General features: G+C 55.8%; 44 protein-coding genes and 2 pseudogenes (1 of these 46 running past the window's edge). 40 read left to right on the top strand and 6 right to left on the bottom strand.

From position 1 onward, the window contains the following. The 9 genes and pseudogenes from ACFSW5_RS04950 to ACFSW5_RS04910 form a co-directional block, all read left to right on the top strand. Positions 1-419: pseudogene (locus ACFSW5_RS04950) on the top strand (biotin-dependent carboxyltransferase family protein); the annotation flags it as partial. 142 nt (positions 420-561) lie between these two features. Continuing rightward, complete coding sequence (locus ACFSW5_RS04945) at positions 562-1,341, top strand: 5-oxoprolinase subunit PxpA (RefSeq protein WP_379270297.1); 780 nt, start codon at positions 562-564, stop codon at positions 1,339-1,341. 573 nt (positions 1,342-1,914) lie between these two features. Then, a complete protein-coding gene (locus ACFSW5_RS04940; protein WP_379270296.1) occupies positions 1,915-2,904 on the top strand; it encodes a LacI family DNA-binding transcriptional regulator in 990 nt (329 codons plus the stop codon). Next, a complete protein-coding gene (gene rbsK, locus ACFSW5_RS04935; protein WP_379270295.1) occupies positions 2,897-3,775 on the top strand; it encodes a ribokinase in 879 nt (292 codons plus the stop codon). The genes ACFSW5_RS04940 and rbsK overlap by 8 nt, the downstream gene beginning before the upstream one ends. 1 nt (position 3,776) lies before the next feature. Further along, on the top strand, positions 3,777-4,172 hold the full coding sequence (gene rbsD / locus ACFSW5_RS04930; protein WP_379270294.1) for a D-ribose pyranase: 396 nt from the start codon (positions 3,777-3,779) through the stop codon (positions 4,170-4,172). Between the two features lie 165 nt (positions 4,173-4,337). After that, on the top strand, positions 4,338-5,837 hold the full coding sequence (locus ACFSW5_RS04925; protein ID WP_379270293.1) for a sugar ABC transporter ATP-binding protein: 1,500 nt from the start codon (positions 4,338-4,340) through the stop codon (positions 5,835-5,837). Further along, a complete protein-coding gene (gene rbsC, locus ACFSW5_RS04920; RefSeq protein WP_379270292.1) occupies positions 5,821-6,789 on the top strand; it encodes a ribose ABC transporter permease RbsC in 969 nt (322 codons plus the stop codon). The genes ACFSW5_RS04925 and rbsC overlap by 17 nt, the downstream gene beginning before the upstream one ends. A gap of 14 nt (positions 6,790-6,803) precedes the next feature. After that, on the top strand, positions 6,804-7,724 hold the full coding sequence (gene rbsB / locus ACFSW5_RS04915) for a ribose ABC transporter substrate-binding protein RbsB (RefSeq protein ID WP_379270291.1): 921 nt from the start codon (positions 6,804-6,806) through the stop codon (positions 7,722-7,724). Between the two features lie 198 nt (positions 7,725-7,922). Further along, the gene (locus ACFSW5_RS04910) at positions 7,923-8,327 is read left to right on the top strand and encodes a gamma-glutamylcyclotransferase family protein (protein WP_379270290.1); all 405 of its coding nucleotides are present in this window, start codon (positions 7,923-7,925) and stop codon (positions 8,325-8,327) included. 35 nt (positions 8,328-8,362) lie between these two features. Here the strand turns inward: ACFSW5_RS04910 and ACFSW5_RS04905 are convergent, their stop codons facing one another. Further along, positions 8,363-8,677, bottom strand: coding sequence for a hypothetical protein (locus tag ACFSW5_RS04905; protein ID WP_379270289.1), 315 nt, complete (start codon positions 8,675-8,677; stop codon positions 8,363-8,365). Between the two features lie 100 nt (positions 8,678-8,777). Between ACFSW5_RS04905 and ACFSW5_RS04900 the strand changes: the two genes are divergently transcribed. From ACFSW5_RS04900 to zapA, 4 genes are all read left to right on the top strand, one after another. Continuing rightward, on the top strand, positions 8,778-10,199 hold the full coding sequence (locus tag ACFSW5_RS04900; protein WP_379270288.1) for a copper resistance D family protein: 1,422 nt from the start codon (positions 8,778-8,780) through the stop codon (positions 10,197-10,199). Between the two features lie 478 nt (positions 10,200-10,677). Next, a complete protein-coding gene (gene pheS, locus ACFSW5_RS04895; protein ID WP_379270287.1) occupies positions 10,678-11,709 on the top strand; it encodes a phenylalanine--tRNA ligase subunit alpha in 1,032 nt (343 codons plus the stop codon). A gap of 22 nt (positions 11,710-11,731) precedes the next feature. Beyond that, positions 11,732-14,176: a phenylalanine--tRNA ligase subunit beta gene (pheT, locus tag ACFSW5_RS04890; protein ID WP_379270286.1), complete on the top strand. Its 2,445-nt coding sequence runs from the start codon at positions 11,732-11,734 to the stop codon at positions 14,174-14,176. Between the two features lie 101 nt (positions 14,177-14,277). After that, a complete protein-coding gene (gene zapA / locus ACFSW5_RS04885) occupies positions 14,278-17,496 on the top strand; it encodes a cell division protein ZapA (protein ID WP_379270285.1) in 3,219 nt (1,072 codons plus the stop codon). A gap of 87 nt (positions 17,497-17,583) precedes the next feature. Here the strand turns inward: zapA and ACFSW5_RS04880 are convergent, their stop codons facing one another. Beyond that, positions 17,584-18,021: a cytochrome C oxidase subunit II gene (locus tag ACFSW5_RS04880; RefSeq protein ID WP_379270284.1), complete on the bottom strand. Its 438-nt coding sequence runs from the start codon at positions 18,019-18,021 to the stop codon at positions 17,584-17,586. Positions 18,022-18,202: 181 nt separating this feature from the next. Then, positions 18,203-18,574, bottom strand: coding sequence for a phage holin family protein (locus tag ACFSW5_RS04875; protein WP_379270283.1), 372 nt, complete (start codon positions 18,572-18,574; stop codon positions 18,203-18,205). A 196-nt stretch (positions 18,575-18,770) separates the two neighbouring features. Here ACFSW5_RS04875 and ACFSW5_RS04870 point away from each other — a divergent pair, with 196 nt between their 5' ends. The 5 genes from ACFSW5_RS04870 to cysK all read left to right on the top strand — a co-directional run bounded on the left by ACFSW5_RS04870 (position 18,771) and on the right by cysK (position 24,578). Next, entirely contained in the window at positions 18,771-21,131 is a 2,361-nt protein-coding gene (locus ACFSW5_RS04870; protein WP_379270282.1) for an endonuclease MutS2, read from the top strand. A 37-nt stretch (positions 21,132-21,168) separates the two neighbouring features. Next, a complete protein-coding gene (locus ACFSW5_RS04865) occupies positions 21,169-21,591 on the top strand; it encodes a DUF350 domain-containing protein (protein ID WP_379270281.1) in 423 nt (140 codons plus the stop codon). Positions 21,592-21,768: 177 nt separating this feature from the next. Then, positions 21,769-22,263 carry a hypothetical protein gene (locus tag ACFSW5_RS04860; RefSeq protein ID WP_379270280.1) on the top strand — a complete coding sequence of 165 codons (495 nt, stop codon included), beginning with the start codon at positions 21,769-21,771 and terminating at the stop codon, positions 22,261-22,263. A 122-nt stretch (positions 22,264-22,385) separates the two neighbouring features. Next, complete coding sequence (locus ACFSW5_RS04855) at positions 22,386-23,627, top strand: MFS transporter (RefSeq protein ID WP_379270279.1); 1,242 nt, start codon at positions 22,386-22,388, stop codon at positions 23,625-23,627. 15 nt (positions 23,628-23,642) lie between these two features. Next, positions 23,643-24,578: a cysteine synthase A gene (cysK, locus tag ACFSW5_RS04850; RefSeq protein WP_379270278.1), complete on the top strand. Its 936-nt coding sequence runs from the start codon at positions 23,643-23,645 to the stop codon at positions 24,576-24,578. On the opposite strand, the gene ACFSW5_RS04845 is transcribed toward cysK, so the two are convergent. Both ACFSW5_RS04845 and ACFSW5_RS04840 read right to left on the bottom strand, forming a co-directional pair. Further along, positions 24,575-25,645 (bottom strand): CotH kinase family protein, encoded by a 1,071-nt coding sequence (locus tag ACFSW5_RS04845; RefSeq protein ID WP_379270277.1) that lies wholly within the window; start codon positions 25,643-25,645, stop codon positions 24,575-24,577. The two genes, cysK and ACFSW5_RS04845, sit on opposite strands and share 4 nt — an antisense overlap. 133 nt (positions 25,646-25,778) lie before the next feature. Next, entirely contained in the window at positions 25,779-26,246 is a 468-nt protein-coding gene (locus ACFSW5_RS04840) for a hypothetical protein (RefSeq protein WP_379270276.1), read from the bottom strand. A 273-nt stretch (positions 26,247-26,519) separates the two neighbouring features. On the opposite strand from ACFSW5_RS04840, the gene ACFSW5_RS04835 reads away from it, so the two are divergent. The 17 genes and pseudogenes from ACFSW5_RS04835 (at position 26,520) to ACFSW5_RS04755 (ending at position 42,553) form a co-directional block, all read left to right on the top strand. Beyond that, positions 26,520-27,311, top strand: coding sequence for a hypothetical protein (locus ACFSW5_RS04835; protein WP_379270275.1), 792 nt, complete (start codon positions 26,520-26,522; stop codon positions 27,309-27,311). 102 nt (positions 27,312-27,413) lie between these two features. Continuing rightward, positions 27,414-28,082, top strand: a complete 669-nt coding sequence (locus ACFSW5_RS04830; protein ID WP_379270274.1) for a DUF2642 domain-containing protein — start codon at positions 27,414-27,416, stop codon at positions 28,080-28,082. Between the two features lie 126 nt (positions 28,083-28,208). Beyond that, on the top strand, positions 28,209-29,234 hold the full coding sequence (locus ACFSW5_RS04825; RefSeq protein ID WP_379270273.1) for an endospore germination permease: 1,026 nt from the start codon (positions 28,209-28,211) through the stop codon (positions 29,232-29,234). A gap of 157 nt (positions 29,235-29,391) precedes the next feature. Then, positions 29,392-30,682 (top strand): annotated as a pseudogene (locus ACFSW5_RS04820) (spore germination protein). Beyond that, positions 30,679-31,827, top strand: a complete 1,149-nt coding sequence (locus tag ACFSW5_RS04815; RefSeq protein ID WP_379270272.1) for a Ger(x)C family spore germination protein — start codon at positions 30,679-30,681, stop codon at positions 31,825-31,827. The pseudogene ACFSW5_RS04820 and the gene ACFSW5_RS04815 overlap by 4 nt, the downstream one beginning before the upstream one ends. A gap of 70 nt (positions 31,828-31,897) precedes the next feature. Beyond that, a complete protein-coding gene (locus ACFSW5_RS04810) occupies positions 31,898-32,116 on the top strand; it encodes a hypothetical protein (RefSeq protein ID WP_379270271.1) in 219 nt (72 codons plus the stop codon). 30 nt (positions 32,117-32,146) lie between these two features. Continuing rightward, positions 32,147-32,551 (top strand): spore coat protein, encoded by a 405-nt coding sequence (locus ACFSW5_RS04805; protein WP_379270270.1) that lies wholly within the window; start codon positions 32,147-32,149, stop codon positions 32,549-32,551. 164 nt (positions 32,552-32,715) lie between these two features. Next, positions 32,716-33,207, top strand: coding sequence for an Lrp/AsnC family transcriptional regulator (locus ACFSW5_RS04800; RefSeq protein ID WP_379270269.1), 492 nt, complete (start codon positions 32,716-32,718; stop codon positions 33,205-33,207). A 13-nt stretch (positions 33,208-33,220) separates the two neighbouring features. After that, positions 33,221-34,441 (top strand): aminotransferase class I/II-fold pyridoxal phosphate-dependent enzyme, encoded by a 1,221-nt coding sequence (locus ACFSW5_RS04795; protein WP_379270268.1) that lies wholly within the window; start codon positions 33,221-33,223, stop codon positions 34,439-34,441. A gap of 320 nt (positions 34,442-34,761) precedes the next feature. Beyond that, a complete protein-coding gene (locus ACFSW5_RS04790) occupies positions 34,762-35,337 on the top strand; it encodes a cob(I)yrinic acid a,c-diamide adenosyltransferase (protein WP_379270267.1) in 576 nt (191 codons plus the stop codon). Beyond that, entirely contained in the window at positions 35,334-36,287 is a 954-nt protein-coding gene (locus ACFSW5_RS04785) for an RluA family pseudouridine synthase (RefSeq protein ID WP_379270266.1), read from the top strand. The genes ACFSW5_RS04790 and ACFSW5_RS04785 overlap by 4 nt, the downstream gene beginning before the upstream one ends. A 402-nt stretch (positions 36,288-36,689) precedes the next feature. Next, positions 36,690-37,055, top strand: coding sequence for an arsenate reductase family protein (locus ACFSW5_RS04780; protein WP_379270265.1), 366 nt, complete (start codon positions 36,690-36,692; stop codon positions 37,053-37,055). Between the two features lie 72 nt (positions 37,056-37,127). Beyond that, on the top strand, positions 37,128-38,258 hold the full coding sequence (locus ACFSW5_RS04775) for an aminotransferase class I/II-fold pyridoxal phosphate-dependent enzyme (protein WP_379270301.1): 1,131 nt from the start codon (positions 37,128-37,130) through the stop codon (positions 38,256-38,258). Positions 38,259-38,337: 79 nt separating this feature from the next. Beyond that, on the top strand, positions 38,338-39,198 hold the full coding sequence (locus tag ACFSW5_RS04770; RefSeq protein WP_379270264.1) for a 5'-3' exonuclease: 861 nt from the start codon (positions 38,338-38,340) through the stop codon (positions 39,196-39,198). A gap of 175 nt (positions 39,199-39,373) precedes the next feature. Beyond that, entirely contained in the window at positions 39,374-39,808 is a 435-nt protein-coding gene (locus tag ACFSW5_RS04765) for a MarR family winged helix-turn-helix transcriptional regulator (protein WP_379270263.1), read from the top strand. A 161-nt stretch (positions 39,809-39,969) separates the two neighbouring features. Next, a complete protein-coding gene (locus ACFSW5_RS04760; RefSeq protein ID WP_379270262.1) occupies positions 39,970-41,001 on the top strand; it encodes an NADH:flavin oxidoreductase/NADH oxidase in 1,032 nt (343 codons plus the stop codon). A gap of 157 nt (positions 41,002-41,158) precedes the next feature. Beyond that, positions 41,159-42,553: a phosphodiester glycosidase family protein gene (locus tag ACFSW5_RS04755; RefSeq protein WP_379270261.1), complete on the top strand. Its 1,395-nt coding sequence runs from the start codon at positions 41,159-41,161 to the stop codon at positions 42,551-42,553. A gap of 63 nt (positions 42,554-42,616) precedes the next feature. On the opposite strand, the gene ACFSW5_RS04750 is transcribed toward ACFSW5_RS04755, so the two are convergent. Then, positions 42,617-42,895, bottom strand: a complete 279-nt coding sequence (locus ACFSW5_RS04750) for a hypothetical protein (RefSeq protein ID WP_379270260.1) — start codon at positions 42,893-42,895, stop codon at positions 42,617-42,619. A 264-nt stretch (positions 42,896-43,159) separates the two neighbouring features. Between ACFSW5_RS04750 and ACFSW5_RS04745 the strand changes: the two genes are divergently transcribed. The 5 genes from ACFSW5_RS04745 to ACFSW5_RS04725 all read left to right on the top strand — a co-directional run. After that, positions 43,160-44,149, top strand: coding sequence for an HRDC domain-containing protein (locus tag ACFSW5_RS04745; protein WP_379270259.1), 990 nt, complete (start codon positions 43,160-43,162; stop codon positions 44,147-44,149). A 297-nt stretch (positions 44,150-44,446) separates the two neighbouring features. Then, positions 44,447-44,908, top strand: coding sequence for a chemotaxis protein CheX (locus tag ACFSW5_RS04740; RefSeq protein WP_379270258.1), 462 nt, complete (start codon positions 44,447-44,449; stop codon positions 44,906-44,908). Positions 44,909-45,006: 98 nt separating this feature from the next. Next, a complete protein-coding gene (locus ACFSW5_RS04735) occupies positions 45,007-45,780 on the top strand; it encodes an SDR family NAD(P)-dependent oxidoreductase (protein ID WP_379270257.1) in 774 nt (257 codons plus the stop codon). A 26-nt stretch (positions 45,781-45,806) separates the two neighbouring features. Next, the gene (locus tag ACFSW5_RS04730; protein WP_379270256.1) at positions 45,807-47,369 is read left to right on the top strand and encodes a DEAD/DEAH box helicase; all 1,563 of its coding nucleotides are present in this window, start codon (positions 45,807-45,809) and stop codon (positions 47,367-47,369) included. Positions 47,370-47,517: 148 nt separating this feature from the next. Next, positions 47,518-47,565 carry the 5' portion of an S-layer homology domain-containing protein gene (locus ACFSW5_RS04725; RefSeq protein ID WP_379270255.1) on the top strand. Its footprint extends 1,194 nt past the window's final position, so only the first 48 of its 1,242 coding nucleotides appear in the window; the start codon lies at positions 47,518-47,520; the stop codon falls past the right edge of the window.

Genomic DNA, 47,565 nt, shown 5'->3' with positions numbered 1-47,565 from the left:
GGGACGGCATCGAGCTGCGCGCGATGCCGGAGGAGACGCGGCTAAGCGAAGCGGCCGCGCTGTTTCGGGAGCGGTACGAAGTCGCTCCCGCCTCCGATCGGATGGGGGTCCGCCTTGCGGGACCCCCGATTGCAAGCGGCCCCGGCGCGGAGCTGCTGTCGCACGGGGTTGCCCCCGGCGCCGTCCAGCTGCCGGCCGGCGGCTCCCCGATCGTGCTGGCCGCCGATTGCCAGACGACCGGCGGCTATCCCGTCATCGCGCATGTCGCTTCCGTCGACATGCCGCTGCTCGCCCAGGCGAAGCCGGGCGAAGCGATCCGCTTCAAGCCGGTCACGCTTGAAGAAGCGCAGCGGCTGGACCGCGAACGGCAGAATGGCCTTCGCGCGTTGGAGGCGGCGATCCGCTGCCGCCGTCCTTAGCGGCCGCCTGCCGATTGGACGGAATAACGGCCAGGCCGCGTTACTGCGCTTAAGGAGTCCAAGCCGGCGCACGAGCATAGTTTTGCCGGCTTTGGAGACAACACTCGGATGAGGAAGTGAGACGATGGAGGGGGAGATGGAGTTGACAGCCAACCGAAAAGAAACCGTAGACTTAAATTGCGATTACGGAGAAGGCTTCGGGGCATACCGCTTCGGCGGCGAGGAAGAGCTTCTGTCGCTGGTCACCAGCGTAAATATCGCCTGCGGCTTTCACGCCGGCGACCCGCATACGATGAGAGAAAGCGTAGAGAGGGCGTTGGCGGCGGGAGTTGCGACCGGCGCTCACCCGGGGCTGCCGGACCGGCTTGGCTTCGGCAGAAGAGAGATGGCGGTATCCCCCGGCGAAGTATACGATTTCGTGCTCTACCAGGTCGGCGCGCTGCAGGCGTTTGCGAACGCCGCCGGGAGCAAGCTGCGGCATGTCAAGCCGCACGGCGCTTTATATCATATGGCGAACCGCGACGGGGAGATCGCCGAAGCGATCGTCAAAGCCGCGGCTGCGATCGACAAAGAGCTTATCCTTTACGCCCAATCCGGAAGCTTGCTGCTGGAAACGGCCGAGCGTCTCGGCATGAACGCCGCTTCGGAAGTGTTCGCAGACCGCACTTACGAGCCGGGCGGCGGCTTAACGCCGCGCTCCCGCCGGGGCGCTTCGCTTGCGGAGCCGGAAGCCGCCGCAAGACAAGCCGTTTCGATGGTTGTGCATGGCCGCGCTTTTACGCCGGAAGGCGGAAGCGTACCGGTCCGTGCCGATACGATCTGTTTGCACGGCGACGGTCCTCATGCCGCCGCTATGGCGGCCGCGGTACGCAGCGCGCTTGCCGCAAACGGCGTTCGGATCGCTCCGCTGCATAAGAAGTAAGCGCGGGCACGGGGTACGACAAAGCCGGTTTCTCGGCCATGATGGTTAAATGAGCGACGGTTCCGGGCGGTTGGGATACGGACGATAAGGAGAAGATGACACGCACGACGTCAATGCCCTTTCAGGCTGCTTGTCGTCTCTGTCCCGCCAGTTCAGTTAAGTTTGCCTGAAAATCAGCTCCTCTGCACGGTAACGCTAGCATCCCGATTATTCCTTGCCACGCGGCATCGGACCAGGCGTAGGGTTAAGGAAGGATGCCGGAACTGAGCAAAGGGGATACAAACAAAAAGGCGGGGGAAGCGCCCCTATCATATACAATCGGCCGCGGTACCCGTCATGAACGGCAGCAGAAGCATAGTGTTAGCCCACGGGCACTATGTCCGCGTTGCGGCGATGGTTGAGCTTGAAGTGTACGAAGGCAACGAGGATGGAACGTCTGGGCCGCAACGCCCGTTTGTGCATGTTTGTTAGGGCGGCTTGGTAAAACATGGACATAAAATCGCGGTTGCCAAAAGCGAAACGATGTGTTAACTTAAGTGTGTAACCGGTTCCATATTGAGGAGAGAAGACGAAATGGCAACCATTAGAGATGTGGCCAAGCATGCCGGCGTTTCGGTAGCGACGGTTTCGCGAATGATCAATGATGCGGGTTATGTGCACGAAGATACCCGCAAGAAAATTGAAACCGCTATCAGAGAACTGCGCTACACGCCGAATGAGGTCGCCAGATCGCTGTATAAACGAAAATCCAAGCTAACCGGCCTGCTGCTCCCGGATATTACGAACCCTTTCTTTCCCGAGCTGGCCCGCGGGGTGGAGGATGAGATGCAGGCGAACCGTTTTCGGATTATTTTCGGCAACAGCGATGAGAACAGCAAAAAAGAAAAAGAATATATCCAAACGTTTGTGCAAAACAACGTCGTCGGCGTCATTGCTTCGACCAACCATCCCGATTCCGACACGTACCGGAAGCTGGAAATTCCGGTCGTGTTTCTCGACCGGACGGCGGATAACCGCCCGTCGGTTTATTCGGACGGACGGGAGGGAGGGAGAATGGCCGCGCAGGAGATCGTGGCGCGGGGCAGCCGCCGGATCACGGTCATGCAAGGACCCGGGCATATCCGTCCGGCACAGGACCGTTACCAAGGCGCAGTCGAAGCGTTAAGCGGCAGCGGAATTTCGTTTAACGTTATTCAGACATCGTCGTTTTCCTTCACGGAGGCGGGAACCTGGGCGAGGGAGCTGTTCGAGAAGCATCCCGATACCGACGGGGTTATCGCCAGCAACGATATCGTTGCGACGGCCGTCCTGCATGAAGCGCTCCGGCTCGGCAAGAAGGTTCCGGAAGACGTGCAGATTATCGGATTCGACGACGTTCCCCTAAGCAGCCTGCTGACGCCGTCGCTGACGACGATCCGGCAGCCCGCGTACGATATGGGCAAAGCGGCGGCCCGGTTATTGATTCAATTGATCGAGAATAAAGATATGACACAGAAAACGATCCAAATGCCCGTTACGTTCATCGAGCGGGATACGACCAGAAAGGTGGAGCACTATGGTTAAAATCGTTGTGATCGGAAGCGCGTCGATCGACCTTGTCGTGACGGCGTCCAAACGTCCGGGAGCCGGCGAAACGGTTCTCGGAGAAAGCTTCAAAGCCGTTCCCGGCGGCAAAGGCGCCAATCAGGCGGTTGCCGCGTCGCGCCTCGGAGCCGAGGTTACGATGGTCGGACGCGTAGGGGACGACCTTTACGGCGAGCAGATTTTGAACAATTTTAAAAGCAACGGTGTTTCTATCGATTATGTGGAACCGGTTACACATATGGAAAGCGGAACGGCGCACATCGTATTGGCCGAGGGCGACAACAGCATCGTTTTCGTTCAGGCGGCCAATAACGAAGTAACGCCCGGCTATATCGATCGGTCCATCAAGGCTTTTGAGGGAGCGGATATGGCAATCATTCAGCAGGAAATCCCGGAGCAATCCGTGGTTCATGCGAGCAGAGTGTGCAAGAAGCTTGGCATTCCTTTGCTGCTCAATCCCGCACCGGCCCGCCCGCTCGCCGAGGAGGTTATCGAGAACGCCGCTTATATAACGCCGAACGAACACGAGGCGAAAGTATTATTTCCGGACATCGGCGTTTCGGAGGCTCTTCGCAAGTATCCGAACAAGCTGTTTGTCACCGAGGGAAGCAGAGGCGTCCGGTACTTTGACGGCGAACAAGAGGTGCTCGTTCCTTCCTACAAGGTAGATGTTGTCGATACGACAGGAGCGGGGGATACGTTTAACGCCGCGTTTGCCGTGGCGCTTGCCGAAGGAAAACCGATTGCCGACAGCGTCCGTTTCGCCAATCGCGCCGCTTCCTTGTCCGTGACGAAATTCGGGGCGCAGGGCGGCATGCCGAAGCGCCGGGAAGTGGAGGCGCAGATGTAAGATGAAGAAACAAGGCATTCTGAACAGCCATATTTCGAAGGTGCTGGCCGATCTGGGACATACCGATACGATCGTGATCGCGGATGTCGGGCTCCCGATACCGGAAGGCGTCCGGAAAATCGATCTGGCGCTAACGCTCGGCTCGCCGAGCTTTGAAGAGACGGTGAATGCGATCGCATCCGACATGGAGATCGAGAAAGTGGTCGTTGCGGAAGAAATGGCGGCGGACAATCCGAAAGCGCTTCATTATATCGAGCGTAAATTCGGCGGCAGCGGCGTCGAGCGATGTCCTCACGAAGAGTTCAAGCGGCTCGCCCGCAAGGCGAAAGCCGTCATCCGGACAGGCGAAGCGAAACCGTACGCTAACGTTATTTTACAAGCAGGCGTCTATTTTTGATTGTCACAAAATTTAAGCGAACGCTTTCGAAGCAGGCTTTTTGTTCCATAGCCATTAAGTGGCCATTATTCACAAAAACCTAAGCGTATGCTTTCGAAGCAGGCTTTTTGCTCCTCGCCCTGTGTTAGGGCGACTATTCACAAAAACCTTTAGGAGGATGCCGCGATGCAAATTCAAATGAAGGGAATCCGCAAAGCCTTCGGCAGCAACCAGGTATTGTCCGGCGTCGACTTTGAATTGCGGGATGGCGAGGTTCACGCCCTCATGGGGGAGAACGGCGCCGGCAAGTCCACGTTAATGAATATTCTTACCGGCCTGCATGCAAGGGACGAGGGAACCATTCTCATTGACGGCAGGGAGACGTATTTTTCGAATCCGAAAGAAGCGGAGCTCCAAGGCATCGCTTTTATCCATCAAGAGCTCAATATATGGCCGGATATGACGGTGCTGGAAAACTTGTTTATCGGCCGGGAGATGTCGTCCCCTTGGGGGCTTCTGAGAATGAAGGAAATGAAGGCGCTTGCGAAGGAACAGTTCCAAAAGCTGGCCGTCGACATACCGCTTCATATCGAAGCCGGCAAATGCTCGGTCGGCCAGCAGCAGATGATCGAAATCGCCAAAGCGCTGCTGACGGATACGAAGGTGATTATTATGGACGAGCCGACGTCGGCATTGACGGAAAGGGAAATCCAAAAGCTGTTTGACGTCATCGCGTCTTTGAAAAAAGAAGGCGTGTCCATCGTTTATATTTCGCACCGGATGGAAGAAATATTCGCCATTTGCGACCGGATTACCGTCATGCGGGACGGCCGGACCGTGGATACGAAGGACATCCCGAACACCAGCTTTGACGAAGTCGTGCGGAAAATGGTCGGCAGAGAGCTGACCGAGCGCTTTCCGGCGAGAAAGCCGAACCCCGGCGAGATCGTGCTTGAGGTGAAGCATGCCTCGCGGAAGGGATGGTTCGAGGATGTAAGCTTCCAGGTCCGCGCAGGCGAGATCGTCGGCTTCTCCGGGCTTATGGGCTCCGGGCGCACGGAGATGATGAGAGCCTTGTTCGGTCTGGACCGGCTGGACAGCGGCGAGATTCGCGTCTTCGGCCAAAAAGTCTCGATCCGCAAGCCGGTTGACGCGGTAAAACTTGGAATCGGTTTCATCACGGAAGACCGCAAGGACGAAGGGCTGATTCTCGATTTTTCCGTCCGCGACAACATGGTGCTTCCCAGCCTGAGCAGCTTTACTTCGAAAGGCTTGATCTCCTCCGAGCGGGAAAAGACCTTTGTGGACGCGCTCATCAAGCGGCTGCAGATCAAAACCCACTCCGCGGAAACGGCGGCGGGAAATTTGTCCGGCGGCAATCAGCAGAAGGTCGTCATCGCCAAGTGGGTAGGCATTCATCCGAAGCTTCTCATTTTGGACGAGCCGACCCGGGGCGTGGACGTCGGCGCCAAACGCGAAATTTACCAGCTGATGAACGAGCTGACGGGCCATGGCGTCGCCATTATCATGGTCTCCTCCGAGCTGCCGGAAGTGCTTGGCATGAGCGATCGCATCGTTGTCGTACACGAAGGCCGGATTACGGGACAATTAAGCAAGGAAGAAGCGACACAGGAAAAAATAATGACGCTTGCGACAGGGGGAAACGAACATGACGACAAGAAATGAAGCGATCGGAGCGCAAAGCTTTCGGTTATCGCAAATTACGCAAAAATTGGGACCGCTGCTCGGCCTCATTATTCTGATCATAATCGTATCGGCGCTTAATCCGAGCTTTTTGGAACCGCTTAATATTTTGAATTTGCTCCGGCAAGTATCGATTAACGCCTTGATTGCGTTTGGCATGACCTTTGTCATTTTGACCGGCGGCATCGACTTGTCCGTCGGCTCCATATTGGCGCTGTCCAGCGCTTTCGTGGCCAATATGATGGTTTCCGGATTTGACCCGGTTATCGCGATCCTGATCGGCTGTTTGCTTGGCGGGATCATGGGCATGGTTAACGGTCTAATGATTACAAAAGGGAAAATGGCGCCGTTTATCGCGACATTGGCAACGATGACGGTCTTCAGAGGATTGACGCTCGTTTACACCGACGGCAATCCGATCACCGGACTGGGGGACAGCCTGGCGTTCCAGCTGTTCGGCCGGGGTTATCTGTTCGGCATTCCGGTGCCTGCCGTGACGATGATCGTTACCTTTGCCGTTCTTTGGGTCATTTTGCACAAAACATCGTTCGGACGAAAAACGTACGCGATCGGCGGCAACGAAAAAGCAACGATCGTGTCCGGCATCAAAGTGCCGCGCGTCAAAATTATGATTTACTCTCTGGCTGGCATGCTGTCGGCATTGGCCGGCGCCATTCTGACATCCCGCCTGAACTCGGCGCAGCCGACCGCGGGCACTTCGTACGAGCTTGACGCCATCGCGGCGGTCGTTCTCGGCGGTACAAGCCTATCCGGCGGCCGCGGCCGCATCGTGGGCACGCTGATCGGCGCGCTCATTATCGGCACGCTGAACAACGGACTCAACTTGCTCGGCGTATCTTCCTTCTATCAGATGGTTGTCAAAGGCGTCGTCATCTTTATCGCCGTACTCATTGACCGGAAGAAATCCGCATAAGGGAGAGAAAAACGATGAAAAAGCTTTCGTTCTTATTGGCAGCAGCGCTCTTGCTTCTTATAACCGCGGGATGTTCCCTGGAACCGCCCGGCTGGGCGAAGCCGAATGCGGGCGGGGATTTGAAGAACATTAAAATCGGGCTTTCCGTCTCCACTTTGAACAACCCGTTTTTCGTTTCGTTGAAAGACGGCGTCGTTGCGGAAGCGAACAAGCACGGCATGGAAACGATCGTCGTCGACGCGCAGAACGATTCCGCCAAGCAAAGCAACGACGTGGACGATCTGATTCAAAAGGGCGTCAACGTCCTGCTTATCAATCCGGCCGATTCGGCCGCGATCTCGACGGTCGTCGAGTCGGCGAACAGCCTGGGCATTCCGGTCATCACGCTCGACCGCTCCTCGGATAAAGGGGATGTCGAAGCGCTTGTCGCTTCGGACAACGTGAAAGGAGGCCAAATGGCCGCGGAATATATCGTACAGCTTCTTGGCAAAGGCGCGAAGGTGGTTGAGCTTGAAGGCGTTGCGGGCGCATCGGCTACCCGCGAACGCGGCAAAGGCTTCCATGAAATCGCGGACAAGGATTTGAACGTCGTGGCCAAGCAAGCCGCGGATTTCGACCGGACGAAGGGGCTCAACGTGATGGAAAACCTGCTGCAGGCGAACCCCGACGTGCAAGCCGTTTTTGCCCATAACGACGAAATGGCGCTTGGCGCCATCGAAGCGATTCGCAGCTCCGGCAAAGACATCCCGGTCATCGGCTTCGACGGCAACGAAGACGCGCTGAAATCGATCGCGGCCGGCAAGCTGACCGCAACCGTGGCGCAGCAGCCCGAGCTGATCGGCCAAATGGCGGTGCAAGCCGCTTACGAGGTGCTGCAGGGCAAGACCGTGGACAAATCGATCCCGGCGCCGCTGAAGCTGGTGACGAAGGAATAAATCTATTCGGTTCAACGACAGAGCCTTGCGTTCAAGGCTCTGTCGTTGTTTTAACCGGTGCAAAGAAGAGCGTTAGCAGGAATGGGAAAAAGACTTGCCTAATATGTTGTAACAATGGACGTGCCGCCTTATGTGACGGTGGCGCGCGAATCGATGGGAAACGACTTCCGGATATCCGACCGAAGAGGAGGGCTAACGATGACCGGCAACGGGATTAAAGTATTTGTCTACGGCACGTTGCTGCCTGGACAGCCGAACCGCCATATTATTAAGGATCATATAAAGGAAGCCGAGATCGGCGCCATTGCCGGAAGACTGGTCGATTGCGGGCATTATCCGGCCGTGGTCCGCGACGGCTCCAAGACGCTCGTGAAGGGGCAGTGGGTAACGGTCGACCGGCTCGGTCTTGCGGCGATGGATGAGCTCGAGGAGTATTACGGCATGGAGGAGAATAACGATTACTGCCGCGTATGGGTGAGGGACGCCGTCCGGACGCATATCGGCGGATGGGTGTACATATGGGAGGACGACCGCGGTTGTCCGACGATCGGATCCGGTTATTGGCCGGAATATAACAAGGACAAAAAAGAAAAGCAGTCCTGACCGAGCTTGCGGCAGCCCGGCCGGATGCTTTCCGTTTAAGAGGAAGAAGCCGTCGCGGCTTCGCCGCTCTCCTTTTCATAAGCGATTAAGGTGATCGGCTTGCCGTGTTTGGCGGACAGCTTCTGTTCAAGGGCTTGGATGGAATCGATCAAGTCGGGATCTTCTCCAAGCTCGGCGAATTTGTACGGGTGTTCGGGCATGGAACGTAAAGCCCCTCCTTTCTGATTGTAGTTATGCGCCGGAGCGTTCCGGCCTATACGCCCGCTCGCGCGGCGTCTTCCCGTTAAGGGGGACGCCGATTTGCCGTTGCGCAAGGGCGTTTCGTTCGGCGTGCTCTCTCGTTTGTCCAATTCGCGGCAAGCGGCCGCCTGCCGTTTTGGTTTGTTCTTTTTTTCCATCTCTAGTACACTGGTAGCTGGAATGGACATTCGACGGGAAGTGAGCTTATTTATGCTTTTTATCGACGGAGCAACGGCGCGCCGCCGTGCTGCGGCAGCATGGACGATCGTCGTTGCCGTTATGTTGTATTGGCTGAGCGCCGGATTGCCGGCCGCGGCGTTTGCCGCCGCGGCGGATTCGGGAGGGCAGGCAAGCTTGATGGCCGCTGCGGGCGGCGGGCCGGACGCCGCGGACTACGATCCGCATAAGCAGGCGGGCCATGCGCACGGCGGAACGGATCAAGCCGGGGGGCTTACGGCCTGGCAGCTGTTTTTTTACGCGGTCCGCGCAGCGTATTATGCCGCGATGCTGTTTGCCGCGGGCATTATGCTCTGGTTTTCCGGCGTCAAGCCGGGCAACGCCGTTCAGCGCGGTTTAATGGACAAGTGGGGGCTTCTCGGGGCAAGGGTACTGCTGCTGGCCGTTCTGCTGCATATCTTTGTGCAGGCCGATCGGCTGATGGCCGGTCAGCAGGGAGGCGCCGAGGAATGGCTCCGCCTGTTTACGGAAACGAACGTCGGCAAGTCGTGGCTTGCTTTGCTCGCGTTGTCGCTGCTTGGTTTCGCCGCGCTTAAGCTTTCCGATCCGGTCAAAGCCGTATGGGCGCTGCTGCTGGCCGCGGCCGAAAGCTGGAACGGCCATCCGCTTGCCTCTCCGTATGCGTCGGCCTCGGTGCTGCTCGACTTCGTGCATTTGGTTGCCGCAGCCGTATGGGCGGGAGGCCTGCTCCTGCTTGTTTTGTTCTGGCGGGCGGAGAGGAAGGAAGCCGGCCGTTTCGCCGAAAGCTTCTCGCAAGCGGCGGCGATCGCATTGGCGGCGCTGATCGTAACCGGCCTCGGGACGGCCGCGACGCTGCTGCCGGGCTGGTCGTCCCTGTTCTTTACACACTGGGGCCGTCTCCTGACCGCCAAGTCGGCGCTGGTCGTGCTCGTATTGGTCACGGGGGCGCTGCTTCGGCGGCGCGTGCGCCGGCGCATGCTGCCGGAACGGCGGCTTCTTGCGATCGATTTCGCGCTGATGGCGGCCATCGTCGCAATCGCCGGCTTGTTTACGTACATGACGCCCGTTCCGGCAGGGGAACCGCTCGCTTATCACAAGATGGGCGAAACCCGGCATCTGACCTTGAACATAACGCCTAACGCGGTCGGAAACAACGCCATTACGGTCAAAATATGGCTGCCCGAGCAATCGGGAGAACCCGAGCGGGTCGAGCTGCTGCTTCGTTCCGCCGGCGGGCCGGATAAGATCCCGGTCGAGGTGCCGCTTGCCCTTTACGAGGATACGTCTTACGAAGCGTTTGAGGGCTTCGTCCGCTATTCGTATCGGGCGGAACGCTTTTATCTCGCCCATCCCGGCGACTATATCGCGGAGCTGGCCGTTACGGACGGTTATGGGGAACGGACGGTCGAGCAAATTCCGTTCCGGAATTATTGATTGGAAGCGAAGGCGCTTGGCCTTGCAGTTCCCGTGCGGAGCCGCAAGGCGCCTTTTCCCGTCCAGACGCCGCATTAGCGGCTTGCAACGGCGCGGCCAAGCGCATATAATAGACAATAATGTTTATATGCAAGCAGGATCAAAAGCAATAAAGCGAAGATGGAGACAAGTACGCAGAGCTTTCGCACAGGGAGAGACCGCCGTCGATTGAGAGCGGACTCGCGGATTACAGGCTGCCGAAATTCACTCCGGAGCAGACGCCTGAAAGCGTGCGCTGAGCAGCGCCAGTAGGGATAGTCCGGTTCCCGCCGTTAACGGGATATAAGGGATTGCGGCGCATCGCTGTTTCATGCGCTGCGGCGTGCCGAAACGCCGCGCAATCCGAATAAGGGTGGTACCACGGTCTTTTCGTCCCTTGCGGGAGAAAAGGCCTTTTTTGCGTTTTGCAAACCATGAACTTTAGCGGAGGCGATTGACGATGAAGGAACGTTTGGAAGCTTTGCGCGCAAGCGCGCTGCAGGAGCTGGAAAACGTGCAAACCCCGCAGCAGCTTGCGGATTTGCGGGTTAAATATTTGGGCAAAAAAGGCGCGCTCACGGAAATTTTGCGCGGCATGGGGGCTTTGAGCGCGGAGGAGCGCCCGGTTATCGGGCAAATCGCGAACGATGTCCGCGCCGCGATCGAAAGCGTCATCGACGCGAAGCAGGAAGCGTATCAACAGGAGGAAACGAACAAGCGGCTGCGCGAGGAGACGGTTGACGTGACGCTGCCCGGCACGCGGCAAGCCGCGGGCGCCGTTCATCCGCTGAACAAGATCGCCCAGGAGCTGGAGGACATTTTTGTCGGGATGGGCTATTCGGTGGCCGAAGGCCCGGAAGTGGAAACCGATTATTACAATTTCGAGGCGCTTAACCTGCCGAAAAACCACCCGGCCCGCGACATGCAGGACTCGTTTTACCTGACGGAGGACCTGCTGATGCGGACCCATACGTCGCCGGTTCAAGTCCGTACGATGAATCATATGAACGGCAAGCCGGTCAAAGTCATTTGCCCGGGCAAAGTATACCGCCGCGACGACGACGACGCGACCCACTCGTTCCAGTTCATGCAGGTCGAAGGGCTCGTTATCGGAGAAAACATCCGCATGAGCGACTTGAAGGGCACGCTGCTCCAATTCGCGAAGCAGATGTTCGGCGAGCAGACGGAAATCCGGCTCCGTCCAAGCTTCTTCCCGTTCACGGAGCCAAGCGCCGAAGTGGACGTGACGTGCGTGAAATGCAGCGGCCATGGCTGCCGCATGTGCAAGCATACGGGATGGCTGGAAATTCTTGGATGCGGCATGGTTCATCCGCGCGTGCTGGAGATGGGCGGATACGATCCGAATAAAGTGAGCGGCTTTGCGTTCGGCATGGGAATCGACCGGATCGCGCTGCTGAAATACGGCATCGACGACATCCGTCATCTGTACACGAACGATATCCGGTTCTTAAGCCAATTCGCGAGAATGTAACGGGAAGGGAGCGCAATACGAGATGAAAGTATCCTATCAATGGTTAAACGAATATATCGATCTGTCGGGTTATTCGGCGGCGGATCTGGCCGAGAAAATTACGCGCGGCGGCATCGAGGTCGACGGCGTGGAGCCGCTCGATAAAGGAGTAACCGGCGTCGTGGTCGGTTATGTCAAATCCCGCGAGAAGCATCCGGATGCCGACAAGCTGAACGTCTGCAAGGTGGACGTCGGCACGGGCGAGGAGCTGCAAATCGTCTGCGGCGCAAGAAACGTCGACGCCGGGCAGAAGGTTCCGGTCGCGACGGTCGGCGCCAAGCTGCCGGGCGACCTGAAGATCAAGCGCGCCAAGCTGCGCGGCGTCGAATCGCAAGGGATGATCTGTTCGGCGAAGGAGCTTGGCATCAACGACAAGCTGCTGCCGAAGGAGCAGCAGGAAGGCATCCTCGTGCTGCCGGATTCGCTGCCGCTCGGAACGCCGATCGGCGAAGTGCTTGGCCTCGCCGACGAGGTGCTGGAGCTGGACCTGACGCCTAATCGTTCGGACTGCCTCAGCATGCTGGGGGTCGCTTACGAGGTAGGCGCCTTGACCGGCCGCCCGGTTCGGCTTCCGAACGCGGAAGTCAACCATTCCGCGGACCGCACGGCGGATCATGTGGCGGTCAAGGTTCGCGTGCCCGATCTGGTCCCGCAATATCATGCCCGCTACATCAAAAACGTCAAAATCGGTCCTTCGCCGCTTTGGCTGCAAAACCGTCTGATCGCCGTCGGCATTCGCCCGATCAACAACGTGGTCGACGTCACGAATTTCGTCATGCACGAATACGGCCAGCCGCTGCACGCATTTGACGCCGACCGTATCGAGGGCGGCCGCATCGAGGTTCGCCTTGCGGAAGCGGGCGAAACGCTGGAGACGCTTGACGGCCAGGAGCGCAAGCTGGAGCCGCATATGCTCGTCATTACGGACGCGAGCAAGCCGATCGCCTTGGCGGGCGTCATGGGCGGCGCCAACTCCGAAGTAACGGACGGCACGGTCAACGTCGTGCTCGAGTCGGCCAAATTCGACGGGGGCACCGTACGGAAGACGTCCCGCCAGCTTGGCCTTCGTTCGGAAGCGAGCATCCGCTTCGAGAAGGAAGTCGATCCGGGACGCGTCATTCCGGCGCTTGACCGCGCTGCGGCTTTAATCGCGGAGCTGGCGGACGGACTCGTGACGGAAGGGATCGCCAGCGACGCCCAGGACGCGCCGGCGGCCAAACGGCTGAACGTGACGCTGGACAAAATTAACCGCTACCTCGGGACCGACCTGTCGGAGCTTGAGGTTCATACGATTTTCGAGCGGTTGGGCTTCGGCTGCGCCGGCGCTCCCGACGGTGAATTTACGGTAGAGGTTCCGAGCCGCCGCGGCGACATCGCCCTTGACGTCGATTTGATCGAAGAAGTGGCCCGTTTGTACGGCTACGACAATATTCCGACGACGGCGATCCACGGCGACACGGTGCCGGGCGCTCTGACGAAGCCGCAGGCGATACGCCGCGAGCTGCGCAAGCGCTTGACTGGCGCGGGTCTTCACGAGGTCGTCAGCTATTCGTTTACGTCGCCGGATAAGGCGGCGCTGTTCCCGGCGCTTGCCGAACAGGGCGCGAAGCCGGTGAAGCTGGCCATGCCGATGAGCGAGGACCGCAGCGTGCTGCGGACGACGCTCATTGCGCAGATGATCGACATCGCGGCCTACAACCGGAACCGGAAGAACGAGTCGGCGCTTCTGTTCGAGATCGGCAGCGTGTTCCATACGGAAGAGGAGCAGCTGACGCGCCAGCCGCGCGAGAAGCATCGCCTCGCCGGACTTCTTACGGGCAGCCGGGCGGAAGCGCAGTGGAACCGGAAGGCTTCGCCTGTCGATTTCTTCGACGCGAAGGGCGTGTTGGAAACGGTATTCGAAACCGTAGGGCTGGAAGGCAAAGTTTCTTATTCGGCGCAGCAGCCGGACGGCTTCCATCCGGGCCGCACCGCGGCCGTGACGCTGGAATCGGCGCAGGGCAGCCTCATCATCGGTTATGTCGGCCAGCTGCATCCGGAGCTGCAGCGCGGCGCCGATCTCGGCGACACTTATGTTTTTGAAATCGAGCTTGATCCGGTGTATGCGGAGGCGGATTTCGACATCGCGCATAAAGAGCTGCCGCGCTTCCCGGCGATGCAGCGCGATATCGCGGTGGTGCTCGGGGCGGACGTCCCGGCGGCAAGCCTTATTCTTAAAGCCCGGGAAACGGCCGGCGAGCTGCTTGAGTCGGTGAAGGTGTTCGACGTCTTTACGGGCGAGAAGCTTGGCGCAGGCAAAAAGAGCGTGGCGATTTCGCTTGTATACCGCCATAACGAGCGCACGCTGACGGACGAGGAAGTAACGGAGCTTCACGGCAAAGTCGTCGCTTCATTAGAACAATCTTTTGCAGCGGAATTGCGTAAATAGGCAGGAAACCTCCAAAGTCGCATCGAATAGTTCCCTAGTGAGCGTCGATGCGGCTTTTTGCACCTTAGAAAAGCGACTAGACAAGAGGAGGATAGCCCCCAATGGATGCTGATCAAGTTGTTGTAACTGTTGACATATACGGCGGACAATACAAGCTAAAGGGCCACAATAACCCGGATTATATGAAGCGGGTAGCCGGCACGGTGGACGATAGCATGCAGAAGCTGGCCAAAAGCTATCCGAGGCTCGACATGCCGAAGCTGGCCGTCCTCGCCGCCGTCCAGTTGGCCGAAGAGACGTTCCGGCTCCGCCGCGAGAACGACTCGCTGCACGAGGAAGAGGCTCGCCGGATCGCTTTGGCGCAGGAGCTGGAGAAGGAAAAGGAAAACGCCATCCTGCTGCAAAATGCGCTGGATCAGCTGCGGGAGCAGTCGCGTCTTGAGCTGGAGCGGCTCGCGGAAGAAGCCGACGCGGCTATGCGGGAAGCGCTGGCTGCGGCTGACGCGAAGCTTGCGGGGGAATTGGCCGCTGCGGCGGAGAAGCTGGCGGCCGAACGGGCTGCGGCGGCGGAGGCGATGTCCGCCGAGCAGGCGGCGTTTGCGGAGCTGCTAGCCCAGGCCGAACAGGATTACGCATCCAAGCTGGAGGAACAGCGCCGGGCTTGGGAGGAGAAATGGGAAAGCCGCGAGCGCTCCTGGATGGAGCTGGCGGAAGCGGCCGAACAGGAACGGCAACGGCTGGCGGAAGAGCGGGAGCAGGCATGGCAGACGGAGAAGCAGCTTGTCGAGCAGCGGATGCTTGCGGAGTTCGACAGCCGGCGAAACGAATGGCTGGAGGAGAAGCGCAAGCTGGAAGTCAAGCTGGCTCAGCTCGAATCGGCTTGGGAACAGGAGAAGCAGGCGCTGGAAGGGCGAATCGCGCTTGCGGACGAGCAGCTGCTGGCCGCGATGGAGCAAGAAGAGGCGCTCCGTTCCGCGGCGGCCCGGCTGGAGCAGGAAAGCTTCGAGCGGAACAGGCTGCTGGAGGACGTGCGGGCCGAGCTCGACGAGGCGCTGCGGATCGGTTCCGAGGCCAGGCAGGAGCTTGCGCGGCTTAAGCAGGAATATGCGGCCGAACGGGAGAAGCTTGAAGCCGGGATGAAGGCGGCTGCCGAAGAAGCCGAGGAAAAGCTGCTGGAGCTGGAGCTGGAGAAGGACGAGCTCAAGCGCAGCCTTGACGATTGGCGCCGGCGGTCGGAAGAGATGAGCGAGGCGCACGAAGAGGAGCTTGCCGCGCTGCGTTCGGAGCAGGAGAAGCTTCTGGCGGATCTCGTAGCCGACCATAGCTCCCATGCCGCGATGCTGGCGGACGAATACAACAACAAGCTGCTTGCCGCGCAGGGCGAGCATGCCGATCGGCTGGAGCGGCAAAAACGCGAGCATGCGGAGCAGCTTGAGCAGCTGAAGAGCGAGCAAACGGACCTGCTTGAGCGGCTGAAACGCGAGCATGCGGAACAACTCGAGCTGATGAAGCGGGAGAACGGCGAACTGCTGGAACAGTTGAAGAGCGGCCAAGCGGAGCAGCTTGAGGCGCTGCGGCTGGAGCATATGGAGGAGCTTGAGCGGCTGCAGCTGGAGCATATGGAACAGCTTGAACAGGCCAAGCAGCTTGCCGATCAGCGGGACGCAGAGCTGAAGCGGCTTGCGGAAACCCATGCCGCCGAACTGGAACGGCTTCGGGATGCCCATGCGGCCGAACTGGAGCGGGTCGCGGCAGCGCATGAGGAAGAACGGGCGCAGCTTACGGCCGTTCACGAAGCGGAAGCCGCGGCGCTTGCGCAAGAACGGGAACAGCTGCTGGACATGCACCGCAAGGAGCTTGAGCAGCGCGAGCTGCTGTTCGAGCGTCAGCGTGCCGAGCAAGCGTCGGAGCAGAAAGCCGCTTACGAGGAGCAATTGCTCGGTCTGATGCAAGAGCATGAAACCGAGCAGCGCAAATGGCTGGAAAGAAGCAAGCTGCAGCAGCAAAAATTCGAAGAGCAGCTTGCGAAGCAGCAGGCGGACCGCCAAGCTGCGGTTGCCGCGCTTGCCGCGGGGCACGAGGCGGCGATGTCCGAGCTGAAGGAGCAATTTGCGTCGCGCGAAGCGGAACTGAAAGCGGCATGGGACAACGAACGGGAGAAGCAAATCAAGCAGATGGAAGAGCTGCTGCGCGAAGCCGGGCAAAAGCACGAGGAGGAGCTGCTCGGTCTCATGCAGGAGCATGAGGAAGCGATCGAACGGCTTCGATTACATAGCGAAGCGGAGCTTGCGCGCCGCGACGAGAAGCTGGCGCTTCAAGAAGAGCAATTCGCGGCCAAGCTGGATCTGCTTATGCGGCAGCATCAGGAGCATACCGCGGAATTGGCTCAAGCCCATGCGGAACGCGAGGCAGAGCTTGAGCGGGAGTTCCGGCGCGAGAAAGACATGCTGGAGCAGCGGCATCAGGAGCAGCTCGAGGCGCTTGTGCGGGAACACGCGGAACGGCAAGCTTCGCTCGCCGAGAAGTTTGCAGCCGACAAGGCCAAGCTTGAAGCGAGCTACAACGAGCGCGAAAGCAAGCTGACGGCTGAGCATAACGAGCGCTGCAGCAGGCTGGAACGGCAATGCGGCGATCTGGAGCGGCGCGCCGAGGAATTGCGTCAGTCGCATAAGGATGAGCTTGACCGGATGAAGCAAGAATACGAAGAGCTGCAGCAGATGCTGTTCGAGGAGCAGGAGGAGCATCAGAACAAGCTGAAGCGGGAGCACGCGGCCGTTCAAGCGAAGCTGGAAGAGGAAGTGGCGCGGCTGCGCAGCGACATTGCGGCATCGGAAGCGCTTGGCCAGGAGTATGCCCGTCAGCTGGAGGCGTTCAAAGAGCGGGAAAGCGTGCTGACCGAGCAGCTGGAATATACCGCCGCACGCGAGCGGATCGCATCGCAGCAGATCGAAGCGGCCGCGGCGAGAGAGCGCGATTTAAGCGAACGGCTGCAGATCGCTTTGCAGCAAGCGGAGCGGCTTGAAGCGGAGCGCGGGCAGCTGGAAGAGCACTATGTTCGCCAGCGGGAGGAAGCGGAGAAGCGGCTGAGCGAACAGCTGGAGCTGGCTCTTCGCGAAGCGGCGGCGGCCGCCCAGCATACGGAACGGCTTGATGCGCAAGGCGAACGGCTTCTAAGCGAAAAACGGGAAGCGGAGAAAGAGCTGGAGAGGCTGCGCGAGGAACACGGACGCCTCGTTGGGATTCACCGGAAGCTTGAGCAGGAATATGCCAAGCTGCAAACGGAGTTTAACGAGTGGATCGAGCTAATCGAGCAAAGCTAATGAATCTTATCCATAAGGTATAAACAACAGCAGCCGTTCATACGGCTGCTGTTGTTGTTGGTATAAAATTGCGGACTGCCATTGCTGCTATTCCACAATAATCTTGGACACCATTTTCGAATGGCCGGTGCCGCACGGAACGTTGCAATACAATTCGTATTCGCCTGCTTCCGCGAGGTTGACCGTCGTCGAAGCGCCATTCTCTACGGTATAGTCCGTATTTCGGATGGCAAGGCCGTGAATGCCTTCCGTCGATTCGAGCGACAACGTAATATCCGTTCCTTTCGGAATGCGGTATTCCGCCTGATCGAATTCCCAGTTCTTCGCTTTGACGGCCACTGCCGTCGTCGTTGCGCCTCCGCCTTCTTCCGCGCCGGCGCCGGCACCCGCGCCGTTGTCCGTCGTGCCGTTTGCGGCACCGCCGTTGTTCGCGTCGTTTCCGGCTCCCTGGTTGTTATTGCCGCCGCAAGCCGCAAGGGCAAAAACAAGAAGGAAAACGGCTCCGAACCATATCCATTTTTTCATTCCATTGCCTCCTTCCTTATCGTTTCGGGCTTTTAAAGCCGCTTGCTTCCTTATTTTAACCAATGATTCGGGTTTATAACGAAGCGAATTGTCACAAATTGCCGAAACTTGGGTGAAACGGCAGCGGCGCTCATTCCTTGTCTCCCGACAAGGGCGGCACGCGCTGCCGCTACTTGATTGATTAGCTGCGGTTGCCGTTGCCGTTGTTGCGGCCCGCTTCGAACGGCGAGCTGACCGGAATGAACAGGTCGATAATCCCGATGACCAGCGCAGCGAGAATCGCGCCAAGCCAGGAGACGGTTACGCCCCCTACGATAAATTGGGCGATCCAGATTACGACGGCGCTGACGATAAACCCGACGATACCCCGGCCGAAAGGCGTAACCCTTTTGCCGAATATCGCTTCGACGATCCAGCCAATCACGGCGATAACAATCGCGAGCATCAAAGCGCTCCAGAATCCGCCGACATCGAATTGGGGGACGATGAAGCCGACAATCATCAGCACAATTGCGGATACGATAAAGCGTACAACATGGCCCAGAAACTTCATATTGTAACCTCCCTGTTTAATTAGAAACGGATTGATGGTACTCCTGCAGCATTCGCTCCTGACGGCGGCAACTGCTGCCGATTCGATGTTATTGTCTCCACCTTATTAGAAAATCATGTGTCCCAAACTACCGCCCATGGCGTGCAACGAATGCGCCGTTCGGCTATAATAGTAGGGCGAGAGGAGTGTTCGAGCCTTGGATGGCAAAATTTTAGCAACGCTTGAATTTCGAAAAATTGTATATAAATTGGAAAATGCCGCCGCGACGTCGTTAGGAAAGGCGGAAGCGGAAAAGCTTGCGCCCAGCTCCGACCTGGAAACGGTGAAGCTGATGCTTCAGACGACGGACGAAGCCTATACGGCGGACCGGTTGAAGGGCAGCGCTCCGTTCGGAGGGGTTGCCGACATCGGACCGGCTTTGCAGCGGGCCCGCATCGGCGGCACGCTTAATCCGGCGGAGCTGCTCGATGTCGCGCTTACGTCCAGAGCATCCCGGCGGGTGAAGCGTCATATCGCGGGCATTCACGAAGACGAGCCGATTCCGCTGCTGAACGGCGTGGCCGAGCTGATCGAGGAGCATAAGCCGCTTGAGGACGACATTTTCGCATGCATCGACGAGCAAGCGGAAGTGATGGACAACGCTAGCGCCGCGCTTGCTTCGATCCGCCGCGAGCTCCGGAGCGGGGAATCGCGGATCCGCGAGAAACTGGAGCAAATGATCCGTTCGTCTTCCGTGCAGAAGATGCTTCAGGACGCGATCATTACCCTTCGCGGAGACCGTTACGTGATTCCCGTCAAGCAGGAATACCGCGCGAATTTCGGCGGAATCGTGCACGATCAATCCGGCTCGGGGGCAACGCTTTTTATCGAGCCGGAAGCGGTCGTCGCGATGAACAACAAGCTGAGGGAGCTAAAAGCGGCAGAGCAGCGGGAAATCGAAAAAATATTGCAGATGCTGACCGCCAAAGTGGCGGAAGCGGCGGAATCGCTGCGGCATAATCTCGACCAGCTTGCCCGGCTTGATTTCGCTTATGCGAAAGCGGCAGTGGCCCGCGAGATGAAAGCGTCGAGGCCGATCATGAACGACCGGGGCTTCCTGAAGCTGAAGAAAGGGCGGCATCCGCTTATCGCGCCCGATAAGGTCGTGCCGATCGACGTCTCGCTGGGGAACGATTACACGGCGATCATTGTGACCGGACCCAATACGGGCGGCAAAACCGTATCGCTGAAGACGATCGGTCTACTCAGCCTCATGGCGATGTCCGGCCTGTTCGTTCCGGCCGAAGAAGGCAGCCAGCTATGCGTATTCGACGCGATTTATGCCGATATCGGAGACGAGCAAAGCATCGAACAAAGCTTAAGTACGTTCTCCAGCCATTTGACCAATATTATTCGCATTCTGGATTCGATGACCGCCAAAAGCCTGGTGCTGCTCGACGAGCTTGGCGCCGGAACGGACCCGGCGGAAGGCTCCGCCCTTGCGATCGCCATTCTGGAGCATATTCACCGGAAAGGCTGCCGCATCGTCGCCACAACCCATTACAGCGAGCTGAAGGCCTATGCGTACGAGCGCAAAGGAATTATTAACGCCAGCATGGAATTCGATATTGCGACCCTGAGTCCGACTTATCGCCTCCTCGTCGGGGTACCGGGACGAAGCAACGCGTTTGCGATCGCGGAGCGGCTGGGCTTGTCGCGGGATATTATCGACCATGCAAGAGGAGAAGTGAGCGAAGAGGATCAGCGCGTCGAAAGCATGATCGCTTCGCTGGAGGAAGACCGCATCGGAGCCGAGTCCGAAAGACAAGCCGCCGAATCGCTCCGCAGAGAGCTGGAGCTCGAGCGGGCTCGGCATGAAGCGGAGCTTCGCAAATTCGAGGAGCAGCGCGACAAGCTGCTCCGTAAAGCGCAGGAGGAAGCGCGCGAAGCCGTTGCGAAGGCGAAGCGGGAAGCCGAGCAAATTATCGCCGATCTGCGCAAGCTGGCGCTGGAGGAAGGCGCTGCCGTCAAGGAGCACAAGCTGATTGAAGCAAGGCGAAGGTTGGAGGAGGCGGCGCCGGAGCTGGCGAAGGCCAAAAAGAAACAGCCGTCCAAAAAAGACAAAATTTCGCCCGGGGACGAGGTGGCGGTGCACAGCCTGAACCAAAAAGGCTTTGTCGTCGAACTGTCCGGCAGCAAAGAAGCGGTCGTTCAGCTTGGCATCATGAAGATGAAGGTGGCGCTCGACGATCTGGAGCTGATCAAGCCGGCGGCCTCCGTCAAGCCGCAGCAGCCGAAGCAGGCGGCCAGCCTGAAGCGGACGCGCGACGATCAGGTTCGGATGGAGCTCGACTTGAGGGGAGCAAACCTCGAGGAGGCGCTAATCGAAGTGGACCGCTTCCTGGACGAATCGTTCCTAGCCGGGATGGGCCAAGTTTATATTATTCACGGCAAAGGCACCGGCGTGCTCAGAAACGGCATTCAGGAATATTTGCGCAGACACAGCCACGTGAAGAGCTACAGGCTCGGAGCGTACGGCGAAGGCGGGGCGGGCGTTACGGTGGCGGAGCTGAAATAGCTCCCGCCCTCCATTCCGATAAAGACGGGAGGTTCGTATGGGAAAAGAAATCGATCAGTGGCTTGGCCATCCGTATATTGCGTCCCTGATTTATGTATCGGTTGCGGTGTTCTCGCTCATTGTTTTTTTGTCCATATTCGAGCTGGTTACCCGTTATAGAACGTGGGATGAAATCAAAAAAGGGAATTTGGCTGTCGCCATGGCGACAGCCGGCAAAATATTCGGCATATGCAACATCTTCCGTTTTTCGATAGCGATGCAGGATTCGGTCTACGAAAGCTTGATCTGGAGCGCCTACGGCTTTGTCCTGCTGCTTGCCGCCTATTTCCTGTTCGAGTTTCTTACGCCGGTGTTCCGAATCGACGAAGAAATCGCAAGCGATAACCGGGCGGTCGGCTTTATCGCCATGGTCATTTCCATTTCGTTGTCGTACGTGATCGGCGCAACGGTTAGTCTGTAAGCGGGGGACGCCCCCACATCCTTGAAAGACTTCGCAAGAAGCTTTTTCTTATTCCATGCGGGGAGAATGGCTATGAAATATTTATGGGGCATTCTTTTGGCGGTGGCGATTTTGTTTTTTGCCGCCGGTTTTATTTATTTAAATCATATGAGTTGAACGATTTGGAGGGATTTTGGCATGTCCGAGCATACGATATGTCCCTGGTGTCAAACGGAAATAGTATGGGACGAAGAATTGGGACCGGAAGAATATTGCCCGCATTGCGACAATGAACTAAGCGGCTACCGTACGGTCCAATTCGGAATCGACCGGGAGGAAGACGAAACGGAGGATTGGGACGGCGTAGAGATTCCGACCGACTTCAGCGAGGAAGCGGAAGGGAAGGACAAGGTCTGGCAAGAAGCCGACGCCGTTCTGAGAACGATCGTGGACGACCAGGAGGAAGCTCCCGAATGTCCGGAATGCAAGGAATATATGGCGGAGCTCGGCGTACAGACCGTTGGCGGAAACTTTCAGCCCAAGACGCACCCGTCCATCGGCAAGCCGCTTGTGAACGAGACGTTTGAAGTGGTGTGGTATGTATGCCCCGCTTGCTTCCGGACCACTTCGGTAATGGGACAAGCCGGCCGCGATACGATGCTGGAGCGGCTTGTCGCCCAGAAGAAAGCGTAAATACGGCAAGCGTTCGGAAAAACGGCGAAATATTCGCCTTAAGCGCCGCCTTCATTTGGTAGTGTAATCCTATTTCCCGGGGGTAAGCCTAAGCATGACGAATCCCGTAGCAAATAGGAGGAATGGGTGTGGGCAGGTCGCATAATCCAGATGTCCGTCAAACGGGCCGCCTTGATTCGCAAGCGGTGCTGCTGCTTTCCGTACAAACGCTGTTTGCGATCGCTGCAGCCCTTTCGGGCACGTTCGTGCCGGTTTATTTATGGAAAGCAAGCCAGTCCTATATGTTAATCGGCATCTATTCATTAATCGGCTACGTCGTAGGCGGAATTACGTTTTGGCTGGCGGGCAAATGGGTAAAGGAACATAACAAGATGAACAGCCTCCGGCTAGGGATCATGTTGTCGGGGGTGTTTTATTTTCTGGTCCTGCTGTTCGGGCAGCAGGCGACGAAATATTACGTCCCGCTCGGCATCCTTAACGGGCTTGGACAAGGGTTCTATTGGCTGGCTTACAACGTCGTCTATTTCGAGATTACGGAGCCCGGCAACCGCGACAAGTACAACGGATACGCGGGACTTACGGGGGCGGTGGCCAGCATGGTGGCGCCATGGGTATCCGGTTTGCTGATCACATGGTACGGCGGCAGTCGCGGTTATTCGTTTATTTTCACGATATCGCTTGTTGTGTTCGGTATCTGCGCCGTCTTCAGCTTTTGGCTGAAAAAAAGAAAAGCGGGCGGCACCTACAATTGGCTTCATACGTACGAGCAGCTGAAGGAGTCCCCGTTATGGCGAAGGCTGTTTCTGGCTATTGCGGCGCAGGGCGTACGGGAAGGCGTATTTATGTTTCTGATCGGCTTGACCGTATACATTGCGACCAAGGAAGAAAGCAAACTCGGCAATTACGCCCTTATTACGTCTCTGGTTGCATTGATCAGCAATTGGTACGTCGGCAGCAAGCTTAAGCCGGAGCGGCGGAACGAGTCGATGCTGTTCGGCGCTTTGATGATTTCGTTGTTTATCCTGCCGCTGCTATGGAAAGTAAATTACGCCACGATGCTGGTGCTTGGCATCGGAACGGCTTTTTTTTATCCGCTTTATATTATACCGATGACCTCGCGCGTGTTCGATATGATCGGCATGTCCGAGCAAAGCGCAAGGGAGCGCGAGGAATACATTATTATGCGCGAGCTGGCCCTTACCGCCGGCCGGACCGTCGGCGTAGCGGCTTATTTGCTTGTTCTGCCGGCATACCATTTTTCGACCCAAGCGGTCGTATGGCTGCTGTTCGGGGTCGGGATCGTGCCGATAGCGGCATGGCTGCTCATGAGTCCGCTGCTCGAGAGAAGGGTTGCTCCACATTAAGGAGAGGTTCAGGCAATGCCAAAAATCGTGCAGGATATTACCGGATTGATCGGGGATACGCCCGCCGTTCAATTGAACAGGCTGAAGGAAAAAGGAAGCGCAGACGTGATTGTAAAGCTCGAGCGGTATAATCCGAGCGGCAGCGTGAAGGATCGGGCGGCCTTCTCCATGTTCGCCGACGCCGAGCGGCGGGGCGAAATACGGCCCGGAACGACCATAATCGAGCCGACTAGCGGCAATACCGGCATCGGCTTGGCGATGAATGCCGCGGCGAAAGGATACAAGCTTATATTGGTCATGCCGGACAATATGTCGCCCGAACGGATCAAGCTGCTGCGAGCTTACGGAGCGGAAGTCGTCCTTACGCCCGCCGCCTTGCGGATGCCCGGCGCTATTCGCAAAGCGGAAGAGCTGCGCGAGCAGCTGCCCGGCAGCTTCATTCCGAACCAGTTCGAAAATCCGGCGAATCCGGATGCGCACCGGCATTCGACCGCGCTTGAAATATTGGAACAAACGGAAGGGAAGCTGGACGCTTTCGTCGCGTCCTCCGGTACGGGAGGAACGATTACCGGCACGGGTGAAACGTTGAAGGCGAAGCTTCCGGGCCTCTACATTGCCGTCGTGGAGCCGAAAGGTTCGCCCGTATTGTCCGGCGGAGAGCCGGGACCGCACAAGCTGGTCGGAACGAGCCCGGGTTTCGTCCCCAAAACGTTAAACACGGCCGTCTACGATGAAATTATTCAAGTTTCGGATGAGGACGCCCTTGAAACGACAAGGCTGGTGGCGCGCCGGGAAGGACTGCTGTTAGGGCCTTCCTCGGGCGCCACCGTATGGGCTTCCTTGCAAATCGCGAAGCGGCTCGGCGAAGGCAAGCGGGTATTGTGCATTGCGCCGGATACGGGCGAGCGTTATCTCAGCATGGGTTTTTTTGAAGGCGGGTCAAACGGTTAATTCCATTCGCGAAGCGCTTGCTTGACGATGCTGCGTCTTTCGCGGATATAGTTGCGAATAAACGACGGCTCGCCCATAAAGGTTTCATAGCTGTGCTTGCGGGTATCGTCCTCGCGGATGGCCCGCCACAGCTTTCCGTACATCTCCCGCACGACCGGATCGATTTTTTCCACGGTGAAGGCTTCCTTCAGAAGCTTCTGCAGCACCGCAGCGTATTTCTTCCTGCAGGAAGAGAAACTCATTAACTTGGACGTAAGCTTGTTATACCCCCGTACGGATACGAGATCGCTGCCGCAAGGCTTGCCGTAGCAGTTTCGCCCCCAGGTTCCTTCGTAATCCCACGGGATAATGCGGTATTTCCCCGTATCCGAGTGCTCGTAGATCGCATAGTTTTGATCGAATCCGTCGTAATTTCCCGTTAATACCGCCCCGGCCAGCCATAGCAAATATTGATCGACGTCCAGTTTCCGAACGGTAAAGGCGGAAAGCCGCTTGCCGGATAACAGGTTCAAATGTTTGACGAAGCCGGCGAACTTCGCTCGCGTTCCTTTCGGGCCGCGTACGACTTCATAGCCTGCAAGCAGCGATTTTTTTCTTTCTTTCGTATCGGGATCGATCAGGCTGAAATCGGCGCTGTCGTTGACGGCATACAGCAAGGATCGGCAGCGGATGCCGCGCCTCGCGAAGAAATGCCGGTCCACCGCTTCAATCTCGAGATAAACGCCTTGCGGCTGGCCGTTGATCGTAAGCCAAATATGGTTGGTGCGGGGCGAAGGAACTCCGATTTCGTTGAAAAAATGAAAAGAAAGCGCGTTGCGGATCATGGAAGGGTCGTCGTATTCGGCGTTCCAATGGATCGTTCTTCCCCCCGCCATCCGGATATCGTAAGACTTTTTGATATAATTCCGGGTATGCCCTCCTCGGATTCCGATCTCGACGGAATAGGATTTCCCGTCCACCAGCAGCTTCGCCGGCTGGAATTTGTCGCTCCACGAATCCCGAAGCAATTCTCTCATATCGGACGGATCAATTTGAATGCTGCGGGCGGGCAAGCTCTCCGTGGCCATTTGACCATCCCCTTGAAATAAGATAAAGCCTATCGTCCGTAGACGATAGGCTTTAATGCTTATTTACCGTATTCAGTTGTCGGGAAGGATGTCACGGCGCAGGTCAAATCAGGCTTATCCGGCAGGTCGCGGATTAGCTGTGAAAGCCCCAGCAATCGCATTTCTTGTCGTCGTCTTTTTTGCCGTACGACTTGTTGTCGTCTTTTTTGCCATAGCTCTTGTAGTCATACTTCTTGTCGTCTTTGCCATAGCTCTTGTAGTCATGCTTTTTGTTGTCGTCTTTGCCATAGCTCTTGTAGTCATGCTTTTTGTTGTCGTCTTTGCCATAGCTCTTGTAGTCGTATTTCTTGTTGTCGTCTTTGCCATAGCTCTTGTAGTCGTATTTCTTGTTGTTGTCTTTGCCATAGCTCTTGTAGTCGTATTTCTTGTTGTTGTCTTTGCCGTAGTCGTAGTCGTGCTTCTTGTTGTCATCCTTCTTGTAATCGTAGTAGTCGTGCTTCTTGTTGTTGTCCTTGCCGTAGCTCTTGTGATCGTACTTCTTGTTGTCGTCCTTCTTGTAATCGTACCAGCCTTTAACAGTTACTTTTTTAGATTGAGACATTATATCTCCTCCTTGTTTGGAATTAATACATGTTATGAACGAACTCTATGATGCGAACTGGATAACCGCTCATTCTCGTAGAAATAGATATTAATCTAGTACAGGATTGATAGAGGTTCATATAAATATAGTACAGGTCGCCATACGTGGCGGATGGCCGCAATGGAAAACTGCCGGGTAATGGACTGCAAAGTTCGGAAAGATCGCCTTGCGGAGCGGGATCTATGCCCGAGATCGCTTAAGCAGCTTCAATAAACGGAGGGGATAGAAAGTATGAACAGAAGTTTTTCCCGATCGTGCGGTTCCTATGATCCGCGGGTTTCGCCGGCAGGCGCCGGCGACGACGGACGCGACAGGCCGGACAGGCGAAACGTTTTAAGAAAGCTTATCGGCAAATGCGTCTGCATTAATCTGGTGGGGGACGACACGGTAAAAGGCAAGCTTATCGCGGTTTGCCGCGGTTATTTGGTGCTTCAAACGAAACACGGCGTCGTATATGTCAATGCGAATCAGGTCGAAAGCATTGAGGAAGCCGGCTCCGACCGGGGAAGCAGACGGCGCCCGAGATTTATTCGGGCCCTCGACTTCCGGGATTTAGTTGAACAATTCGAAGACGAGTTCGTTAAAATCACATGGGGAAGAGAGGATAAGGTCAAAGGCTTCGTATCGGACGTATCCGGCAACCGGATGACGCTTATCGCAGACAATAGAATCGTTGTCGTGTTTATCGATAAAATCAAAACGATTCAGCCGATTTCGGCAAGGGACCGGCTCGGCCATTGTTCGCTCGGCGACCGTACGTCCGGCAACCGGACGGCAGGATCGGGGGCTAGCAGCGATTCTGCCCTTGAGCAGCTTGCGCCGGGAGCGCTCCAGCCCGGCGTCGCCGAACCGGGCGGCATCGGCATGAACTGGGCGGTCGGCGAGACGGTGCTGCCGGAACCTGTCTACAGGCCGAACCGTTACGGCGTTCCGAAAGAATTGCTGCTTGCCGGGAACCGTAAAAAAAGAAAAGCGGCTTCCAAACCCAAATTAAGAAAAGCTCCGCTTAAGCCTACTCGATGAAGGCGGCCGGCTTCAGCGGCAGCTTTTTGGATCGCGAATTTCAGCCGTTTCCGTCATCACATAAGCGCTTATGGTTCCGACCGGAAGGAGATGCCCTTGTTCATGAAGAATCATCATCCTTTTTTCGATAAAACCGTTGAACTGTATATATCCGAGCATGAGACCCCGATACGCGGCAAGCTTGCCGAGATCGGCCAGGATATATTCGTCATCTTATCAGGCGGCAAATATGTTTACGTTCCTATCAATCATTTGCAGCAGCTTCGTCTCGTTACGGAAGAAGCGGACGAGAGGGCGGAACGTTCCGACAATCAGTTGGATATGAATAACGAACCCGTATCCTATCGGAAAACGTTAATGAACGCAAAAGGCATGTTCTCGGAAATTTTTATTACGGGGAATCAAACGATACACGGCTATCTGACCTCGGTCATGAACGATTTCTTCGTATTTTATTCGCCGGTTTACCATACCGTTATCGTATCGCTCCAGCATTTGAAATATTTAATTCCGTATCAGCCGAACGCAACGCCGTATATGCTGACCGCCGAGCAATTTCCGCTTAGGCCTTCCGCGATATCGCTTGCCAGAACGTTCGACGCCCAGCTTCGCAAGCTGACGGGAGAGTTCGTTATCTTCGACCTTGGGGCCAATCCGAACAAAATCGGCGTGCTGCAAAGCGTGGAGGGGAATATCGCCGAAATCGTCAACGCCGCCGGAAAATCCGTATACGTTCATCTGGATCATATCAAAACGGTTCATATCCCATAGCTCAAAAAGGTCATTCGGGAAACGGCCGCATCGTCCACGGCAAAGGGCGTGCAGCCGTTTCTTCTTTTTTGCAACGATGCATGATCGATCAAATTAAGGGGGAGGATGGTAATGAGGTGAAGCAAGATGAACGCGACGAATAAGTTCGGGATAACTTCCGTTGTTATGATTATTTTGTTATCGGTAGGTTTGTCGAATCATGTTCTCATATTGCCGCTGCTGCTTGACGCTTGCCGGCGCGACGCCTGGCTAAGCGTAATCGCCGCGGGTCTGCTCGCAAGCCTGTTTTTATTGCTGCCGTTTTTCAAAGTCGTTCGGGATTTGAGAGGCGTCCGGCTCGACGTATGGCTTAAAAGAAGGCTTTCTTCCTTTTGGGCGAGCTTGATCGTCTGGTTTTTTGTACTTGTACAGTTCGTTATTGCCATTATAACGCTGGCGGAAACCGCCGAATGGACGGCGTCTACATACTTGCCGGAAACGCCGGTCATCGTCGTATCCGTTTGCTTGATCGTGTTATGCGGATTCGCAGCCTGGAGCGGACTTCAGAGCATCGCTTACGTCTCATGCATATTGCTTCCTATCGTTGTCTTATTGGGCGATTTCGTCATGTCGGCCAACTTGCCGCAGAAGGACTACCGTTTTTTGCTGCCCATGTTGGAAAACGGATATTGGCCTGTATGGAACGGGATGCTTTATGTATTCAGCAGCTTCGCCGAAATGTTTTTGTTATTGCTTATTCAACAGCATTTCAGCACGCCCGTGCGCCGATGGCATTTGGTGCTTGTGATTTTGGTTTTGACATGGCTGACGATAGGGCCGACTATAGGCGCCATTACCCAATTCGGGCCGGAAGAGGCGGAAAAATTGCGTTATCCGGCTTTTTCGCAGTGGCGGCTCGTCCATATCGGCAAATATTTGGAGCATGTCGACTTTTTTGCGATTTTCCAGTGGTTGTCAGGCGCATTGATTCGCATATCGATCCCCCTTTATTTGATAGCCGAGTATGGGGCTTTCCGGACCCGCCGAAAAAAACGGTCGGTTTATCGGTCGTTTGCGCGCTGCTGTTGGCTGCCGCCTTTATCGGATATCGCAACGTGTTTAGCATTGTTGAGATCGAGCGCTATTACTTCCAATACATATGGATTCCTGTAGCCTTTCTAATTTTGGCGTTATGGGGAGCCTCTTATAAGAAGCAAAAGAACGGAGCGGATGCGGCTTGAGCGGCGAATGGTTTTATCCGACCGGCAAAGTCCGGGCGGAGTGGATTAAAGACAAACTAAAGAGCTTGGACGACATTACGATCCAATCAATGAGCGCCGGGGACGACGAAATTGCCGTGTACGACATTATTTTTGTAAACGGCATGGTCGATCCCCGTTCCGTGCAAGATTTTTTGCTGCCGCAATTGGAGAAGCTCTCGTCCTGGCGGGCGAGGCACGAAGGCGGACAAGCCGAAAGCGAGTACGTAAGCCCGTTTGAATCCAAGCTTATCGTGCCGATCGATCCTCGGACGGAAGAGGAGCAGAAGCATATGTTTGCCGCGCTTTTTTCGGGGAACGTGCTTATTTTGCTGGACGAGTCGCTGTTCTTGTTTGACGCTTCCGATATCCCGGGGAGACAGCCGGAAGAGTCGACGATGGAAGTGTCGCTTGTCGGGCCGCGCGACGGCTTTATCGAGAAGCTGTCCGTCAATGTGGCTTTGATGCGAAAACGGTTGAAAACGGCCGATTTGCGCTGCGAATATTGGACGCTCGGAACCGAAACGATGACGAAGGTTGCGGTTTTGCATTTGGAAGGAACGGCTCGTCCGGCGTTGGTTCAAGAGACGCGATCGCGGCTTGAGCGGCTTCATGTGAAGGCATTGCAAAATTCGTTCGAGCTTGCGGAACTCATCTCCGATCGAAAAAAATCGCTTTTCCCTTTGATCGACGCTACAGGCAGACCGGATTACGCCGTTCAATCGCTGCTCAACGGACGGATCGTTATTGTAGTCGACGGATGCCCAAGCGTTCTTCTGGCGCCGACGAACCTGTTTATGCTGATCAAATCGCCGGAGGATGCGCATTTGCCGTTTTATTACGTATCGCTGGAACGTATTCTCCGCGCATTCGGCTTTGTCATTGACGATCGCCCTTTCCAGGCAAGGGCTCCCGATGTCCGCGTCGGTCGAAATGATTCTAATGCTTTTTATGTTCGAGCTTTTCCGCGAAGCCGGGGTCCGCTTGCCGCGCGCGGTAGGGCAGACGGTAACGGTCGTCGGCGGGCTTATCGTCGGGGACGCCGCAATTCGAGCAGGAATGACCTCCCCGACGATGCTTGTCGTTGCAGCCGTAACCGCCGTAGCAAGCTTTACGTTAATCAGTCAATCCTTAACCGGCAGCGTGACCTTGTTAAGGCTGACCGTTCTGCTGGTCTCGTCGTTGCTCGGCTTGTTCGGTTTTTTTATCGCCAGCTTCGCGATATTGATTTATTTATGTTCGTTAAAGTCTTTCGGATATCCGTATTTAAGCCCTTTGGCGCCTTTGAATGCCAAAGATCTGATACCGGGCTTGCTGCAGCATTCCTGGAGCAAACGGATTCGAAGGAGAAAACCGCTATGAGTGGGCGGGTAAGACAATGGACGAAGCCGATTGCCGCGCTCGTCGCGCTTGCGCTTCTGGCCGGCTGCTGGGATCAGGTCGACCTGCAGGACGTTACCTTTATTTCGGCTATTGGCATTGATTATGCGGAAGGCGATTTTACGCTTTATGCGCATGTCATTTCGCCATCCTCTACCGCCAAGAAAGAAAGCGAGGAAGCCGGCAGCGAAAAGGTTACGTCGTGGGTCGGGGAGGCAAGCGGAAATTCCGTTTTTATGGCGATCGGCAATTTGGCGAAAGTATCGCAGCATCCCATAAGTATGGATCATCTGAGAGCCGTCGTGATTCATGAAAGAGCTTTGCCGCATTTGACCTCGGTATTCGACGCCATCAACAGGCAGAGGGCGACGCGGGGAACGATATGGGTATACGGCACAAGAGGAAGCATTCAGGAATTGTTCGAGAGCGAACCTTTAAGTACCGCCTCTCCTCTCGACAATGTCATTTACAAGCCGGAACAAATTTTCAAGGAATTCAGCTTTTTTTATCCGAAGCGGATGCGCGCTTTTCTTCAATCGTTTCGAGAAGAGGCGATGACGACGACGCTGCCCGCTCTCCGAATGACGAAGCAAAATTGGTCGGCCGAAGGGAAAAGCATAAATGTCCCCGGAGTTGAAGGGGTGTTTATATTCAAGGACGAGAAAAACGCCGCGTTTATGACGCTGGACAAGGCGTCGGGCCTGCAATGGACGTTGCCTCATTACAGAGCGGGCTTCTTGAAGCTGGGCGAAGCTCCAAACGCGGTTACGATCTACGTAACGGATACCGACTCGGACCTGTCCGTCGATTGGAAGCAAGGGAGACCGTCGTTTACGCTGCAGATCAAAGCGAAATGTCAAATCGTCGAGATGGGGAAGCGGATGTCGAAGAAGGAGATCGAGCAGCTGGCGGAAACCGCTATTCAAACCGAGATCGGCAATACTTATAAAGAAGCGGTTAAAAGAAAAGCGGACCCGTTTATGCTGGAGCTTCATTTATATCGGTACCATAACCGGAGATGGAAGCAGCTAACTCAATCGGGAGGCTGGGTGCCGGAAGAGAATTCGTTGAGGGTCAAGGCGAATTTGCTGTTAACGTCGCCGGGAAAATACGAGCTGGATACATAAAATAGCCGTTCCGAACCAAAAATACGAAAGCTGCTATTTGAATGTATTGGAATGGGAGGAAAAAACTTTGATGCAGCCGATAACGGGCAAGGAGCTTGAATACATCGTTGATTCGATGTCCAACGAAGATTTGCTGATGAAGCAGTGCGCCGCTTTGGCGGCAACGACGGGCAATCAGGCGCTTCGCCAACTCAGCCTGCAAATGATTCAGACGCATCAGCAGCATTATCAGACACTGCTGAATTCCATCCAGCAGCATCAGAATTTGGCTCCGACACAGCCGCAATAAACGACAAACGAAAGGAGAGTTTAAGGAGCAATGTTCCAGCAGCATATGCAGCCGATTATGCCGGACGCGGATATGGCTTATACGATTTTGGCGGATTTGAAGCGGGTGGTGGGCGAATACGCAACGGCGACGACGGAGTCGTCTTGTCCGACCGTTCGCGGAATGTTTACGAATTTGCTGAACAGCACGCTGAAGATGCAAGGCGATTTGTACCAAGCCATGCAGGGGCAAAACATGTACAGCACGTCTTCTCCCGCACTGCGTCAGTCGATGGACAAGGAGTTTAAGCAATATCAGCAGGATATCCAGCAGACGAACCAATATTTGCAGCAGACGGTCGGCCGTTTGGAGCAGCAGCAGCCCTATTACACCGGCACTCAGCCGTACGGCGGGCAGCAGCCTGCGGCGCACCCCAATCAGCCGTATTATATATAGTATTCGTTCGGAACGAGCCTCGTGCCGCACCGGCATCAGGCAAACGTTAAAGATGACCCATGCTTGCCGCGGCGCATGGGTCGTTTTGTTTTTCCTTTGCAGGAATGATACATTCGTTGTAATATAAATTTTATAATCGCAGCAAGCGGAGAGGAGTTGCCCTTTTGAACGAACTGCAGCTGAAAATATTGGATTTGCTGAAAGAAGATGCGAGGCGCGATGCCGAGCTGATCGCAACGATGCTGGGCGAGTCCGTCGAAGTCGTCAAGCAAGCGATACAAGATCTGGAGAACGACCATATTATCGTCAAATACGCGACGATCGTGAATTGGAGCAAAGTGGACGACGAGAAGGTTACGGCGCTTATCGAGGTGCAAATTACGCCGGAGCGCGGCAGAGGCTTTGAAGGCATCGCGGAACGGATTTATTTGTATCCCGAGGTGAAGTCGGTTTATTTGATGTCCGGCGATTACGATCTGCTTGTCGAGATCGAAGGCAAGAACCTGAAGGAAGTCGCTTCGTTCGTTTCCAACAAGCTGTCTCCGATCGACGCGGTGCTGTCGACGAAGACGTTTTTTATATTGAAAAAATACAAGCAAGACGGAATTATTTTCGAGGACAACGAAGGCGACCATCGGATGATGGTTTCGCCGTAAAAAGGTGAGAGCAATGATTAAAAACGAGGGAATGCATGCCCCTGCTTCCAGCCGGAAGGACTCGATGGCCGACTATTTGTCTCCTCTGGCCAAAAGCATCAAGCCGTCGGGGATCCGGCGATTTTTTGATTTGGTAAGCGCGCGTAAAGACGTGATTACGCTCGGCGTCGGGGAACCCGACTTCGTGACGCCATGGCATGTGCGGGAAGCGGCCGTGTACTCGCTGGAATCCGGCAAGACGCAATATACGTCCAACGCGGGCATGCCTCAGCTTCGGGAAGCGATCGCGGGTTATTTGGACAGCCAGTTTCAGGTCCGGTACGATCCTGCAAGCGAAATACTCGTCACGGTCGGCGGCAGCGAGGCGATCGATCTCGCTCTTCGGGTGTTAATTTCGCCGGGGGACGAAATTTTGATCCCCGAGCCTTGCTATATTTCTTATTCGCCGATCACGACGTTAAGCGGAGGCAAAGCGGTCGGCATCGAAACTTTCGCCAAAGATAATTTCAAGCTGCGCGCCGACGAGCTGCGGGCGGCGATTACGCCGCGTTCGAAGGTGCTTATTTTATGTTATCCGAGCAATCCGACCGGCGGGATCATGACGTACGAGGACTGGCTGCCTATAGCCAAAATCGTCGAAGAAAACGATCTGATCGTCATTTCCGACGAAATATACGCGGAGCTGACTTACGGCTCCAAACATGTCAGCTTCGCTTCGATGCCGGGGATGAAGGACCGGACGATCGTCGTGAGCGGCTTCTCGAAGGCGTTTGCGATGACCGGCTGGCGGCTCGGCTACGCCTGCGGCCATTCGGATCTCATCGGGGCGATGCTGAAGGTGCATCAATATACGGTCATGTGCGCGCCGATCATGGCGCAGCATGCGGGGCTTGAGGCGCTTTCGGAGCATGGCCTCGAAGAGAAGGACCGCATGATCGAATCGTACAACCAACGAAGAAGGCTCGTCGTGAAAGGGTTTCGCGATATCGGGCTGGACTGCCACGAGCCGCAAGGGGCCTTCTACGCCTTTCCTTCGATTGACGCGACAGGGCTTACCTCCGAGCAATTCGCGCAGCGGCTGCTGGAGGAGGCCGGCGTCGCGGCCGTGCCCGGCGACGTGTTCGGCTTAGGCGGCGAAGGACATCTGCGCTGTTCTTATGCGACGTCGGTACCGCAATTGATCGAGGCGCTGGAAAGAATCGGACGGTTCGTTCAAAAGGTGAAGCCGGTTTAAACCGGCCATCGGTCGCCTTACCGTTCAAGCGTAACGGCGTTAGCTTGGTCCGACCGGCCCATGCAGCGAAGCGATTCGCACAGGAGCCGCCAAATGCGGCGGGATACAAGCTGTCTCCATCGGCAATGGCCGTGGAGGCAGCTTTTGTTTTCCCGAAATTTCCAATGAACCTGCCGTGCTTAATTTCGTCAAATCGCTTTGTTCCACAGGCTAACGAATCCAGAAGGAGAGACTTCGAGGTTGCTTCGCGGCAGGGGTGGGGGAGGAGCCGTAATTATGGTATAGTGGGAGCATACGAATTACAGAAAGGATTGCGGTTTATGAGGCTATATACGAAAACCGGCGATAAAGGGGAAACTTCGCTGATCGGAGGCCGGGTGCGGAAGGACGACATCCGCGTGGAGGCTTACGGAACGATCGACGAGCTTAACTCGTTTGTCGGCCAGGCGGCTTCCGAAACTTCGCGTTATCCGGAATTGGAAGAGATGACCGCCGCTCTCGTCAACATTCAGCAGGAGCTGTTCGATTGCGGCTCGGATCTTGCTTATGCGAAGCCGGGAGCCCCGCTCAAAATGTCGGCCGAGCCGGCCCGGCGGCTGGAGGAGCTGATCGACCGCTATATCGAAGAAGCTCCCGAGCTTACGCGGTTTATATTGCCCGGCGGGAGCGCCGCGGCTTCCTTGCTCCACGTATGCCGGACCGTATGCAGAAGAGCGGAACGGCGGGCCGTTACTCTGGCAGCGGTCCAGGAAGCGAATCCGGAGGTGCTCGTTTATTTGAATCGCTTGTCGGATTTCTTTTTTGCGGCGGCCCGCGTGGCGAACGCCAAGCTGGGCGTGCCGGACATCGAATACGAGCGGAGCGCCGAAGTGTTTAGGAAGAAGAAGAAAAAATGACCATTGAAGACGGACGTTATTATCGGCCTTTGACGGTAACGGTGACGGACATGGAGCACGGCATGACGGTCAGGACGGTGCTTGAGCGCAAGCTTGGCGTATCCCGCAAGCTGTTGTCCCGGGTGAAGCTGACCGAGCGGGGGATTACCGTCAACGGCCGCAGAGCGTATACGAACGACAAAGTCGCTCAAGGCGACGTAATCGCCATCCGAATGGAGAAAGAGACTTCGGCCGATATATTGGCCGAGCCAATACCTATTTCGGCCGTATACGAGGACGAGGATCTGCTGATCGTCAATAAACCGGCAGGACTTATCGTCCACCCCACACACGGCCATTATACCGGCACATTGGCGAACGGTGTCGTGCACCACTGGCTGATGAAAGGCGAGCAGGTACGATTCCGTCCGATTCATCGGTTGGACGAAGAAACGTCAGGTCTAGTTGCAATAGCCAAAACGCCGTATATTCATCAGCAGCTGTCGGAGCAGCTGCAAGCGGATCGGATCATGAAGCAATATGCGGCTTTCGTATACGGAGCGCCAAATCCGGCGGCGGGTACGGTTGACGGTCCGATCGACCGCGACCCGGATTCGCCGCATGTGCGGATCGTGACGCCAAGCGGTTATCCGTCGGTAACGCATTACGAAACGGCGGAAAGCTACGGCGTCGGAGCGGCCTCTATGGTGCGTCTTCGCCTTGAGACGGGCCGGACCCATCAGATTCGGGTCCATATGCGTTATATCGGCTGCCCGCTGATCGGCGACAAAATGTACGGGCCGGCGGAAAACGGGAAGCCCGACTGGGAGGAAGCGGCAGGGCGGCAGGCGCTGCATGCCGAGAAACTCGGCCTGACCCATCCGATCACGAAGCAATGGATGGAATGGACGGCGCCGCTTCCTCCGGAGCTGGACCGGCTGAGAGAGCTCCTGGCCTCGCTCCCTGAATAAGGTTTTTTCGTTCTTTTGGACACTATCCCCTTGAATCAGGAGAAGGGCGCAGACACCGACCTCGGGATAAATCTCGAACCCCGGCCATATTCCCGTACTCCGAGCAAATTCTCGTACTTCGTGCGTATTCCGAGTTCGACGAACCATTCAGTTCTGAGCAAAGGGGATATCGAGAATAAGGCTCGGAACTTTGGTTTGGTCAGAGTCTATGTTTGTTTTGGCGCCCAGCTTACAGCGTGTCCCGCAGGGACACAAGCGCTCCTTGCACGAATGGATGGACTAGCGTCTCCGGTGAAGATATCGTTATTCCTTTTGGGGTGGCCTTCAGGGGCGAAGCCCCTTGGGTTGAGAGCCTTTGGATTAAAGGTTTTGGATGGATTGAATGTTTGGAGGATCGACAGCATGAGCAGAAAACTAACGGTATACCAATATCCGAAATGCGGAACGTGCCGCAATGCGGTCAAGTCGCTTCAGGCGAAGGGTCGTGAGCTGGACCTGCGCCATATCGTAGAGGAAACGCCGACGGCGGAAGAGCTTAAGGCTATCGTTGCGGCCAGCGGGCTGCCGCTGAAAAAGTTTTTTAACACATCCGGGGAGAAATACAAGGAGCTTGGATTGAAGGACAAGCTGCCGTCGATGAGCGAAGAAGAACAATACAAGCTGCTTGCCTCTAATGGCATGTTGATCAAACGCCCGATCGTAACGGACGGCAAGCGGGTGACGGTCGGTTATAAGGAAGAGGAGTACGAACAAGCTTGGGGAGAGTGAGCGGTTGTGGGAACTAACGGAAAATGGCGGGCGGACCGGCTGGACCGGCTCGGCTCCTCGATTTTTGCCGAAATGGCCGAGTGGAAGCGGCAGGCGGCAGAGGCCGGTATCGATCTGATCGATCTTGGTATCGGCAGCCCCGATCGGCCGCCGTCCCCGGCTGTCAGGAAAGCGCTTGGCGAGGCGGTTCTGCGTCCCGACGCTTACGGTTATCCGGGATCGAGAGGGACGGCTGCCTTTCTGCGCAAAGCGGCCGAATGGATGGATTACCGGTTCGGCGTCGCCGTCGACCCGGAGCGGGAGCTCGTATCGCTGATGGGCTCGCAGGACGGGCTTGCCCATTTGGCGCTTGCGCTGTGCAATCCCGGCGACGCCGTATTGCTTCCCGATCCGGGGTACCCGATTTACGCGGGTTCGCTGGCGCTAGCCGGCGTAGAGCCGATCTTGATGCCGCTTCGCAAAGAAAACGGATATTTGCCGGATTTGGATGCGATTCCGCAGCAAGCTTGGGAACGGGCCAAGTTTATGCTGCTGAATTACCCGAACAATCCGGCATCCGTCGTGGCGGATCTCCCCTTTTTCGAAAAAGTGCTCCATCAAGCGCGGAAGCATAACGTATTGGTCGTTCAGGATCTCGCTTATTCGGAAATGGCGTTCGACGGCGTAGAGCCGCCAAGCATTCTGAGCGTGCCGGGAGCGATGGATAACGCGGTCGAGTTTCATTCGTTGTCCAAAAGCTTTAACATGGCCGGCTGCCGAATCGGCTTTCTGGCCGGCAACAAGGATGCGGTCGGCGCGCTCCGCGAACTGAAGGAAAATATCGACTACGGCGTGTTTATTCCGGTACAGGAGGCGGGCATCGCGGCGCTGGACGAAGCAATGTCCGCCACGCTTCAGAAAGCCGGCAAGCTGTACGAGCAGCGGCGCAATACGTTCGTTGCGGCGCTTCGGCGGGAAGGCTGGGCCGTGCCGTATCCTCAGGCGACGATGTTCGTCTGGGCGCCTCTGCCGGAGCTTGCCGGCAGCTGGACATCCCGGCGGTTTGCGCAGGAGCTTCTCCGCGAGACCGGAGTCGTCGCCGTGCCCGGCGAAGCTTTTGGTTCGGAAGGGGAAGGACATGTCCGTCTTGCGTTAGTGGAAGAGGAAGCACGGCTCACGGAAGCGGCTCGGCGCATAGCGGATTTTATCCGCAGCCGCGCTTAGCTCGCATAATTTTACATTGCTGCCCGGCGGCTGGAGTACTACAATACAAGAAAGTCCGATATAGAGGATGGTATCTTTCATGAATGATAACAAAATACTCATTGTCGACGGGATGGCTCTGCTTTTCAGAGCGTATTTCGCCCAGTCGTACAGTTCAAGACGTCTGGAAGACGGCACGCCGACAAACGCCATTTACGGGTTTATCCAATATCTTTTTGATGCGGTGAATACGTTTAATCCTACCCACGTTCTTTGTTGCTGGGATATGGGAAGCAAGACGTTCAGAACCGAGCTTTACTCCGATTACAAGGCTAACCGCCCCGACGCGCCCGAGGATCTGGTGCCGCAGTTTTCGCTGGTAAAGGATATAGTAGCCGCTCTTCAAATTCCGAATATCGGAATCGAAGGATACGAAGCGGACGATTGCATCGGAACCGTCTCGCAAAAAATGAGCAAGTACGGCCATGTGTACATTCTAACCGGCGATCAGGATATGCTTCAGCTGGTGACGGAGCGGATTCATGTCGTCATTATGAAGAAGGGGAGATCCAATTATGCGGTGTACGATTTGGATTTCTTGAAGGAAGATAAGGGCATTCATCCCTTCCAGGTTGTCGAAATGAAGGGCTTGACCGGCGATACGAGCGACAATTATCCGGGAGTAAAAGGAATCGGAGAAAAAACGGCTTTAAAATTGTTGGCCGAGTATAATTCAATCGATGGAATCCTTCATAATTTGGAGAATCTCCCCAAAAGCGTTAAAGCAAAGATCGAAGCCGATCTCGACATGCTTCATCTTTCAAGAACTTTGGCCCGGATTCATACCGACGTCCCGGTCGAATGCTCGCTTGAAGAATGTTCATGGGAAGTTAATTTGGATACGGCGACCACTTTATTTGAAAAATACCGGCTTACTTCCTTGTTAAAAATGATAGGTTAATCCTAACGTTCCTTGTTGACAGGCTATCGAGCGATCTCGATAGCTTTTCTTTTGGCTGGAGAACAATTCCTGCCGGAATATTTGTCTCGGACGCGTCGGCCTTCTGTTTCGTATGAAAACCTGTTATAGTGTTGTTAAGCATGCTTGGAAAAACAGAAGCGACAAGGTGATAAAGATGTATACTAAGCCCAATAATCAAATGTTAATGAATTGGTTATCACTATCCAATTTGCAAATAAAAATTACGAATGAATTGGAAAGTGTTCTTCAAGAAAAACATCAGATATCCTTGAAAGAGTTTTACGTGCTGTTGTTTTTATCGGATGCGCCCAAAAAGAAACTAAAGCTGCAGCAGCTTCAGAATATGGTCGGTTTGAGCCAAAGCGCGATGTCGAGACTGGTGAGCCGGTTCGAAGCGAAAGACTGCGGAGTATTAAAAAGGCATGTTTGCGAGGACGACCGAAGGGCGATTTACACTTCGATAACTCAGGAAGGCGAGGAGAAGCTTGAAAAGGCGTCTTTGACACTGAACGAAGCCCTCGAAAAAGTTTTTGCCAGAAAGACGATTCAAAAGGAACTCGAACCGTTCATACATCCGTTTCACTCATGATGGGGTAGCCGTGCCTGCGCGTCATTCCGCAGCGGGTTAGGAGACTCCATCTTTTTTTACTCTCCGGGTCTATCCGTTTGACAGGTATTTGATCAACTGCTAAAATTATATGCATGCACATGCATTTATTATTCGTGAAACGAATGGAAGGAGCTGTTACCGTGAAACATCTATTTACCCCTTATCAAATCAAAGGATTGTCTTTGAAAAACCGCGTGGTCATGCCGCCTATGTGCCAATATTCGGTGACGAATAAAGACGGAATTGCCACCGATTGGCATCATACGCATTATGTCAGCCGCGCGATTGGAGGAGCCGGTCTCATTATTATCGAAATGACCGACGTTGAACCGGACGGACGCATTACCGATTACGATTTAGGGTTATGGTCGGACGATCAAATTCCTGCATTGGCCCGTATCGTAGAAGCTTGCCATCAATACGGTGCCAAAGTCGGCATCCAAATCGCGCATGCCGGACGGAAAGCGGAAGATGCCGATGTTCCCGTTGCGCCGTCTGCCATTCCTTTCGACGAAAAGTCGAAAACGCCAAGAGCGCTTTCCACCGATGAAGTAAAAGAAATGGTCAACAAATTCCGTCTGGCCGTACGGAGAGCCGTTCAAGCCGGCGTAGATGCGATTGAACTTCACGGCGCCCACGGTTATTTGATTCACCAATTTCATTCGCCTTTAACCAATAAAAGAACGGACGAATATGGAAAGGAATTGACCAGGTTCGGCAAAGAGGTCATCCAGGCCGCAAAAAGCGAAATGCCTGAGAATATGCCGTTGATTATGCGGATTTCCGCGGCGGAATATGTTGAAGGCGGGTATGGAATTAACGAGAGCATCGCATTTTCCCGGGAGTACCAAAAAGCCGGAGTCGATATGTTTCATATAAGCGCGGGCGGCGAAGGGCCAATCGCTGCCGAAGGAAGACCGGGGACGCATGTTGCCTATCAGGTTCCGCTCGCTAGAGCGATCAAGCAAGCGCTTGACATTCCGGTTATTGCGGTCGGAAGGCTGGATGAGCCGTCGCTGGCGAACGCCGTGATCGGAAATGAGGATGCGGATCTTGTGGCGGTAGGAAGAGGAATGTTAAGAAATCCTTACTGGACGCTGGAAGCCGCGGCTACGCTTCGCAAAGAAATCGATCTGCCGAAGCAGTATACGTTTGGTTTCCCTAGAGTTTAATGTCAATAAACAGCGAAGAACCCCGGCGCCTTTTGCAAAGGACGCCGGGGTTCTTCGGTATAGGCGGATGAACCTGAACGGAATAGGGGTTCATCCGCCGTCTTTTTTTGCCGATATACCTGTGGAATATAACCGATTGAAAGGAAGTTTGAAGCAGGTGCAGAACATAAACGGCGCAAAAAAGCTTGCATGGGGATTAAAGGCCGCGGCGATGGCCGCCTTGATTGCGACGGGCGCGTCCGCGGCGGTGCCGGCAGGCCTGCTGCCCTCTAAAGCCGCTGCCGCGGAGGCGGCGAAGCAGGTCGATATCGCGTATCCCGCCGCATCCGTCCAGACGCCGCTGAACGCGAGGGTCCCCGTCGGCGACAAAATCAAGCTTTCCGAGGCGGTGAACGTTTATTACGAGACCGGCAATCCGGCGATCGCCCGGGTGAATAGCCGCGGCGTCCTGATTCCGGCCTCCTCGGGCAACACGAAACTTGTTATTAAAGTATCGACTCCCGGTTACAAAGGAAGCTTGACGCTGCCCGTTCGAGTGACGGCCCCCGCCTCCTCCGCCGTCATTACGAAAGCGGCGAAGAAGGTGACCGTAAACGGCAAAACCTTCAACGTGCAGACGGTGTCCGTTCCGAAAGGTACGCCGGTGACGGCGGCATTGCCCCAGCGGAAGGTCGGCCTCGTGCAAGGACTTAAGGACATCGCCGTCTCGTATAATGCGGATGCCGCGATCAACGGCACTTATTTTGAAGCGTATGGCGGCATTCCGGAACCGTACGGCATGATTATGAGCGACGGCATCATGGAGCATGTCGGGAACACCGGCACAACGATCGGTTTTCAATGGGACGGCAAGGCCGTGATGGACACGCTTCGGGTCAGCATCAAAGGCGGTACGAACGGCTCGTTCGGCTATCCGAACGGCTGGTACGCTTATTTCATCAACCGGACGCCGGAGAAGGGCAAAGCGTCGGCCATACTGTTCACCCCCCGCCGCGGCACGCATATCGGCTTTGCCTACGGCAAGATGATAACGGTCAGCAAAGGCGTGGTGACGAAGATCGAAACGAACGTAAACGCGGCTATCCCTAAGGACGGTTACGTGATCGTATTTAACGGCTCGGACGCTTCCCTGGCAGACCGTTTTAAACCGGGCATGACCGTCGATTATCAAATCGAAACGACAAACGCCGACGGGAAAACGGTGGATTGGAGCCAGGTTCATACCGCGATCGGAGCCGGGCCTACATTGGTCAAGGACGGCAAGGTTCAGGTCGATCCGGTTAAGGAGGGTTTCACCAGCGATAAAATATTGACCGGCGGAGGAGCGCGCAGCGGGATCGCCGTTATGAACGACGGCAGCATTATGCTGGCCACCGTCCCGGGCGCCACGATTAAGCAGTGGGCTGAAATTATGGCGAAGCTTGGCGCCAAGCAAGCGATGAATTTGGACGGAGGAGCGTCATCCGGCCTGTACGCGAAAGGCCAAACGATTACGCCGCCGGGACGGCAAATCGGCAATGCGCTCGTATTCGGCGGGAAGCTGAAGTGGTAGGAAGCGGCGCCGCGAAACGCCGTCGACGGTTGGCTGGCAATGCGGCGTCCGCTATTCGTTCGCTTACGGGTGATCCGATTTTTTCGGCAGTTCGTTGGTCAAGCTGTCTTCGCCGTCATAATCGCGGTCCAGGCGGCTGTGCAGCTCTCTGTTCTCGTAGCCGTATGCGCTGGATGCCCGCTGATCGGCCCGCCAAGGCGTGCTTTTGCCGGGCGTCTCGCTGCGGATGTCCGAGCCGTACGGTCCGTCGGGAAACTCCTCCGCGGCAAGGTCGTTGCGCCGGGATTCGACGGTGGACAGCTCTTTATAGTCGGAACGGTCTTCTTCTTTGAACCGGGTCATCGGGAAATGCCTCCTTCGGAAATGAATGTATGGCATACATACCTGAACAGTATTTCCCAAATGAACGGATCGCATGAACGGCTTGTCTTTAACCGTGTTTTATGGTAGTATAAGGGAAATTATAGCCGAACGTGGAGGAAGCACCTCTCTTGCAATATGCGGGAGAGGTGCTTTTTTTTTTCTGCCCGTAGGCCAGGGCGGGACGAAGGCATCGGCTTGGCCGCGTTCCGGCTGTAACGATCATGTACAAGGAGTGAGGTTGTAGTGCAAATCGTGTTTTTGAATACGTTTGAGAAGGCGACCGAGGAGGGCGGCGTTCAAAGCGCCCAGCTTTCCATCTGCGAACGGGAAGGCGTATGGGCAATCTTGTGGCTCGAACAGAGCGGTCCGAAGCCGGCTCCCGACACCTGGTTCGAAGGTTCGTCCTGGGAGGAGATGATTGCCGCATTCCGCTACGGCGCCGCTTCCCGTATGAGGGAAGGTTATGTGCCCGTTATCGACGGCATGCTGGAAGACCGGACATCGGCAAGCAGCTTCTCGAGCATGCTGCAATGCTACGGCGAGCTGCATGCGGACCAGGAGCTGTTCGAATCGCTTCGCGAATGGCGTCGCGCCAAAGCCGCCGCGTTGAAGAAATCGGCTTATCTGGTCGCGACCAACCGGATGCTGTGGATGATCAGCGCTTTTGTGCCCAAGACGAAAGAGGAGCTTCTGCAAATTCCGGGCTGGGGAGAAAGCAAGCATGCCGCTTACGGCGAAGAGGTGCTGGCGATTACGGCCAAGGCCGAGCGCACGAGCGGCTTTCCGCTTGGCTGGGTCGCGGAGAAGCTGGAGCCGCAAGTTTATTTGCAATGGAAATATCAGAAGAAGGAAGCCAAGCATAAATACGAACTGGACCGCCAGCAGGAGAAGAAAAAAATATTGGCTTTGACGCAGCAAGGGGGCTCTCTCGATTCGCTGCAGGCCGAGCTGGATTTGCCGCGCCGTCAAATCGTCGACCGGCTGGAGCAGCTTGAATCGGAAGGGTATCATTTCGAAAAGCTCGTCGAAGCCGAGCTGGCCGCGCTTCCCGAATCGGAGCTCGAACGGATATGGGACGCGTTCGGCAAGCTTGGCGACCGTTATTTGAAGCCGGTCCTGCACGAGGTGTACGGAGACAAGCCGGAGCAGGACAAATCGATCGACACAATGTACGAGAAGCTGCGGCTCGTCCGCCTGCAATTTAGAAGAAGAGGAAGCCAAGCTGCCGTTTAATCCGACTGGCGATAAAGCGCTAAAGGCCGAAGTTACGGGTCTAAAGCGCTTTTTTTGTTCGGCGGGGGAATTGCGGTTTAGCGTAATCGATCGGCGAGATCTTGGATTTTTATGTCTTCCGTCATATTGACTGATCCGTCTTGTAAGCTGTAATCGTTTTTTTTGCGGGGAATTTTACATAGGTCCTAAGATTCAAACTGCATATAAATGGTATACTTGTCCTAGTCGATTTAGTATAATAGGTACCAAATAGCAAGACGGTGCGAATTTTGTCGAAAAGGAGCGAAAACCGGTTGTATGAAGGCAGAATATATAAATCCGTTTCTGGAGTCTGCGAAAGTCGTCATTGAACAGGTCGCCCAAGTAAAACCTTCGACCGGGCAACTGGCTTTAAAGGATGTCCAATTCGTCGAAAATTACATCTGGATTCATATCGGGCTAAACGGACAGATGAACGGGGATATTGTATTTGGGCTAAGCGAGCAGGTTGCGCTCAAAATGGTGTCGGCGATGATGGGGGGATTCGCCGTTTCCGAAATGGACGAAATGAGCAGAAGCGCCATATCCGAGCTCGGCAACATGATTAGCGGGAACGCCAGCACGCTGCTGTTTAATCAAGGCGTTCGCGTCGACATTACGCCTCCTAAAGTGCTCCATTCCGCCCAAACGGCGGGCTACTCGGCAAAAAAAGCGCTGACGGTGCCTTTGCTTATCGACGGCATCGGGGAATTGGATATTCAGGTTATCGTGGCATCATAGCAGGCTATATGGTTCGCAGTGACTGGAAAGAGGCTCTTTGGAGCTTCTTTTTTGCTTCTTCGGGCTCGATCAAGTACACTAAAGCAAGGTGATGATCGATGTTGAAAGGGAAAATCGTGCTTATATCCGGCGCTTCAAGCGGCATCGGCGCGATAACGGCCAAGCGCCTCGCCGAACGCGGCGCCGTGCCGGTCCTGACGGGCCGCAACGCGGAGAAGCTGCGTGCCGCGGCCGAAGCGATCGCGGGTCCGTGCGGGTATTATCCGATGGACGTGACCCGCATGGAGGATGTCAGCCGTACGGTGGAAGCGGCGATCGATTCGTACGGCAGGATCGATATATTGTTGAACAATGCCGGATTCGGATTGTTCGAGCCGTTTGCGGACGCTTCGATCGAAAGCTTCGTAACGATGATGGATACGAATTATATGGGAACCGTCCGTCTGACGAAAGCCGTTCTCCCTTACATGCTGAAGCAGGGAGGCGGACATATCGTCAACGTCGCTTCAATGGCGGGGAAGCTTGCGACGCCGAAGTCGACGGCGTATTCCGCGTCCAAGCACGCGGTGCTCGGGTTTACGAACGCATTGCGGATGGAGCTGAAGGACAGCGGCATAACGGTCACTTCCGTCAATCCGGGGCCCATTCGGACGCCTTTCTTCGACCAGGCCGATCCAAACGGCACTTATGTGAAAAACGTAAATTGGCTGATGATGGAGCCTGAATATGTCGCGGGCGCGATCGTCAGGGCGATGGAGCGCCGGGCGGAAGAAGTGAACCTGCCCCGAGTGGCCGCTGCGGGCATGAGGCTGTATCAGCTGCTGCCGCGTACGGCGGACCGGCTGCTTAGAGGCATGTTTAACCGGAAATAGTATGAATAGATTTCGGAAGGAATGGAATGGAAAAGATGATATCGACAACGTGGAAACAGCTTGGAGTCGCGGAGCCTTTGCTTGACAAGCTGGAGGAGAACGGAATTGCGGAGCCGACGCCGATTCAGGCGCAGGCGCTGCCTATATTGCTGTCGGGCCGAAGCTTAATGGCGCAATCCCAGACCGGAACGGGAAAAACGCTTGCCTATCTGCTTCCGGTACTTCAGCGAATCGACGCTTCTTCTAACGCGGTGCAGGCTGTCGTGCTGTCGCCGACGCAGGAGCTGGCCATGCAAATCGTTCGCGTGGCGGAAGCTTACGGCGAGCCGCTTGGCGTCCGTTCGCTCGGGTTAATCGGCGGGGCGTCGCTGAAGCGGCAGGTCGAAAGATTAAAGAAGCATCCGCAGCTTGTCGTCGGGACGCCCGGCCGCATTCACGAGCTGCTCAATATGCGTAAGCTGAAGCTGGGCCAGACGGCAACGGTCATCGTCGACGAAGCCGATCAAGTTTTCCAGCTCGGCTCGGTGAAAGAGGTCGAGACGATATTATGGGCGACCCGCAAGGACCGGCAGCTCGCTTTTTTCTCCGCGACCCGTCCGCCGCAAATGGCCGGTGTGGAAAGCCGCTGGATGAAGGACGCGGCGACCGTTCAAGTTGCGCCTGAAAACGTCGTGTCCGAAACGATCGACCATTATTATTTGATCAGCGAACGGAGAGATAAGACGGACATCGTCCGCAGGCTGGTCAGGCTGCTCAATCCGCGTTCCGCGCTGCTTTTTGTGAACGATACGAACAATATCGCCAACTGGGAAGCGAAGCTGAGTTATGAAGGCTTCGCCGTGGAAACGTTGTACGGGGATGCGGACAAGCAGCGCAGGGCGGCGACCCTGGCCAGATTCCGCGACGGCCGCTGCCAGCTGCTTCTTGCGACCGACGTCGCCGCGCGGGGGATTGACATCGAAAGCCTGCCGCTCGTCATCAACATCGATCCTCCCGTCGACGCGGACCATTATGTGCATCGGGCGGGACGGACAGGCCGGATGGGCAAGCCGGGCACGGTCGTATCGATCGTCACGACGCAGGAACGGTTTATTATGGATAAGTTCCGCAAAGCGCTTCATATCGAACTGCCTGAAAAAGCGATGTACAGAGGCAAGCTGATCGATCCCGCGGCAGCCCGCGAAGGAAGCCGGGCAAGGTTCGGAACGGGCAGAAGCGGAGCCGTCGCCGGAGAGGCCAGAGACGGCAGCGGCCAGGCTGGCGCAAAACTGCGGAACGCCGGAGCCAAATCCGGCAAAACCGGCGGCCCTGCTTATGGAGGGACGAACGCGATGGAAACCGGCAGTCACGCTAAATCCGGCAGCGCCGGATCACAAGCCATTCGCGTTGACGGTACGAAGCCGGAGGCGGCATCCCGGCAGGCGCGGACCAGAAGCGGCGCTTCGGCAGCCGGAGAGCATGCGGCAGGAGGCAGCCGATCGGGCCGCGTTCCGTCCGCGAAAGCGAAGGCGGCTCGCGAAAAAAACAAAAAAGATAAAGGCGCGCCGAAATGGCTGAAGGCGAAACGCGAAAACGCCGAGAAACATTAAAGAATATTTATTTCATGAACTACCCTCCTAAACGGACCGGGTTGCAGCGAAACTTATGGCATAGGAAAAATGATGCAAACACGGCTTCATTTATCCGGTCAAGCGCAGCGCTCGATTATACATCGTTTTAGGAGAGGTGGTTTTTTTTATGTTGAATAATAAGATGTTGAAAAAAACGGCTTTGTCTTCCATGGCA

The organism is Paenibacillus thailandensis (genome assembly GCF_042685365.1).
GTDB classification, from domain to species: Bacteria; Bacillota; Bacilli; order Paenibacillales; family Paenibacillaceae; genus Paenibacillus_AP; species Paenibacillus_AP thailandensis.
The sequence above is the reverse complement of the archived record's forward strand: the minus strand, read 5'-3'. Positions and strand labels throughout refer to the sequence as shown.

Coding starts and splice junctions, on each gene's coding strand:
- ACFSW5_RS04740 (WP_379270258.1), top strand. CDS start 44,447: ATGAAGGCAGAATATATAAATCCGTTTCTGGAGTCTGCGAAAGTCGTC.
- ACFSW5_RS04730 (WP_379270256.1), top strand. CDS start 45,807: ATGGAAAAGATGATATCGACAACGTGGAAACAGCTTGGAGTCGCGGAG.
- ACFSW5_RS04825 (WP_379270273.1), top strand. CDS start 28,209: ATGAACGCGACGAATAAGTTCGGGATAACTTCCGTTGTTATGATTATT.
- ACFSW5_RS04900 (WP_379270288.1), top strand. CDS start 8,778: ATGCTTTTTATCGACGGAGCAACGGCGCGCCGCCGTGCTGCGGCAGCA.
- rbsC (WP_379270292.1), top strand. CDS start 5,821: ATGACGACAAGAAATGAAGCGATCGGAGCGCAAAGCTTTCGGTTATCG.
- ACFSW5_RS04815 (WP_379270272.1), top strand. CDS start 30,679: ATGAGTGGGCGGGTAAGACAATGGACGAAGCCGATTGCCGCGCTCGTC.
- ACFSW5_RS04795 (WP_379270268.1), top strand. CDS start 33,221: ATGATTAAAAACGAGGGAATGCATGCCCCTGCTTCCAGCCGGAAGGAC.
- ACFSW5_RS04765 (WP_379270263.1), top strand. CDS start 39,374: ATGTATACTAAGCCCAATAATCAAATGTTAATGAATTGGTTATCACTA.
- pheT (WP_379270286.1), top strand. CDS start 11,732: ATGAAAGTATCCTATCAATGGTTAAACGAATATATCGATCTGTCGGGT.
- ACFSW5_RS04780 (WP_379270265.1), top strand. CDS start 36,690: ATGAGCAGAAAACTAACGGTATACCAATATCCGAAATGCGGAACGTGC.
- ACFSW5_RS04785 (WP_379270266.1), top strand. CDS start 35,334: ATGACCATTGAAGACGGACGTTATTATCGGCCTTTGACGGTAACGGTG.
- ACFSW5_RS04880 (WP_379270284.1), bottom strand. CDS start 18,021: ATGAAAAAATGGATATGGTTCGGAGCCGTTTTCCTTCTTGTTTTTGCC.
- zapA (WP_379270285.1), top strand. CDS start 14,278: ATGGATGCTGATCAAGTTGTTGTAACTGTTGACATATACGGCGGACAA.
- ACFSW5_RS04840 (WP_379270276.1), bottom strand. CDS start 26,246: ATGTCTCAATCTAAAAAAGTAACTGTTAAAGGCTGGTACGATTACAAG.
- ACFSW5_RS04770 (WP_379270264.1), top strand. CDS start 38,338: ATGAATGATAACAAAATACTCATTGTCGACGGGATGGCTCTGCTTTTC.
- ACFSW5_RS04875 (WP_379270283.1), bottom strand. CDS start 18,574: ATGAAGTTTCTGGGCCATGTTGTACGCTTTATCGTATCCGCAATTGTG.
- ACFSW5_RS04845 (WP_379270277.1), bottom strand. CDS start 25,645: ATGGCCACGGAGAGCTTGCCCGCCCGCAGCATTCAAATTGATCCGTCC.
- ACFSW5_RS04940 (WP_379270296.1), top strand. CDS start 1,915: ATGGCAACCATTAGAGATGTGGCCAAGCATGCCGGCGTTTCGGTAGCG.
- ACFSW5_RS04855 (WP_379270279.1), top strand. CDS start 22,386: ATGGGTGTGGGCAGGTCGCATAATCCAGATGTCCGTCAAACGGGCCGC.
- ACFSW5_RS04925 (WP_379270293.1), top strand. CDS start 4,338: ATGCAAATTCAAATGAAGGGAATCCGCAAAGCCTTCGGCAGCAACCAG.
- ACFSW5_RS04860 (WP_379270280.1), top strand. CDS start 21,769: ATGTCCGAGCATACGATATGTCCCTGGTGTCAAACGGAAATAGTATGG.
- rbsD (WP_379270294.1), top strand. CDS start 3,777: ATGAAGAAACAAGGCATTCTGAACAGCCATATTTCGAAGGTGCTGGCC.
- rbsK (WP_379270295.1), top strand. CDS start 2,897: ATGGTTAAAATCGTTGTGATCGGAAGCGCGTCGATCGACCTTGTCGTG.
- ACFSW5_RS04775 (WP_379270301.1), top strand. CDS start 37,128: ATGGCCGAGTGGAAGCGGCAGGCGGCAGAGGCCGGTATCGATCTGATC.
- ACFSW5_RS04910 (WP_379270290.1), top strand. CDS start 7,923: ATGACCGGCAACGGGATTAAAGTATTTGTCTACGGCACGTTGCTGCCT.
- ACFSW5_RS04830 (WP_379270274.1), top strand. CDS start 27,414: ATGAAGAATCATCATCCTTTTTTCGATAAAACCGTTGAACTGTATATA.
- ACFSW5_RS04805 (WP_379270270.1), top strand. CDS start 32,147: ATGTTCCAGCAGCATATGCAGCCGATTATGCCGGACGCGGATATGGCT.
- ACFSW5_RS04810 (WP_379270271.1), top strand. CDS start 31,898: ATGCAGCCGATAACGGGCAAGGAGCTTGAATACATCGTTGATTCGATG.
- ACFSW5_RS04735 (WP_379270257.1), top strand. CDS start 45,007: ATGTTGAAAGGGAAAATCGTGCTTATATCCGGCGCTTCAAGCGGCATC.
- ACFSW5_RS04865 (WP_379270281.1), top strand. CDS start 21,169: ATGGGAAAAGAAATCGATCAGTGGCTTGGCCATCCGTATATTGCGTCC.
- pheS (WP_379270287.1), top strand. CDS start 10,678: ATGAAGGAACGTTTGGAAGCTTTGCGCGCAAGCGCGCTGCAGGAGCTG.
- rbsB (WP_379270291.1), top strand. CDS start 6,804: ATGAAAAAGCTTTCGTTCTTATTGGCAGCAGCGCTCTTGCTTCTTATA.
- ACFSW5_RS04835 (WP_379270275.1), top strand. CDS start 26,520: ATGAACAGAAGTTTTTCCCGATCGTGCGGTTCCTATGATCCGCGGGTT.
- ACFSW5_RS04790 (WP_379270267.1), top strand. CDS start 34,762: ATGAGGCTATATACGAAAACCGGCGATAAAGGGGAAACTTCGCTGATC.
- ACFSW5_RS04750 (WP_379270260.1), bottom strand. CDS start 42,895: ATGACCCGGTTCAAAGAAGAAGACCGTTCCGACTATAAAGAGCTGTCC.
- cysK (WP_379270278.1), top strand. CDS start 23,643: ATGCCAAAAATCGTGCAGGATATTACCGGATTGATCGGGGATACGCCC.